The sequence below is a fragment of the Rhodoferax sp. P2_H8_2 genome (genome assembly GCF_056403235.1).
This window is the reverse complement of the sequence record NZ_JBFUFW010000010.1, coordinates 1-56,729: the sequence shown is the minus strand read 5'-3', so window position 1 is coordinate 56,729 and position 56,729 is coordinate 1. Positions and strand designations below refer to the sequence as shown.

Genomic DNA, 56,729 nt, shown 5'->3' with positions numbered 1-56,729 from the left:
AGCCAGTGTTCCACCGTTATTCAGAAATGCCTGCAGATCGACCGCAAGTTGCTGCAGGGCCGCTGCCTCTTGATTGAGACTCTCAGGGTTACCCTCAGACAGGGCCAGGGAAATGGCGCGAAAACGCGTTTCCACGCGCTCCCAATAGGGATCGAGTGCGAGTTCAGACATGGGGAGTCTCCTGCAGCAGATGGAGGCGGTGGAGCGGGATGAGGGCTCCGAAATGACAAGCCGCGCTTAACCTTGCGCGCGGTTGAGCAGTTCCTGTGCGTTGGCCAGCAGCTTGTCGGCAATAGCTTCGGGGTTGACCTGGTAGGTACCCTCCTGGATGGCCAAGCGAATGCTGTCCACCTTTTGCATGTCCACATCGGCGTCGCTGTCGGTTTTCTCCAGGTCGCGGGCCAGGGTGGAAACGGTCACTGCCACACCCGCCGAGCGCATACTCTTGTTCGCGCTGGAATTGGCGACAACGGACGCACTGCCCTGCTGCCCCGATTTCTGGGTGGCGGCATTGACAGCCTGCGTTACCGGGCTGGGTATTTCTGTGGGTTGACCGATTTTCATTTTTGACTCCAAAACCACGATAAGCGCAGCTTCGTACGATTGCTATCGACCCAATCATGGCGGACTTTAGAACTTTTTGCATCTGGGGTGATCAAAGTTCAATTTTTACTGTACGAATATCCAGTACCATTCCAGAAGTCACGCGACCGCTCTCCATGCGGACTCGGGCTTGCTGCCCGACCACACCGGCTGACAGGGCCTGCGCCTCGGACGTCACCATAAACCCGACGCCCTGCGCAACCACCCGCACCGCCGCACCGGCCTGGAACACCTGGGCAGGCTTGGTCATTCCCTGGCGCAGGGTCTGGCCCGTCTGCAAGCTGCGGGTTGCGATCTGGCCTAACCATTCGGATTGCGTCCGGACCACCGGCACGGTGTCTTCGGCCCAATCCACTTCGGCCTCGACCAGATCACTCACTTTCACCACGCTGCCTAGGGCCACCGGGTTGCGTACCACCCACGCGTTGCCCACGGCTTTGACGCTGACGGGTACCGTGACGCTCCAGCGCGAAATGCCGTCCACGCAGCGCAGACCCACCCGGCTCTTGCCCCACAGGCGCGAACCGACTGGCAAAAATGGCTCCACATGGCCACAAGGTGCCAGCTTGAGTCGCGCATCCAGCGTACCCATTTGCACATCCATCTTCAGGCCGGACTCGGCCGCCTCACGCGCCACGCCGTCTTGCACCCAGCGCGCCGCAATCTCTTCATAGGAAGGGCCATTAGGCGCGGTCTGTGCGACTGCCCCGCCCACCAAGCACAAACCTGTCAGCGCCAGCGTCGCAATTTTGGGGAAAACGGGATGCCACATGCCAATGCCTGTCAGAAGGACAGCTCCGGGTAAAGAAGACAGTCCAACTATAGGTAGCAGCCCTCAAGCAAACCGGCGCAATTGCGGGACAAACACCCCTCAATTCACCGGCTAAAAAATTCAAGTTTTTCCCATAATCGTTTCACGCCGATGCACCAGCGTCTGCTGTGTGATCAAAGCCTCCTTCAAAGGTGACCCTGATGTTTGCAAACCTGACCAATGCCCTGGACTTTCAAGCCAAAGCACTGGTCCTGCGCGCCGAACGCCAACGCGTAATCGCCAGCAACATCGCCAACGCCGACACGCCAGGCTACTCCGGGCGCGACTTCAATTTCAAAGAGGCCATGGCCCAGGCCACTGGCACCAGCAACCTGAGCATCCCCATGCAAACCGCACCCAGCGGAAGCAACTTTCAGTTGACCCAGGGCATGACAGACAACCGCCACATCCCGCTGGCCGCCAAGACTGGCCAAAGCGCCGAAGGCGGCGGCCTCGGTTACACCGCGCAAAGCCAACCCGCCATGGACGCCAACAGTGTGGACATGGACCGCGAGCGCGCCAATTTTGTCGACAACTCGGTGCGCTATGAAGCCACCCTACGGTTTATTAACGGCTCCTCGCGCACGATCTTGAGCGCGATTCAGGGCCAGTAGGCTGACAGAGGATTCACACCATGTCCATGTTCTCCATCTTCAATGTGTCCGGCAGCGCGATCAGCTCGCAGTCGCAACGACTCAACGTGGTGGCCAGCAACCTGGCCAACGCCGATGCGGTGGCTGGCCCAGACGGCCAAGCCTACAAAAGCCGCCAGGTCGTGTTCGAGACCGTGCCCATGGGCACCGACGCGTCGTCCGGCGTCAAGGTCTCCAAGATTCTGGAAAGCAATGAGCCGATGAAACGGGTGCACAACCCCACGCATCCCTCTGCCGATGCCGATGGCTATGTCACGCAATCCAATGTGAACCCGGTGGAAGAGATGGTCAACATGATCTCCGCCTCGCGTTCCTACCAAAACAATGTGGAAGTCATGAACACGGCCAAGACGCTGCTGCTCAAGACTCTGCAAATGGGCCAATAGGCCCCGGGAGCTGAACCATGCTGACCAGTAACGTCAACCCTAACGCCTCCAGTAACGCCAATGCGGCGCTGTACACCAGTGGGGCTACGACCAAGACCTCGACCACCGATGCCGCCGCACAGCAGGACCGGTTCCTGAAGCTGCTGGTTGCGCAGTTGAACAACCAGGATCCGATGAATCCTATGGACAACGCGCAGATGACCAGCCAGATGGCGCAGATCAATACGGTTACGGGCATCCAGCAGGTCAATGAAGCCATCAAGTCCATGGCAACACAGTTCTCCGCTATGCAGGTGCTGCAAGGCGCGTCGATGATTGGCCGCGAGGTACTGACCGAAGGCAATCTGCTGGCCGTCAAGAACGGCGTTGGCCAGGGTGCCGTCGATCTGGCCGGCAAGGCCGACAAGGTCACGATCACGGTGATGAGCCCAGGCGGCCAGACGCTAGGCACCATCAATCTGGGGCCACAAGAAGCCGGCCGTCTCAGCTTCGACTGGGATGCCAGCACCTACACCGGAACCGGCAGCCCGATCTTCAAGGCCGTCGCCACGCTGGGTACGGCCAGCGTCAGCAGCACCACACTGACACGCGGCACCATCGAATCCGTGGGCACGGACAGCACCGGCATGACGCTCACGCTCAAGGGCCTGGGCACCATTGGCTACAGCGACGTCAAGTCCATTCTCTAATCCCCATCCGAACGACACACAGGAGCACACAGCATGAGCTTTCAAACAGGACTTTCCGGGCTGAATGTTTCCAGCAAGAGCCTGGACGTCATTGGCAACAACATTGCGAATGCAAACACCGTTGGCTTCAAGTCCTCGCGCCACGAATTTGCCGATCTGGTGTCATCGTCCCTGGGATCCGGCGGCAGCGGCGGCGCGGGTATTGGTGCCGCCACGGCAACCATCTCGCAGCAGTTCACGCAAGGCAATATCAACATCACCGGAAACAGCCTGGACGTGGCCATCAACGGCGGTGGCTTCTTCCAGATTACCAAGACCGATGGCACCGCTGCTTACACCCGCGATGGACAGTTCAAGCTGGACAAGGACGGCAACATCATCACCAACACGGGTTCATTCCTGATGGGCTATCCGACCGACCTGAATGGTGTGCCCACCAGTATCACGCCACAAAAGATGAGCATCCCCACGGGCGCGCCCATCCCGGCCAGCCAGACCACCAGCATCACGGCGGAACTCAATCTGGATGCACGTGCCAAATTTGCCGCGACACAGATCCCACCCACGCCTATCGGCACCTATGGCACGGCCATCACCAACTATGACTCGCAAGGTGTGGCCATCCCCTTGAACGTCTATTTCGGACGCCTCGATCCGGCCGCTCCGGCGCCATTGGGCGGAGGCGCCGCAACGCCACCGAGCGTGGTCGGTCCTCCAGCCATGGACCTGTGGGCGATCTACGACAAGGCCGTCGATCCGTTGAATCTTCCCAGCAGCGAACCCTTGCCAATCGGCTACATGGCATTCGACGCCACAGGCAAATTGGCCGGGGTCTACGACGCCACAGGGGCGCCGACCGATACGACCGCCGCCGCCTCTGGCAACGTCCCGGGCTTTGGCAACCTGGAAATCACGCTCACGCCGGCGGCACCCAGCATCGTTCCAGCGTTCTCCCCGATACTGGATCTGAGCAAGGTCAGTCAATTTGGTACCGCATTCAACGTGTCCAACCTGACGCAGGACGGCTATACCGCAGGCGACCTGACCGGTGTGAGCATTGAGCCCACGGGTGTCATCACCACACGCTATTCCAACGGCCAAACACAATCAAAGGGCCAGTTGTCGCTGGCCGATTTCCGCAACGTACAGGGACTCGCGCCCATAGGCGCTGGCGAGTATCTGGAAACCTTCGCCTCGGGCCAGCCTGTGCAGGGCTCTCCGGGCGTGGGCAAGTTTGGCGAGCTGCGCGCCGGTGCAACCGAAGAGTCGAATGTGGACCTGACCGCCGAGCTGGTCAACATGATGACCGCACAGCGCAACTACCAGGCCAACGCCCAAACCATCAAGACGCAGGATCAGGTAATGCAGACCCTGGTCAATCTGCGTTAATTAATTCGAGACCGCCATGGACCGCATCATTTACACCGCGATGACCGGGGCCAACGCCGCGGCCAACCGGCAGGCAGTGTTGTCCAACAACCTGGCCAACACATCGACCAACGGCTTTCGCGCCGAACTGGCCACCTACCGTGCGGTGCCCTTGCGCGGCGACGGTGCCACCACGCGCGTGTTCGCGCTGGAGTCCACTGCCGGTTATCTGGACAAACCCGGCCCGGCGATGCGCACCGACCGCAATCTGGACGCCATGACTACCGGCAACAGCTGGTTTGCGGTGCAGGGCATCAATGGCGAAGAGGCCTATACCCGGAACGGCCATTTTGAAGTGGCAACCGACGGCACACTGGTCACCGGCAACGGTCTGCCCGTGCTGTCCAACGGCGGCGCCCCGATCACCGTGCCACAAGGTGCCACCCTGTCCATCGGCAAGGACGGCACCATCAGTGCCAAGGTCGGCACACAACCCGCCAACAACATTGGCCGCCTGAAAATGGTCACCGCCAACGTGGATGACAAGATTCGGCGCGGTGACGATGGCCTGTTCCACCCGGTGTCGGGTGACCCGCTGCCCAATGACGAGACCGCGCAGTTGCAGGTCGGCGTACTGGAAGGCTCCAACGTCAACGCGATTGAAACCATGGTGGGAATGATCCAGACCGCGCGCCAATTCGAAACACAAATGCGGCTGTTGCAGACCGCCGAATCCAATGACCGCTCGGCGGGCCAGCTACTGGGCCTGCAAGGCTAATCAAGCAAGAGGTAACGCACCATGATCAACTCCCTGTGGATCTCCAAGACCGGCATGGAAGCCCAGCAAATGCAGCTGGACGTCATCTCCAATAACCTGGCCAACGTCTCGACCAACGGCTTCAAGAAATCACACGCGGTGTTTGAAGACCTGATGTACCAGAACCTGCGCCAGGTCGGCTCCGCCACCAACGAACAGGCGAATCTGCCGACCGGTCTGCAAGTGGGTCTGGGTGTGCGCACCGTGGCCACCAGCCGCAATTTTTCGCAGGGCAATCTGCAGCAGTCCAATAACAACCTGGACATCGCCGTCCAAGGCAATGGCTTCTTCCAGATCACGATGCCCGATGGCACAACGGGCTATACCCGCGATGGCGCATTCCAGCTCGACAACGCAGGCCGCATGGTGACCTCCGGTGGTTTGCTGCTGTCCGGTGGCATCACCGTGCCTGCCAACGCCACCAGCCTCACGGTCTCGCAGGATGGCGCCGTCGCCGCCACGATTCCGGGCAATGTCTCGCCACAAAACATCGGCACCATCACCACCGCCAGCTTCATCAACCCGGCGGGTTTGGAGCCCAAGGGCCAGAACATCTACGCAGAAAGCGCCGCCTCCGGCCAACCCACCGTGGGCACACCCAGCCAGAACGGTCTGGGCCCACTGATGCAAGGCTTTGTGGAAACATCCAACGTCAATGTGGTGCAGGAGTTGGTGACCATGATCCAGACCCAGCGCGCCTACGAAATGAACTCCAAGGCGATCCAGACCTCGGACCAGATGCTGCAGAAGCTGGGCCAGCTCTAAGGAATTGCTATGAAAAACGTAGCTGCTTACGCACGTTCCATAAGGGTTTCAGGCATTTTTGCCTTGAATATTCTGATGGGACTGGCACTCACGGGCTGCGAAACCCTGCCGCAAAAGACCGTGGTGGACTTTGCCGAGCCGCGTGTCGCCCCTGTTGCGGCCATCCCTGTGGCGCCACCCAAAGCAAGCAACGGAAGCCTGTACCAGACCGCCAGCTACCGCCCGGCGTTTGAAGACCGGCGTGCCCGCCTTGTCGGCGACACGGTCACGATCCAGATCATTGAAAGTTTGACGGCCAGCCAGGTATCTTCATCAACGGCCAACCGGGATACCAGCATCAGCTCGGCGATCTCGGCATTGCCGCTGCAAACTGCGGCGGGTCTGGGCAAGTTTGATATTGGTGCCAGCAGCAAAAATGATTTCTCCGGCAAGGGCGGCACGCAAAGCGCCAACACCTTCGCGGGCACCATTACCGCAACCGTCGTCGACGTCTTGCCCAACGGCAATTTGATCGTCACTGGCGAAAAACAAATTGGCGTGAACCACAACGTCGATGTGCTGCGCTTCTCCGGCACCGTCGATCCACGCCTGCTGCAACCGGGCAGCGTGATCGCATCCACCCAGGTGGCCAATGTGCGGGTCGAATCCCGTGGTCGCGGCCCGCAGGGCGAAGCGCAGACAGTTGGCTGGCTATCCCGGTTCTTTTTGAGCTTTCACCCCTTCTAAAGTTCCTCAGAATGGTGCCGAGGGGTAACCGATCCACCCGGATCGCCCCACCAGCCCATTCTGACCATGAACCACCCGTCCTCCATCGCACGCAGCGCCCCATTCCGGGCCCTGACACTGCTGATTTTGGCCATTTTTTTGGCATTGGGGCTGGCACCTTTTGGCCAGGCACAAGCCGGTCGCATCAAGGAAGTAGCGTCGATTGAAGGCGTGCGCAGCAATCAACTGACCGGCTTCGGTTTGGTCGTCGGGCTGGATGGCACGGGCGACCAAACCACCCAGATGCCGTACACCAGCCAGGGCCTGGCCAACTACATGCAGCAACTGGGCGTCACGCTTACCGCCGCGTCGCTGACCCAATTGCAAATGAAGAACGTGGCCGCCGTATTGGTCACGACCCAATTGCCCGCATTCGCACGGCCCGGCCAGTTGCTGGACATCAATGTGTCTTCGCTGGGCAATGCGAAATCGCTGAAGGGCGGCACGCTGATCGCCACGCCCTTGAAGGGCGCCGATGGCGAGGTCTACGCGTTGGCGCAAGGCAATCTGATCGTCGCTGGTGCCGGCGCTTCCGCAGGTGGCAGCAAGGTCACCGTCAACCATTTGAGCGTAGGCCGCATTCCGGATGGCGCGCAGGTCGAACGCGCGGTGCCCACCTCGCTGCAAGACGGCCCCACCATCAGCTTGAGCCTCAATGCCTCCGACTTCCAGGCCGCGCGCAAAGTGGCGCAGGCGATCAACAAACGGTTTGGTGCTGGCGTTGCGCAGGCATTGGATGGACGCACCGTACAAGTCCAGGCGCCTGCCGTACCCAACGACCGCATCAGTTTCATTGCAGAGATGGAAGAGCTGCCCGTTGAGTCTTCGGTCGCATCGGCCCGCGTGATCATCAACTCCCGCACCGGCTCCATTGTGTTGAACCAGGCGGTCACGCTAGGCCCCTGCGCTATTGCACACGGCAACTTGTCCATCAGCATCTCGTCCACACCTGTCGTGAGTCAGCCCGCACCGTTTTCGCAAGGCCAGACGGTCGTCAGCGAGAAGGCCAATATTGAAATCAAGCAAGAGCCGGGCAAGCTGATCCAGATTCCTGCGGCAGCCCAATTGGCCGATGTGGTCAAGGCGTTGAACTCGTTGGGCGCAACGCCGCAAGACCTGCTGGCGATTTTGCAAGCCATCAAGTCGGCGGGTGCACTGAATGCCGAGCTGGAGGTGATCTGAAATGTCTCTGGCACCCTTGAATATGCAAAATGGCAACGCGATGTTGCCCATGCTGCAGAGCAGCCAGGGTTTGGCCGCGGACTCGCAAAGCCTGGCATCGCTCAAGCTCAGCGCAGGGGGCTCCAGCAGCCCGGAAGCCATCAAGGAAACGGCGAAACAATTCGAGTCGCTGTTCATGCGCGAGCTGATCAAGAGCATGCGCGAGGCAGGCCCCAAGTCCGGCATGCTGGACAGCCCTGGCGGCGATCTGGCCACCGATCTGCTGGACCAGCAACTGTCAGTCGCGATGTCAGGCCAGGCCGGTGGCTTTTCCGATGTGATTGCGCTGCAACTGACACGCCAGATGGGGCAAGCCAAAGCCGATGCCGCGAAGGCAGCGAGCGCAACCACAAGCGACAGCAGCGCAGCAGTCGCCAAGACCCCACGCAAGGCCTCTGCGCCCACGGCACAGCAAGCCAGTTTTGTCCGCCAGCACGGCCACATCGCCAGCCAGATCGAAAAAACCAGCGGCATTCCGGCGGGCATCATGCTGGGCCAGGCGGGGCATGAGACCGGCTGGGGCAAGTTTCAAATCAAGAACAAGGACGGTACCAGTGCCAACAACCTGTTTGGCATCAAGGCCGGCGCCAGCTGGACCGGCAAGGTGGCCGAAGTCACCACCACCGAATACGTCAACGGTGTGGCGCAAAAAAAGATCGCCAAGTTTCGCGCCTACGACTCCCCTGCAGATTCCTTCAAGGACTACGCACGCATGATCAATGAGAGCCCGCGCTATGCCAAGGCGCGCGCGCAAACGGCATCGGTCAAAGACTACGCCATGGGTCTGCAAAAGGCAGGCTACGCCACCGACCCCGAGTACGCGGCCAAGCTGAGCCGCGCCATCAACACCACGCTGCAATTGCGCCGCGTGCAGGTCTAACCGGGAAGAAACTATGCTCCCCCACGTTCACATTCGTTCACTGCCCCCCAAGGGGGCGCATGCCACCCTAGAGGCGGCTCGTCGGGAGGCATGACATGGGCATCATGAACATCGGCGTGCAGGCACTGCAGGCCAATCAGATGGCGCTGACAACGGCGGGCAACAACATTGCCAATGTCAACACTGTCGGCTATTCGCGCCAGAAAGTGATTCTGGAAACCGTGCCGGGTCAGTTCACTGGCGGCGGCTACATCGGCAAAGGCGTTGCTGTCCAGACCATACAGCGCAACTACAGCGAGTTTCTGACGCGCCAAGCCAATATTGCAGGCGCCACCAGCGCCTCCGACACCACCCGCTCCAACTACCTGAAGCAGTTGGGCGACATCTTCCAGGGCGGCACCACCGGCCTGGGCGCATCGATCAACGACATGCTGAACGCGTTCTCAGACGTGGCCAGTGCACCGACCGATTTGACGGCCCGCACCGTCGTGTTGACCCGTGTGGACGAGACGGCCCGGCGCATGCGCGCAGCCTCGCAAAGCCTGGACGATCTGCAAAATGGCATCACCCAATCGTTGAAAGAGAAAGTCAATTCGATCAACACGCTGGCCACCAACATCGCGCAAGTCAACGAACAGATTTCGCGTTCACAAGGCAATGGCCAGCCGCCGAACGATTTGCTGGACCACCGTGACGAGCTGATTCGCCAGCTCAATCTGCTGGTGCAGACCACCACCATCCCGGCCGACGACGGCACGCTCACTGTGTTTATCGGTGGCAGCCAGTCATTGGTGCTTGGGATCGATGTGGCCCAACTGTCCATTGTCAAGGACGACTTTGGCGACCCACTGCAAAGCAAGCTGGCGATCACCCGCAATGGCCAAACCGTGGCGATGGATGAAAACGTATTGGGCGGTGGCGAAGTTCCGGGCCTGCTGCGTTTTCAGAACAGTGACCTGGTGGAAGGCCGCAATCTGCTGGGACGACTCACCCTGGGTGTCACCGCCGCGATGAACGACCAGCACAAGTTGGGGCTGGATCTGGACGGCAACATAGGCACCAACATCTTCACACCCACCACCTTTGGCTCTGCCAACGTGATGGTGCCGATCCCGCCAGCCAAACTCAACACGGGCACCAGCAGCATCACACTGGCCATCAGTGACACGACCAAATTCCAGGCTTCGGATTACGAGCTGAACTTCACGTCCACCACGGGTGGCACGATCACACGGCGTTCGGATGGCATCGTTACCGCTTTCGATTTCGGTACCGGCCTGCCTGCGGCCGATCCGACGTTGCCGGTGGTGGGCACCGTCGTCGTCGACGGCATTGCGATCACGGAAGCGGCTCCCGGTTCAGCTGCGGCGGGTGACCGTGTTCTGGTCAAACCGTTTTCCACATCGGCCAGCAGTATTGCGCGCGAGTTTGCATCGCCGCGCGCGCTGGCTGTCAGTAGCCCTGTGGCGGCCACTTTGAACACCAGCAACCAGGGCACGCTGGCAGTTGGCGGCATCGTTGCCAAAACCCTGGCCACCACCGCTGCGGCCCCACTGGACAATTTCAGCATCAACTTCTCGGTTGTCGCAGGCGTCACCACCTACGATATTGTCAACACCACTACCGCCACCACGGTAGTCACCGGCGCACCCTTTGTATCGGGCCAGCCGATTGACTACCCCAACCCCGCGATCGCTGGCACACCTGGCTTCACGCTGACGCTGTCGGGCCTGCCCGCCAACACGGACAGCGTCACCGTCAAACAAAACGCCTATGCCTCGCTGAGCGGCGGCAACGCCACAGCGATGATGAACCTGCGCGATGTTGCGATGTTTGACGGCGCCGCGATGACCGATGGCTACGCCGGCCTGATTTCGCAGATCGGTATCCGGGCGCAAAGCGCCAACTATTCGGCCACGGTGTCCGGCTCCATCGCCACCAACTCTGAAAAAGACCGCGCCGGCATCTCCGGCGTCAATCTGGACGAAGAGGCTGCCAAGCTATTGCAGTACCAGCAGGCCTACCAGGCCTCTGCCAAAATGATCCAGATCGCACAGCAGATTTTTGATACCCTGATTCAGGGCTTGGGCCGCTAGGCGCCAGCAGAAGGAGTAGCGCATGTCCGTCACCGCATTCACCCGCCTTGGCACCGCCAATACCTACGACAACAGCCTGCGCAACCTGCAAGAGCGCCAGACCAATCTGGCCAACCTGCAGGAAAACCTCACCTCCGGCAAACGCATCACATCGGCATCCGACGACCCGACCGGTGCCGCCCAGGCCGAACGCGCATTGAACCGCCTGGCCCGCATCGCCACCGACCAGCGTGCACTGGAAGCCCAACGCAATTCGATTGCCGCAGCAGAAGGCACCCTCGGGGATATCACCGATGCATTGCAGTCCTTCCGCGAACTGGTGGTCAGCGCCGGTAACGGCACCCATACGGCGGCGGAGCGCACCACCATTGCCGGCCAGCTCAGCGGACTGCGCGATCGCATCCTGAGCCTGGCGAACACCAAGGACAGCAACGGCATGCCGCTGTTCGCGGCGCTGGGCAGCGCGCTGACACCATTTGTCGGGCCGCAATCGCAAGCACCTGACTACAGCTTTAACGGCTTGCCGGGACAGTCTTCTACTGGTCCCTACGCCATACCTTTTACGCTGGATGGCGAGAGCGCCTTCATGAACCTGCCTGCGCGCGACGGCGTGTTCAATGTCACGGTGACCAATCCGACGGCCGGCCTGATTCCCGCCGACCGCAGCCTGATCACCGACAACGTGGCGATCACCAACGGTGCAACTGTGTCCAGCACGGCCGCCCTGGTCACCGCGTACAACGCAACGCTGCCACCTGGCTCACCGCAGGAAGACTACCCCACCTACACCATCTCGTTCACCGGGCTGGACGCGACCACCGTGCCTGGCACCACGACGGTGACCTACGACATCATTGAAACGCCGCCCGTCACCACCGGGGTCAACCCCTTGGTCAGCGCGGGTTCAGCGTCTTACAAAACCGGCGGCCCTGCGCAAATCCCCATCACCGGCATTCCCGGCCTGTCGTTCAACATCAACGGCACACCGCCCGCGGGCGATCAGGTTCCCGGCGCCACGACCACCGTGGTTGGCAGCCCTGCCGTCGGAGACATCGTCACCGTGACGCCCAAGCGCAGCGTGTTCAGCATGCTCGACACCGCCATCACCGACCTTGGCAAGGCGTCCAACGCCAACGCCGCGACGCAGGCGGTTTCGCAGACACTGCACAACATCGACATCAGCATGGCGCGCGTGTCGGCGATACGCGGTCAGGCCGGTGATCTGCTGGGCCGGGCCGATCGCATTACCGATACGAACAGCAAGCGCAACATCGAGCAGGAAGGCAACCGCTCGCGCGCAGAAGATATCGACATGATCAAGGGCATCTCCGACTTCCAGAACATGCAGACCGGCTATTCCGCCGCGCTACAGTCTTACGCGTCTGTGCAAAAACTCTCTTTGTTCAATTTCATCAGTTGATGTTGCCCCCACGCTCCGCCGCTGCGCGGGTCGATGCCCCCCTGGGGGCTAATTTTTCTTGGGGCGGCCCGGCGAAAAATTGCCGTTTGCGCCGAGTTGCTCATCGCGCAAGCGCGCGAAAGTTTTCCAAAAGGCTGCGTCCTGCGTACTCGCAAAGTTGATGCGCATCAGGCTGCTGGGCGTGCGCAGTGCGTGGAACAGCGCACCGGGCGCCAGCAGGTAGCCCTCATCCAGCATGCGCTGCGAGAGCAGGTCGGTATCGACACCCGTTTCTACCCAGCCAAACAATCCCACCGGCTCGGCCGCGAACGTGCAGCCGTGGTTCAGCGCCAGCTTCACGCTGCGCGCGCGGGCGGCGTCCAGCCGCGTGCGGATGCGCTCGGCATGGCGGCGCAGCTGGCCCTGCTCTATGCACCAGGCTAGCGCTTTCTCCAGTAGTGCAGGTGTGGTGAGTGTGGACAGCAGCTTGGTATCGAGCAGGCGCTCCACCAGATCCGGCGGCGCAGCGAGATAACCGACGCGCCAGTTGGGCGCGAGTATCTTGGCGAAGCCGCCGACATAGATAGTGCGTTGCAAACCATCGAGTGCACACAGACGGGTGGCGTGCTCCGGCGCGAAGTGGCTGTAGGTGTCGTCCTCGACGACATGGAAGTTGTGCTGGTTCGCGAGTTGCAGGATGCGGTGAGCGCTCGAAGGGCTTAGGCAAAAGCCGGTCGGGTTGTGGAACACGCTGACGCTGACAAAGAGCTTGGGCCGGTGCGCCTCGCAGTAGCGCGCCATCACATCCAGATCGGGCCCGTCTGCCGTGCGCGGCACGGGCAGGATGCGCATGCCCAACGCGTCCAATCGCGCAAACTCCACCGCCCAGCCTGGCTCCTCCACCATCACATAGTCGCCGGCGCGCAAGAGCGTGCGGCTGACCACATCCAGCGCATGCGTCGCTCCAATGGTGCAGATGATTTGCTCCGGCGCCGCCTGGATGGACAGGCCCGCGAGCTTTTGCGATAGCGCATTGCGCAAGCCCGTGTCTCCAGCGGGCTCACCGTATTGCAGCGAAAACGCATTGAGCGCCTCGACGCTGCAGCTGCGTCGCACAGCGGTCGACAGGAATGTGGTTTGCAGCCACTCCTTGGGCAGCACACCCAGGCCCGGCTGGGGTTTGCTGCTGATGCCATGGAACATGCCGCGGATCAGCGCAGTGGCGCTTATCGGCGCGCGGCGCGCCCCCGGCGACAAGGCCATTGCTATATCTTTAGGAGCTGCTTGCGCACTGTCTGCGGGCGCCACGGGCATTTCTCGCACGTAAAACCCGCGATTTTTGCGCGCCTCCACCAAGCCTTGCGCCAGCAATTGGTCATAGGCGCCGACCACGGTGGACGGGCTCACACCCTGCTGCTGCGCGCACAGGCGCACCGAGGGCAGGCGCGCGCCGGGCGCCAGCAAACGGTCTCGGATGCGCTGCGCAAAACGCGCGGCGAGTTGTGCCGTCAACGGCTGGGTGCTGCTTTTCATCAACATGAACGGGACTCCGGAATACTTGCTTGTGCCGCTTGGCGCAGCAATACAGTTTATCCATTGTTCACAAAAACTGTACTGCAAGTGTGCTGCTATTGCCGCTAAAGTCAAGTCCATGATCGCCACATCCCCAACCCCACGCGCCACGCCATGACCCAGCGCCATGAAACTTTGGGCTTGTGGCTGGGGGTATTGGGCGTTGCCATCTTTGCGGTCACGCTGCCGATGACGCGGCTGGCTACCGGCACGGCGGAAGCGCCGCAACTCTCACCCTGGTTTGTGACCTTTGGCCGCGCCACGCTGGCGGGCGCCTTGTCGATTGCCTTTCTGCTGCTTACCCGTTCACGACTTCCCACGTCCGAGGAGCGCAAGTCGTTGGGGCTGGCGCTGTTGGGCAATGCGTTGGGGTATCCGTTGCTGCTGGGTTTTGCGCTGCGGCAGGTGACGTCGGGCCACGCGGCGGTGATTACCGCGTTGCTGCCGCTGGCGACCGCCGCGGTCGCGGCCTGGGCGCTGCACCAGCGCGCGCGCCTGGGCTTCTGGTTGTGTGCAGCACTGGGTGCGGGCCTGGTGATGGGCTTCTCTTTGCTGCGCAGCAGCCAGCAGGCTGCGGGCTTTGGCCTGGAGTGGGCCGACCTGTTGCTGGTGGGTGCGGTGTTGGCTGCATCCATGGGCTATGTGTATGGCGCCAAGGTCACGCCCTCGCTGGGCGCGGAACGGGTGATCTGCTGGGTCTGCGTGATGGCGCTGCCGCTGACCTTGCCCGGCGCGGTATTGACCTGGCCTGCGCATGCCATCCTGCCGTCGGCGTGGTGGGGTCTGGTGTACGTTGGCGTGTTTTCGATGTGGGCGGGATTCTTCGCCTGGTACCGCGGGCTGGCATTGGGCGGCGCGCTGAAGGTTAGCCAGACACAATTACTGCAGCCGTTCTTCAGCATCCTGGCCGCAGTGCCGCTGTTGGGTGAGCCGCTGGAAATCGTGACGCTGGGCTTTGCGCTGGCAGTCGTCGCGACGGTGTTTGTCGGCAAGCGCTTTGCGGGCACACCGTTGAAGCTAAAGGAGATGCAATGAGTTTTGAAACCCTGATGGCCGCCACGCTGTTTGCGCTGGTCAGCTCCATCACGCCGGGGCCTAACAACACGATGCTGCTGGCCTCGGGTGTGAACTTCGGTTTTCGCCGTTCGCTGCGCCATCTGGCAGGTGTACAGATAGGCTTCTGGGTTTTGCTGATGGTCACGGGCCTGGGCTTGCATTCGGCGCTGACGCACTTCCCCAACTTCTATCTGGTGTTGCGGATTGCAGGCGGCTCGTACTTGCTGTGGATGGCGTGGAAACTGGCGACTGCAAAACCCTCGACCGCCGAAGCTAAATCATCAGCGCAACCAATGGGCTTCTGGGCCGCCGCCGCGTTTCAGTGGATCAACCCCAAGGCCTGGGTGATGACCATCACCTGCATGAGCACCTATTTGCCCGCCGAGGCCAGCGGCGCCGACATGGCGACACTGATCGCGATGTTTGTGGTGGTCGGAATGCCCTGCTCGTTCATCTGGCTCGCCTTCGGGCAGGCGATGCGCCAGTGGTTGCAGGACCCTGTACGCCTGCGCATCTTCAATGTGACGATGGCCATCGCGCTGGTAGCCTCGCTGTATCCGATGCTGACAACATAACCCCTTCAGGCCCGCCATGCACATCGCCATTCTGACTTTTGACGCGTTCAACGAACTGGACTCCCTGATTGCCTACGGCATGTTGAGCCGGATCACCTTGAAAGGTGACGCACAGTGGCGCGTGAGCATTGCCAGCCCGACTGCCAGAGTGACTTCGATGAACGGCTTGGCCATTGAGTCCCATATCAGCCTGGCCGAAGCCAACCAAGCCGATGCAGTGCTGATTGGCAGCGGAATGAAAACGCGCGAAGTGGCCAATGACCCCACGCTATTGGGCCAACTGCAACTCGACCCGACACGCCAACTGATTGCCGCCCAATGCTCCGGCACATTTCTGCTGGCCAAACTAGGCTTGACCGGCCAGATCCCCGCCTGCACCGACCTGACCAGCAAGCCCTGGGTGCAGGCCGCAGGCGTGAACGTGGTCAATCAGGCCTTTTTTGCACGCGGCAATATCGCCACCGCTGGCGGTTGCCTGTCGGCCCAGTACATTTCTGCATGGTTGATTGCACGACTCAAAGGGTTGGACGCAGCCACAGAAGTGCTGCACTATTTCGCGCCGGTGAACGAAAAATCTGAATACGTTGCCCGCGCACTCGCCCACATTGAGCCCAATCTCGCTGAGAACCCGATGGAACAACGCACATGACCCACCCCGCCTTTGCCGCCCTGCCCGAGCCGCCGTATTACGCGGTGATCTTCTCTGCGCTGCGCAAGACCGAGGAAAGTGGCGACGACGGCTACGCGCACATGGCGGAGCGCATGGTGGAGCTGGCCGTCCAGCAGCCCGGCTTTCTGGGCGTGGAGAGCACGCGCGGCAAGGATGGCTTTGGCATCACCGTGTCGTACTGGTCCACACTGGAGGCGATTGCCAACTGGCGCGCGGATGCGGAGCACCAGGTCGCACAGGAAACGGGCAAAGCCCTGTGGTACGAACATTACGAACTGCGCGTCGCGCTGGTCGAAAAAGCTTACGGAAAGAAATAATGACAAACAACACACACTGGACGCTGGCCGCACGCGCCGCGAAGATGAACCCTTCAGTGATCCGCGAGATCCTGAAGGTCACCGAGAAGCCCGGCATCATCAGCTTTGCAGGTGGCCTGCCTTCACCAAAAACCTTCCCGGTCGCCGAGTTTGAAGCGGCCTGTGCCAAGGTGTTGAAAGACGACCCGGCGGGCGCCTTGCAATACGCAGCCAGCGAGGGCTATGCGCCCTTGCGCGACATGGTGGCGGCGCAATTGCCCTGGAATGTGGACCCCGCGCAAATCATGATCACCACCGGCTCGCAGCAAGGTCTGGATCTGGTGGCCAAGGTGCTGATCGATGCAGGCAGCAAAGTGCTGGTCGAATCTCCCACGTATCTGGGCGCCGTGATGGCCTTCACACCGATGGAACCCGACGTCGTGAGCGTTGCCAGCAACGACGACGGCGTGGACATCGCCGACCTGCAGGCCAAATCAAAAGACGCGCGCTTCCTGTATGTGCTGCCCAACTTCCAGAATCCGACCGGCCGCACGATGTCGGAGGCCAGCCGCGCCGCATTGAGCAACGAAGCCGCGCGCACCGGCCTGCCGCTGATGGAAGACAACCCGTATGGCGACCTGTGGTTTGACCAGGCACCGCCTGCGCCGCTGACCGCGCGCAACCCCGAGGGCGGCATTTACCTCGGCTCCTTCTCCAAGGTGCTGGCACCCGGTCTGCGCATGGGTTTTATCGTCGCGCCCAAGGCGGTGTACCCCAAGCTATTGCAGGCCAAGCAGGCGGCCGATTTGCACAGCCCGGGCTTTAACCAACGCATGATTTACGAAGTGATACAAAACGGTTTTCTGGACCGCCATGTGCCGACCATCCGTGCCCTCTACAAATCGCAACGCGATGCAATGCTGCAGGCGCTGGCGAAGCACTTCCCTGCGACCGCGAACCCCGATGACAACCTGCAATGGAACACCCCCGCCGGCGGCATGTTCCTGTGGGCCCGTTTGCCACAGGGCATGAACGCCGTTGACCTGTTGCCGCACGCGGTGGAACAGGGCGTGGCCTTCGTGCCCGGCGCGCCGTTCTATGCGGACCACGGCGATGCGCGCACGATGCGTTTGTCATTTGTGACACCCAGCGTCGAAGAGATTCAGCGTGGTGTGGCTGCACTGGCCCTTGCGATTCAAAGCCAAAGGAAATGACCATGGTGCAAATCTGGGGAAGACTCACATCGCTGAACGTACGCAAAGTCGTTTGGACCGCGCAGGAAGTCGGCGTGCCCTTCACGCGCACCGATGCGGGCATGGCTTTTGGAATTGTCAAAACACCGGAATACCTGGCGCTGAATCCAAACGCGCTGGTGCCCACGCTGCAAGACGGTGATCTGACGCTGTGGGAATCCAACGCCATCGTGCGCTACCTCTGCGCCAAGTACTCCTCCGATGTTTTGTACCCTCTGGACCTGGCAAAACGCTTTGACGCCGAGCGCTGGATGGACTGGCAGCAGACCACGCTGAACCGCGCCAGTGGCGTGGCGTTTATCCAGCTGATCCGTACGCCCGAAGACAAACGCGACCACGCCGCAATTGCGCAATCGGTGGCGGCGATGGCGCCTTTGCTGGCGCAACTCGATCAGCATTTGTCCACGCATGCATACATGACCGGCGACAGCTTCACAATGGCCGATATTCCCGTCGCCTGCGACATCCACCGCTGGTTTGGCCTGCCGCGCGAGCGCGCACCACTGCCGCATCTGGAGCGCTGGTACGCAGCGATCCAGGCGCGCCCCGCAGTGCGCGGCGTGCTGGAATTACCGTTGAGTTAAGGACCCGCAATATGCGCCAACGCCCTTTCAAACAAATGGATGTATTCACGGCCACGCCGTATCTGGGCAACCCGCTCGCCGTTGTGCTCGATGGTGCTGACCTGACCAACGACGATATGCAGGGCTTTGCGCGCTGGAACAACCTGTCCGAAACCACCTTCCTGCTGCCGCCCACACCCGAGGCGGCGGCGGCCGGTGCCGACTACCGTGTGCGCATCTTCACGCCCGGTGGCGAGTTGCCATTTGCTGGCCATCCTACGCTGGGCACGTGCCGCGCCTGGCTGGAGAATGGCGGACAAGCCAAGCGCGCGGACGTGATCGTGCAGCAGTGCGCAAAAGGCCTGGTGCGCATCCGCCGCGACGGCACACAACTGGCGTTCGCCGCGCCTTTGCTTGCACGCAGCAACCCCAGCCCCGCGCTACTGGCCAAGGTGGCCGCTGCGCTGGGCCTGCAGTCGCGCCAGATCGTCGCCGCGCAGTTGCTGGACAACGGCCCGGTCTGGCTGGGTCTGCTGCTGGACCATGAAGACACCGTGCTGCAACTGGAGCCCGACCACAAAGCACTGAAGAATTTGGCGCAAAAAGTGGGTGTAGCCGCCGTAGAACAGGCGCAAGCAGCTCCTAATTTGATAGCGCGCTCAAATCGCGAAGCCCGTGCATTTGGCAGAAATGACGAGAAGGGCGCAGCAACGGAGTCCGCCGAACCGGTGCTGGAAGTACGCGCCTTCGCGGCGCCCATGGGCGTGGACGAAGACCCGGTCACCGGCAGCTTGAACGCCAGCCTGGCGCAATGGTTGATCGCTGACGGGCACCTGCCCGAACGCTACAGCGCGCACCAGGGCACGTGCCTCGGCCGGCGCGGCCGGGTTGCTTTGCAGCGTGATGCTGACAACCAGGTTTGGGTCGGCGGTGACGTCGTCACCTGCATCAGCGGACAGGTCTTGCTATAGCGGCTGTCCCCTGCGCGGCAGCCTGTCCCCCGCTTTACATGCGTATGCACGCTGCAGGCCTTAGATTTGCCGCATGGGAAATCTTTATCTGGTGCGCCACGGGCAGGCCTCTTTTGGCGCTGCCGACTACGACAACCTCAGCGACCTCGGCCACAAGCAGAGCGTGCGACTGGGCGAATACTTTGCATCCAAGGGCCTGACATTCGACGCGGTATTGACCGGCACACTCAAGCGCCATGCACAGACCTGGGCCGGCATTGCAGAAGGCGCAAAGTACAACATGACGCCATTGCTATGGCCCGGACTCAACGAATACGACAGTGACGCCGTCATCAAGACTATTCACCCGACACCGCTGGAAAAGCCGGACTCGCCCGAGATGTACCGGAGCCACTTTCGGCTGCTGCGGGACGCGCTGACGCAATGGATGAACGGAGTGGTCAGCCCGCACGGTATGCCCAGTTATGCAGACTTCGTCACCGGTATTACCAGCGCGCTGGACCATGTGCGGCAGAACCATGAAGGCAATGTGTTGATCGTCTCCAGCGGCGGGCCCATCTCTACCGCCGTGGGCCATCTGCTGGGCACGACACCCGAGACCACCATCGAGCTGAATTTTCGCATCCGCAACAGCTCGGTCACCGAGTTTGCGTTCACGCCCAAGCGCCACATGCTGGTCACGTACAACACGCTGCCGCATCTGGATGCGAAAGAGTTGGAGGATTGGGTTACCTATTCCTGAGCCTATGTATCATGGGGCATTGATCCCGTGGGAGTGGGCTTATGGCGAATCGCCGCATATTTCTGCAATCCGCAGTCGCTGCCGGGCTTATGCCCGCGTGGTCAGCCCATGCAGTCACGCCGTTACGGATGGCGTACTTCGAAACAAATAGCCCCCTGAGTTTCCGCCCCGACGGCCCCGCGCTGCGCGGCATCCTGCCTGATGTGATTGGCGAAGTGCTCAGCCGTATGGGCATGTCGGTGGAGCACACCGGCTACCCGTGGACGCGTGCGCAGCTGCTGGTGAAAAACAACGAGCAGGACGCGATCTGCACCATTGCCACGCCGGAGCGGCTGGAATACGCGGTCGCCGCGCAGGAACCCGTCGCCTCCGCACCGCGGCGCGTGTTCGCGCGGGCTGACTGTCCGTTGTTGCCCAAGCTGAGACAAGCGCGCACGCTGGACGAGTTGCGCGCACTGAACCCGGTCGTCGTGTCCTATTCCGGCAACGGTTGGGCAAAGACCAATCTGGAAGGCATTTTCAAACTCGAGTCCGGTATCAACTTCGAAACTGCACTGAAGATGCTGGTGGCACGCCGCGGCGACGTGATGATCGACAACGCACTGACCATGCAATACAGCCTGCAGCGCACCGAGGGCGCGGCCGAGGTGGTGATGCTGCCGACCGATCTGGAGACGTCGCACTTCCAGTTACTGGTGGGCAAGAAGTCTCCCCATGTTGCGATGCTGCCCGCCTTTGACACGGCACTGCGCCAGTTCAAGAAGACGCCCGCGTACCAAAAGATTTTTCAGACCTATGGTGTACAGCTTTAAGCGCGCACTCTGCGTAGCGGCCCTATGGGCGGGCGCAAGCCTTGGCAGTCATGCGCAAGACCTGCGCACCAACACGCTGGGCATGGCGCTGGTGCGCATACCGGCAGGCGAATTCCTGATGGGCAGCGACGAGCCCATTGCATCGCTGCAAAAAGACTACCCGCTGATGGAGCGCGAGCGGCTCGAAGACTTGCGCGACGAAGCACCGGTACACCGCGTGCGCATCACCAAAGATTTTTACCTGGGCCGCACCGAGGTGACGGTGGGCCAGTTCAAACAGTTTCTTCAAGCCTCTGGTTACGTGCCGGAGTCGATTGCCGACGGCACTGGTGGCTACGGCTACAACCCGCAGTACACGGCCGACCCGGCCGAGCGCAGCGAACAGTTCGAAGGCCGCAATGTGCGCTACAACTGGCGCAACCCGGGCTTCCCGCAGACTGACGACCACCCGGTGGTCAACATCACCTGGAACGACGCGCTAGCGATGGCCCAATGGCTCAGCAAGACCGAGGGCAAGACTTATCGCTTGCCTACCGAAGCCGAATGGGAATACGCCGCACGCGCCGGGACGCGCACCCGCTATGCCAGCGGCGATGATCCGAAGAGCCTGCTGAAGATTGCCAACGTCTTTGACACCGCGTCGAAAAAGCAATGGCCCAAATTTGCGCAGCATGCGCTCCAGGGCAGCGACGGCTATGCGTTCACGGCGCCCGTCGCCAGCTTTGCACCGAATGCGTTTGGCGTGTACGACATGCATGGCAATGCCTGGGAGTGGACGGCCGATTTATACGACGAGCACTACTACGCGCGATCACCGGTCGATGATCCGCAAGGCCCGCGCGAAGGCCGAAACTATGTGCGCCGCGGCGGCTCCTGGCATACCTGGCCGCTGTACTTGCGCTCCAGCTATCGCAACTGGAATTCACCGCAGACGCGGTATGTGTTGGTGGGGATGCGGTTGGTGATGGAGGCTTCTGATCCTGTTATCTCTCCGGTGCGTTAAAGACCTTTCTTTCGCCGCGGACGGTGCTGGGTAAGCCCCAAAGCGAATGTCCCCCGGGGCCGTGAGGGCCCCTCCTCCTTGATTTCGCAATGGGACTCACCCCGCACCATCCGCTTGAGGATTTGTCACCCCAGAAATGCATTGGGGTCAGTCGTGTGCCAGCCCCGCGCTAGATCAGGTGGGTTGGGTGCTCCCCGCAGCGAAATCAAGGGGGAGGGCCCTCACGGCCCGGAGGACATTCGCGGAGGGGAGTACCCGACACGCGTGATCCCGAGGGGAAGTTAACCCAGACTCAAAGAAAAACTAAACGTCCGAAGCCGGAGCAGTACGAGGCAGTCGCAACACAAAGCAGGCCCCGCGCCCAACCGGGCTGTCCACGCGAATCTGACCGCCCAAGGTTTTGGTGACCAGGTTGTAAACAATGTTCAGTCCCAAGCCGCTACCGCCCTGTCCGAGCTTGGTCGTGAAGAACGGATCGAACACGCGGGCGATGTTGGCGGGGGGAATGCCGTTGCCGTCGTCGCGTACGGTGAATTCGATCCAGGCTTCGTCCAGGGTTTTCGCTTCCAGATAAATATTGCCCGACTGGTCTTCGCGAAAGGCATGAAGCACTGCGTTGTTGATCAGGTTGGTCAGCACCTGACCGAACGGGCCAGGGTAGCTTTCCAGGAACACTTCATTCGGCACGGTGCTGTGCACCGTGTGCCGGGTCTTGCGCATGCTGGGGCCAAGCGTCAGCAAAATCTCGTGCACAGTTTCGCTCAGGCGGAATACACGACGGTTCAAGCTGCTCTGATCGACGGCTACCTGCTTGAAGCTGGACACCAATTCAGCCGCCTGGCGCAAGCCACTCATCAGAATGGCGGCACCCTCGCGGGTGTTGTTGACGAACTGCTCCAGTCGGCTCTTGGTCAGGCCCTTGGCCATGTGTTCGCCAAACTCCGCTGTCTGGTCTTGCAAGGTGCTGGCCACCGTCAGGCTGTTGCCGATGGGGGTATTGAGTTCGTGCGCAATACCGGCTACCAGCGAGCCCAACGCAGAGAGTTTTTCGGTGCGTACCAGCTCGGACTGCGCCGCCGTCAGGCTCTCCAGCGCACCGCTGAGTTCGCGCGTGCGTTCGTCCACGCGCTTTTCCAGGCTGGCGTTGAGTTGCAGGATGTTCTCTTCGTATTTGGCCTTGGCGGTGATGTCTTCCCAGGCCAGAATCAACAGCGCCTCTTCATCCACGGTGATGACGCGGCCTGATATTTCGCACAAAATTTCTTGGCGCCCATCACCACCAATCACGGTGGTCACAAAAGCGGTGACGTCCTGGTGGACCTCCAACATGGCCAGCAACCGGGCTCGGTCTTCCAGGCTTTTGTAGAGGACCAGATTCACGCCACTGGCGCCCATGACGTCGGCGCGTTCACGCCCGAACAATTTGGTCCAAGCCTTGTTGACGTCCAGCAGTGTGACGTCCTTGCCGCGGCGCGACACCGACAGCGCGACCGGTGATGCGTCAAAGATCGCCGCGAACTTGGCCTGGCTCAGGCCCAGCGCTTGCTCGGCGCGCAGGCGCTCGGTCAGCTCGTTTTGCAGCGCTGCGGTTTTGGCATCGCGCTCGGCAATCAGCTTGGCCAGATCGGTACGCATGCTCTCCATGCTGCGCGCCAGTTCACCAATTTCGTCGTCGCGTGCCATGGCAATAGGCTGGTCCAGCTCGCCGCGCGCCAGTTGCAGTGCACCACCTTGCAGCGAACGCAGAGGCCGCATCATGCGACGGTCAAACAGCCACCAGATCACCGCAAACGAAATCGACACCTGCGCCACCAGCGAGGCCGCCAGCTTGTACAGGTCGAACATGAACTCGCGCTGAATACGCCCAGCCGTCAGCTCCACCACCAGTCGGCCCACGCGCGATCCGTTATAGGTGACGTCGCGCTCTTCCTTCAGTATCTGACCATCGGGCACGGGCGAGACCTGCTTGCGCACGAACACTTCCTTGTATTCGTCAGTGACGGTGACGCTCACCACGTCGGGGTTGCGCATCACGGCATCGACCAGTTCGGTGGCCACGCCGCGGTCCACATTCCAGATGGCAACCGCCACGCCCCGCGACAGCACGTCGGCGTATTGCAGCATGGGCGCACGCACACGCAAATTGATCTGGTCATCCAGACGATTGACGATCTGGAAGTACGCCAGTACCAGTGCAGGCAGCAGGATCGCCAGGCCCGCGCCCAGTAACAGCGTCTGCCGAAGCGACAGACCCTTGCCGCGGCGCACGGCGTCCTGGGATTGGCTGCTGGTTGTCTGCATAGGCTAAGTGGCGTTTGGCTGCACAGTATGCCCGAGCCTATCCGTTCCGTGTCGACAGCCCTTATGATTTCTGTATGCCAAAAACTAGCGCCCCCACGCTCTGCCGCCATGCGGGTCGCTGCCCCCCAAAGGGGCCAACTCACCTTGGGGCGGCCCGGCGGTGAGTTCCCCCTCAATCCGCAACGCCACCGGTGACTCATTCTTTGCGTGGGATGGCGATACTTTAATCGTCAACATCCTGGGTAAACCTGCCGCCAACAAGGACGCTATTGGCAAACCCAAGGGCACACAACTCAAGGTCAGTGTGACCGCCCAACCCAAGGATGGTCGCGCTACCGACCACATGGTGCGCTTTCTGGCACCGCTGTTCGGCGTACCGACCTCGGCCATTGAGGTCGTTTTCGGTCAGGAAAGCATTCACAAGCAACTGCGCATCAAGGCGCCGACCCAACTACCCCCTGTTTTCACTGGGAAACCCTGATCGCCGACAATGGCGCATGTTGACGCCTTTCCCGCGCTCGCTGCGCTTTGCACCTGTTGCCCCCATGCTGAAATTCTTCCTGCGATTTGCTACTGTTTTGGTAGCTGCTTACGCAATCCACACGGGCGTTACAGCCCAAAATAGCCTTACCAACGCCAATGGCAACGGCCCTGTCTCGGCGGTCGTGCAGACCGACCAGGTGCGCGCCGAATTGATAGCCCACGCGCCACAGGGCATTGATCCCGGAAAGACCGTCTGGGTCGGACTGCAACTGACGCACCAACCCCATTGGCACACCTACTGGAAAAACCCCGGCGACTCCGGCCTGCCCACGACGCTGGACTGGAAGCTGCCCGCCGGTGTACAGGCGGGCGCGATCTCCTGGCCGGCACCGGAAAAAATTGCGATCGGCAGCCTGGCCAACTTTGGCTACGAAGGCACCGTGCTGTTGGCCGTGCCACTGACGATTGGCCCGGAGTTCCGCGGCACCGGCGTGTTGGGCGATCTGGAAGTAAAGCTGAACGCGAGCTGGTTGGTGTGTCGCCAGGAATGCATTCCGCAGGACGGCGACTTTGTATTGCGCATCCCTGCGCGCGGCTCGATGGCGATGCACGGCGCGGCGTTTGACGCCACGCTGGCCTCGGCACCCAAGGCCCACACTGGCACCGTGTCCGCCCGCATTGAGAACGGCAGCCTGCGCTTGCAAGTGGCTGGCTTGCCCACCGCATGGCAAGGCAAGGCGCTGACCGCGCTGCCGGAGATCAGCGAAGTGGCCGAGTCCAACTTGGTGCCTTTCAGCAAGGACAAAGTTGTCAACGGCTCAGGCGTTCAAACCGCCACCCAAAGTTGGGAAGGCAATGTCTGGACCGCGAACATGCCACTGTCTGCCCAGCGTAGCGCCAGCCCCGCGGTGTTACCGGTGGTACTGATTGCTGGCAAAGAAAACTTGCGTGTGGAGATGCCGGTCAGCGGCGCTTGGCCTGCCGTGGCGGGTGGTGCGGCAGCGCAAGCCGCTCCAGCGTCCGCCAGCACCCCCGCAGATTTCGGCGCCTGGTTATTTGCGCTGGGCGCGGCGCTGTTGGGCGGGCTGATCCTGAATCTGATGCCCTGCGTGTTCCCGGTGCTGGCCATCAAGGTGCTGGGCTTTGCCGGCCATGCAGGCCATACGACGAAATCGCAACGCTTGCAAGGCCTGGCCTACACCGCCGGTGTCGTGCTGTCTTTCATGGCGCTGGGCGGGCTGATGCTGGCGCTGCGCGCCGGTGGCGAGCAACTGGGCTGGGGCTTTCAATTGCAATCGCCCGGCGTCATCACCGTGCTGGCTGTGTTGTTCACTCTGTTGGGCCTGAATTTGGTCGGCCTGCTGGAAGTCGGCAACATCCTGCCCAGCGGCCTGGCATCGATGCAGTTCCGCCATCCGGTAGGCGATGCGTTTTTGTCCGGTGTATTGGCCGTCGCTATTGCATCGCCTTGTACCGCGCCTTTCATGGGCGCGTCGCTGGGCTACGCAATCGCGCTGCCTGCGGGTCAAGCGCTGGGCATTTTTGCCGCGCTGGGTCTGGGGCTCGCATTGCCTTTCCTGATCGCCAGCTGGGTGCCGCAAATCGGCAACTGGATGCCACGCCCAGGGCCATGGATGGTGCAACTGCGTGGCTTCATGGCGTTCCCGATGTGGGCGACGGTCGTGTGGCTGCTGTGGGTGCTGGGACACTTGAGCGGTGTCGACGGCGCAGCCAGCTTGTTGGCATTGTTGCTGATGCTGGCGCTGCTGGCCTGGTCGCTGAGCCTGGTGGGCCGCGCGCGCTGGGTGTTTGCTACTATTTCGATAGCTGCTCTCGCGCTGTTGGCGGGCGCTATTGGCCAGAACATCTTCAAGCTGGAAGACAACACGGCGCCTGCGGCGGGCGCTGCAACGACATGGCAACCCTGGAGCACCGAGCGCGTGCAAACCGAGTTGGCGCAGGGCAAGCCCGTGTTCGTGGACTTCACCGCGGCCTGGTGTATCACCTGCCAGTACAACAAGAAGACCACGCTGGCCAACGCCGATGTGGTCGGCGACTTTGCGGCGAAAAAGGTCACGCTGATGCGCGCCGACTGGACGCGCCGCGACCCCGCCATCACGCAGGCCCTGACGGCGCTGGGCCGCACCGGCGTGCCGGTCTATGTGCTGTACCAGGCAGGCAAGCCCCCGGTGGTGCTGTCAGAGCTGATCAGCGTGAGCGAAGTGCGCACTGCACTGCAAAGCCTGTGAACACAGCAGAGCTTCTGGCCCAGCCCCGCACCGTAGCGGTGGTCGGCCTGTCGCCCAAACCGCACCGCGACAGTTTTCGGGTGTCGCAATACATGCAGACACAAGGCTGGCGCATCGTGCCCATCAACCCGGTGGCGGCGGCCAGTGGCACGCCCATCCTGGGCGAAAAAGTCTATGCCACGCTCACTGAAGCTGCGCGTGACCATAGGATCGAACTGGTAGACGTGTTTCGCAATAGCGCCGACGTGCCGCCGGTGATCGACGAAACCATCGCGATAGGCGCACCTGCGGTCTGGTTGCAGTTGGGCGTTGTGCACGAGGCCGCAACGGCCAAGGCCCGCGCCGCAGGCCTGCTGGTGGTGGAAGACCACTGCCTGATGGTGGAGCACCGCCGCGCCGCGGCAGCCCGCGGCTAGTGCCTTAAGCGTTGCCGATCAGGCGCGACAGATCGCGGCTGAGCAAAAGCGGGTCGTCGGAGTTGCGCGCCACCAGTTGGCGCAAGTGGGTGATGCTGTCCAAATCAATATTCACACAGCGCAAGCCCAGACAGTGCCCCTGTGTGCGGGCGACTGCCACGTCCATCGCAATAAAGGCTGTAGGCATCAGCGTCAGACGCAAACGTCCGCGCGTACCCACGGCACCGAACATGCCGGATGGCGCTTCCACCAGCGCGCCCTGCAACGAAATATCCAGCAGGCGCACCTCGCGGATGTTCCCTGCCAGATTCAGACGTGCCGGCGTTTGCACCAGCGAACGGAAAAACCGACGGTTCGCGCTCGCAATAGCCACGGGGCTGACGTCCACAGGACGCGCCTTTCGAAGATTTTGCCAAGCCTTGAACAACATGCCCCATGGTAGCGCAAGGCATGCTGCGACAATTGGCCCCATGAATCCAACGCACATCGCCCCCGGCACCTTTGAGGGCCTGCACAACGCCACATTCCTGCGCGCTTGCCTGCGCCAGGCCACCGCCCACACCCCCGTCTGGCTGATGCGCCAGGCAGGCCGCTATTTGCCCGAATATGTGGCCACCCGCGCCAAGGCCGGCAGCTTCATGGGCCTGGCGACCAACACCGACTACGCCACCGAAGTCACGCTGCAGCCGCTGGAACGCTACCCGCTGGACGCAGCCATTTTGTTCAGCGACATCCTGACCATTCCGGACGCGATGGGACTTGGTCTGTCGTTTGCCCAGGGCGAAGGCCCGCGCTTTGCCAGCCCCGTGCGTGACGAAGCCGCAGTTGCCAAGCTGGCCGTGCCCGATATGGAAAAACTGCGTTATGTGTTTGACGCAGTCTCCAGCATCCGCAAGGCGCTGACGCAGGACGGCAAGGGCCGCGTGCCGCTGATCGGCTTCTCCGGCAGCCCGTGGACGCTTGCCTGCTACATGGTTGAGGGCGCAGGCTCGGACGACTACCGGCTGGTCAAAACCATGCTCTACAGCCGCCCGGACCTGATGCACAAAATGTTGCAAATCAATGCCGACTCGGTGGCCGCCTATCTGAACGCCCAGATCGATGCGGGCGCGCAGGCGGTGATGATTTTTGACAGCTGGGGCGGCGTGCTAGCCGATGGCGCGTTCCAGACCTTCAGCATGGCCTATACGGCACGTGTGCTGGCGCAACTGAAACGCACCGGCCCGAACGGCGAAACCATCCCACGTATCGTGTTCACCAAAGGCGGGGGTCTGTGGCTGCAGGAGATGGCGGCGCTGGACTGCGACGTGCTGGGCGTGGACTGGACAGTGAATCTGGGCAAAGCCCGCGCACTGGTCGGCGGCGCTGAAAACGGCCCCGGCAAGGCGCTGCAGGGCAATATCGATCCGAACGTGCTGTTTGCCCCACCCGCCCAAATTGGTACGGAAGTGGCCCGTGTTTTGGACAGCTTTGGCGCGCCCTATCAAGGTGCAGGCAGCGGCCCGACCCACATCTTTAATCTCGGCCACGGCATAAGTCAGTACACGCCTCCCGAGCATGTAGCGGCCTTGGTGGATGCGGTTCATACGCATTCACGGGGCTTGCGGGCGTAACTGCATAGCACTTTTTTGGACGCTTTCAAACGCAGCAAACTAAACTTATGCACAAAAATGATAGCAGTGCCCCCGGGTCAACCCTGATTCGGGCGCAGACCGCTATAAAAGCAATAGCGCCAGTAAGTCATTGATTCATAAGGGTTTTGATTTTTGCTTTTTTTGCGGGCATTCCAGCCAAAGCCTTGATTTACAAGGCTTTGGCATGCTCCATGACAATATATCAACAAAGTTATCCACAGAATTGATGAATGTCCTGTAAAGCACTTTGAAATCAAGCACTTAGCGCCCATTTCGCCAGTTCACATCAACTTTTCTCCTCAAGTGCTCCCAAGTCTGCTCCCCTGCAAGCTCACGCCATGAGTCACTGGATTTGCGTTCTGGTGCAAACGCCAGCCCACGCGGCGATGGGTTCGGTGTTGACCTATCGAAGTGAGCTGGCACTACCGCCCGGCACACTGGTACGCGTACCACTGGGCAAGCGCGAAACCCTGGGTTTGGTCTGGGATCCGCAGGCCGCCAATGCGACGGGCGAGCTCGATCCGGAAAAAATCCGCGCGATAGCGGGTGTATTGGAAGGCGTTACGCCTTTGAGCGCCGATTGGCAACAGCTGCTGACCTTTGCCGCGCAGTATTACCAGCGCTCCGTCGGTGAGGTTGCGCTCGCCGCGCTGCCGCCCCAATTGCGCGATCTGACACCAGTGCAAATGGAACGGCGCTTGAAGCGCAAGCCCAAGGCGCAATCTGACGTACCGCCTGCCTTGACCACTCCAACCCATACCCCTGAGCAAGCCCATGCGCTGGCGCAGATTGCGGGCCACAGCGGCCCCTTCCTGCTATTCGGCGCGACTGGCAGCGGCAAGACCGAGGTGTATCTGCAGAGCGTGCAGGATTTGCTGGCTGCGGACCCGGACGCACAGGCGCTGGTGATGGTGCCCGAGATCAATCTGACGCCACAGCTCGAAGCGCGCTTTATCGAACGCTTTGCGCCGCTGTATGGCGCAGAGTCTGTCGTGTCCATGCACAGCGGCATGACCAACCCGCAGCGCCTCAAGGCCTGGCTGTCCGCGCACAGCGGTAACGCCCGTATCGTGCTGGGCACGCGCATGGCAGTGTTTGCCAGCCTGCCCAAGCTGCGCCTGATCGTCGTCGACGAAGAGCACGACCCCAGCTACAAGAGCAGCGAAGGCGCCCGCTATTCGGCGCGCGATCTGGCGGTCTATCGCGGCAAGCTCGAAGGCGCCAAGGTCATTCTGGGTTCGGCCACGCCGTCGCTGGAGAGTTGGCACCAAAGCCGCCCGGCAGCGGAGGGTGGGCGCTACCTGCGGCTGCATATGCCGTCGCGCGTCGGAGCAGACGCCAAATTGCCGCTAGTAAGGCGCGTGGACATGAACCACCAGCCCCGCAAGGCCGTGTTTTCGATACCGCTGCTGGAAGCGATCAAGGAACGCGTGGGTCGTGGCGAGCAGTGCATGGTTTTTTTGAACCGGCGGGGCTATGCACCGGTGTTGCATTGCAGCGCGTGCGACTGGAAAAGCCAGTGCCCGCATTGCTCTGCGTTTCGCGTGTTCCACAAGATCGACCGCACGCTGCGCTGCCACCACTGCGGCTTTACCGAACGCGTGCCACGCGCCTGCCCGAGTTGTGGCAACCCTGACATCGCGCCGCTGGGCCGCGGTACCGAGCAACTGGAAGAACACCTGGCCGAGCTGCTGGCGGATGTGAAGCGCGCGGGTTCCGTCACCGCCGACAAACCCGACGGTGAGCCACTGCGCATCGCACGGATTGACGCCGACAGCACGCGCCTCAAAGGCGCGCTGGAAGAGCAGCTTGCAGCCGTGCACGCCGGTGATGTAGACGTCTTGGTCGGCACGCAGATGATCGCCAAGGGCCATGACTTCCGCCGCATCACGCTGGTCGCTGCGGTCAACCCGGATGGCGCTTTGTTCTCCAGCGACTTCAGAGCACCCGAACGCTTGTTCAGCCTGCTGATGCAAGCTGCAGGGCGCGCCGGACGCGACGCCACAACCGGCGCCAGCAGCGAGGTCTGGATACAAACTTTCCAGCCCGCGCACCCGTTGTACGCCGCACTCAAAGCCCACGATTACCCGAGCTTTGCGAAGCAACAATTGCTCGAGCGCGAGCAGGCCAACCTGCCACCGTTCAGTGCGCAAGCCCTGGTGCGTGCAGACGCACGCACGCAGGAAACGGCGCAGGAGTTCCTGAACACAGCGCGCGCCTTCGCACAAGGCCCCATGCGCGAGTGGGATGGCTGGGCCGCCGTGCTGGACCAGATCACGGTCTACCCTGCCGTGCCCATGAGCATCCAGCGAGTTGCCGATATCGAGCGCGCACAGATGCTGATCGAAAGCCCGTCGCGCTCCGCGCTGCAACAGTTTTTGACGGCTTGGCAGGACGTCCTGCAATCCACGCGCACCGGGCCTGAAGGCAAGGGCCTGATCCGCTGGGCAATTGATGTAGACCCGCTGGCGATTTGAGCGCATGACCGCAACCATCGTCTACCGCGCCGCAACGCATGAAGATGCGCTGTGCATAGGCGTGCTGGCAACCCAGGTTTTTCTGGACACCTATGCGCCCCAAGGCGTACGCCCGGACCTGGCACGCGAGGCGCTGGCCTGCTACTCGCCCGAGCTGATGGCCGCGCACCTGGCTGATCCCGGTGTGCACTTCATGTTGGCCGAATCCAAGGACCATCTCGTCGGTTTTTTGGAGCTCGCATTGAACCGACCGTGCCCCGTTCTCAGTGAAGCCACGGCTGAAATTGCGCGTTTGTATGTGCAACGCAATTTCCACCGGCACGGCATTGGACAAGCGCTATCCGCACACGCAGAACGTATCGCGCATGCGCACGGTCACAGTGCGCTGTGGCTGACGGCGTGGTCGGGCAACGCGCCCGCGCTGGCTTTTTACCCGCGCCTGGGCTATGCCGACATAGGTCGCACACACTATGTCATTGAAGGCCAAAGCTATGAAAACCGGGTCTTTATCAAACCCACGGGGCTTGGATGAGAGTTCGCTGAAGATTTGGAGAAGAAAGTGGCTGCGATGCCTATGGAAGTTGCGTAAGCAGCTACTATTTTCATAGCAACCGCTGAGCAAGTCAGGGCTTGTCTTGGGAAGCGTCGTAAGGCAGCGCCGCGTCGTTGCGAACCTCGCGGGCCTGAACATCCATCACATCGGCAGGCGCCCCGCCGCTAAACCCTGTACCCGTACGGCCCGGCCATTCGCCGCTGCGAAACCGTTGGGATGCTTGGTTAAACCGCGAGAAGGTAGTGACAAAGGCGGGCTTGCGGCCAGTCAATAGCGCCTTGAGCAAGATTACGACCACGCTGACCAGAGCCACACACAGCAGGCTCAGGACAAAAACCAGTGCTGCAGCCAGCAGCACCAGTTTGAAGACAGTACGGACGATGGCGGAGAGAACAGTCGATACAAATTGCATGGGCCTATTGTGCCCAGCACCGGGATGCCACCAGAAGTGCTGAGGCTATCGATCGGTACGTGGGCATCGCGCGATCAGTCAGGCAAGAAGATTTCCTCAATCGCCAGGCCAAACAGTTGCGCAATGCGGAAGGCCAAGGGCAGTGAAGGGTCGTACTTGCCCGTCTCGATCGCATTGACGCTCTGACGCGAAACCTCGAGTTTCTCCGCCAGATCCGACTGACTCCAGTTGCGCTCGGCGCGCAGCACCTTGAGACGGTTATTCAACAGCTTTCTCCCGTTGCGCCATGGGTAATCCGGTTGATCAGTGCGCCAAGCCCAAACCCGATAAACCAGATGATGGCGACCCAGTAGGCGTCAACATGGGGCACGAGCCCGAAGTTCTCCAGAAAGCCCCAGACGGTTGCGATGGTGAGCGCGACCCCCGTGCCAATCAGCGTCTGGCGCACCAGCAGCATCCGCAGGAATTCATCCTTCTGTTCGACGATAAGCATGGCAATGGCGTAGAAAGCGCCCGCTACGGCCAAGCCGGGCAGCAAGCCAAGGACCCAGACGATGGGGCCATCCACCAGATGGCGCGTAATCAGGTACTTCGCGAGAAACAGGCTGACGACATAGACCGCCATCGCGCTGAATAGCCGCTTCAGGTAGCGGCGCTCGGGGGAAGACATCGCCATGCTCATGCCTCCTTCTTGCGCAACAGGTTGCACTCGCGTTTGTTCCGCAGGGACGTGAACGCAAGAATGGGCAGCACCAGCAGCAGGGTATCCGCAGCCTTGGCATCAAAGACGCCGTATTGTTTTGCGATCGCGACCATCAGCATCGCGGCAGCCCAGCACAGGCCTTTTTGAATGTTCTTCATGTGGAAAACTCCTTCGTGGTTAAGACAAGGAGACTTTACATATTCGAACACATTAAGTCAAGCAAACTTTACAAAAAGTCTTTAGAACTTGTCTTTTACTGCCAAAATAGTCGTCTAACGCCCGTCGGGAAAGCGTGAGCAGCTATCGATTCAATAGCAATCGAGTGGACGGTTCAGCGGTCCACTTGCGCAGATGGCCACCACCAACTGGCGTCTGGTACCTCTGCCCTGGGAAGCAATGGATTGGACAGACGGATGACGGTCCGCTTCTGCGCCTTGAGGGACTCGATTTCCTTGGCGTGGTACTGCTCAAACAAGCGGCGGAATGAGCCGTCCGCCAACGAGCGCTTCAGGCCTTGCGCGATGCGCATGGCGAGTAGGGTATTTTTCTTGCTGACCCAGAAATAAACCGGATATGGGAAATACAACGCCTTGCTGTGTTCAATGCGAAGTTGCGGGAACTTCTGCGCCTGCTGCTCCAGTTCGCGCTGCGCCTCGTTCAGGCCGCGGGGGAATGCATCGAACCGGTGTGCGTCCAGCATGGCAAACAGATTGTCGTAGCCAGGCGAGGTTTCCACGACAAAGCCGTTCGCCTGCATGATGGGCAAATCGGCCCACTGGCTGTTCAGGCCAAAGAGCAACTCCTTGCGCATGCGCGCCGCGGTCATTTTCTCGATCCGGGGTTGGTCCTCGGAGCGAATGATCAGCAAACGGTAGCCCACAATTCCACGCAGGATGTCGATCTTGATGGGTTGCATCAAATCTTCGCGGTCAGCATTGGTACCAAATGCCAATACATCGATGTCACCCGACTGCAACAACAGGCTGGCACGTGCTTGCGTCATGTCCTCGTTGATGGCGTGCAGGCGCACCGGCCCGTAATGGGGGCTGCGCTGCAAAGCCAGCTCCAGCAACTTCCAGCGGTACTCGTAAATCATCCCCGACGGGAAAACCCGCAGGACCTTTTCCTCCGCATGCACGGAGCCAATCACGAATAACGCCAGGCCGCACAACGCCGCAGTGCGGCACAAAGGCCGCCAAACACGCATGAAACAAATGCCGACCCACATGGATGATCCCGGTAAGAGCGATAAATTCGCCCCAGTATCAACGACTAACGCCGCCCCTTACGTAGGGGATTTGCCCAATATACGGCGAAAGCGGATGAGCGCCCAGCGAAACTTCAACGCCCCGTCATCAACATCACCGCGCCCGAGAAACTCAGAAAGGCCGCGGCAGTGGACACCAGAATGATGCGGGCGATACGCCCGTTGTCCGCACCAAAGCGCTCGGCCAGCAGCGACACGTTGCTGGCGCTGGGCAACGCAGCCACCAACACCAGCACGGTCACAGAGAACTTGTCGATGGGCGCACCCAAATGGATGGCCGCCGTGCATGCCAACAGCACCAGCAGGGGATGCAGAAACAACTTGATCAACGCCACAGGTACATATTCCTGCCAATGCACCTCGTGCGCCTTGTCGTGCAGTGCCAGCATCTGCGAGCGGGCCAGCACCGCGCCAATCGTGAACAGGGCGACCGGCGATGCCGCATCGGCCAGCATGCCAACGGTGGCCACAACGGGTTGCGGAAAGTTAAGTTGCAACGCCGAAACCAACGCACCCAACAGGATGGCCCATGGCATGGGGTTGGTGGCCACGCCCTTGAGCGCGTTTTTCAGCGCCTCGGCAGGGGAGGTGCCCGATGCGCCACCCAGGCGTGACAGTGCAATGCACAGCGACGACGTAATCACCATGTCGACCAAGATGGTGACGATGGCAGGGCCTGCGGCTTTGGGGCCTAACAGCGCGACCAGCAAGGGGACGCCCATGAAACCGGTATTCGGGAACGCCCCGACCAACGCACCCAACGCCGCATCGTTCCAGCCAATGCGCCCGCGCAACGTGACTGCGATCACAAAAGCCACCATGACCAGTGCGCACAACAGATAGGTCAATGCGATGCTGGCGTCCAGCAACTGCGCAATCGGCGTAGAAGCGCCAAAACGGTACAGCATGCAAGGCAGCGCGAAGAACAGCACAAAGCCGTTCAGGCCGGGTATCGCCGCCAGTGGCAACATGCCCCGCCGGGCGGCAACGAAGCCACATAGCACCAACGCAAAGAAGGGGAAGGTAACGGTCAGGATTTGCAGCACCAAGCGATTGTCGCGCACCCGTTAAGATGGCGCGCCTGCTTCCCGTGTCTGCCTCACTGTCCGCCTTATTGCCTGTCTCGTTCCCGCATGTCTGCCCCCTCTTCCCACGGTCTGAATCTCGCCCAGCAAGAAGCTGTCAACTACCTGCACGGACCCTGTCTGGTGCTGGCCGGTGCAGGGTCGGGCAAGACGCGGGTGATCACCCACAAGATCGCGCGCCTGATACAGACCGGCATGGCGCCGCAGCGCATCGCTGCGATCACTTTCACCAACAAGGCCGCGGCGGAAATGCGCGAACGCGCAAAAGGCCTGATCGGCAAGGCCGCCAAGGATGTGGTGGTCTGCACCTTTCACGCACTGGGCGTGCGCATGCTGCGCCAGGACGGCGCAGCGCTGGGCCTGAAGCCTGCGTTCTCGATTCTGGACACCGATGACGTCACCAGCATCCTCAAGGACGCTGGCGGCACCGTAGACGCCGCAACGGCCCGCACCTGGCAATGGACCATCAGCGCCTGGAAAAGCGCTGGGCTGAATGCCGCGCAGGCACTGGCCCAAGCCGAGGACGACAACGCCCGGCAAACTGCCGTGGTGATGGGCCGGTATGAAGAGCGTTTGATCGCTTATCAAAGCGTGGACTTTGATGACCTGATCAGCCTGCCACTGAAGCTGCTACAAAACCATGAGGAAGTCCGGCAAAAGTGGCAAGGGCTGATGGGCCACGTGCTGGTGGACGAGTACCAGGACACCAATGCCACGCAATACGAAATGTTAAAGCTGCTGGTCGGGCCTACGGCCGCCGACGCACGCTTTACGGCCGTGGGCGACGATGACCAGTCCATCTATGGCTGGCGTGGCGCCACGCTGGACAACTTGAAGAAACTGCCGATCGACTTTCCCGCGCTGAAGCTGGTCAAGCTGGAGCAGAACTACCGCTCGACCAGCGCCATCCTGCGCGCGGCGAACAACGTCATTGGCCCGAATCCCAAGTTGTTTTCCAAAACATTGTTCAGCGAGCTGGGCGAGGGTGAACCGGTACGCGTGGTTGATTCCGACAACGAAGAGCACGAAGCCGAGCGCGCCGTGGCCCGTATCCAGAGCCTGCGCGCCGAAGGCGCTTTGGCGCAAGAAGGCGCGCAGTACAAGGCGTTTCGCGACTTCGCCGTGCTGTACCGCGCCAACCACCAGGCCAAGCCCTTCGAGAAGGCGCTGCGCAAGGCGAACATTCCCTACAAGGTGTCCGGCGGCCAGAGCTTCTTTGACCGCGCCGAAATCCGCGACCTGTGCGCCTGGTTCCGGCTGTGGGCCAATAACGATGACGACCCGGCGTTTCTGCGCGCCGTCACCACGCCCAAGCGCGGCATTGGTCACCAGACGCTGGGCACACTGGGCGTGTATGCAACGCAATACAAGCTGAGCCTGTTCGAGGCTTTATTTTCCTCATCCCTGGGCTCCGCCTTGGGCGCCAAGGCGCTGGGCAGCCTGCACGAGTTTGGCCGCTACCTGAACGACCTGGAATTCCGCGCCCGCCATACCGAAGGGGCCGAAGCCGCCAAAGTCTTCCTGGCCGATTGGCTCAAGGAAATCGGATACGAAAAGCACCTTTACGATGGCGAAGAAAGCGAGAAGATCGCTGCCGCGAAATGGACCAATGTGCTGGAGTTTTGCGACTGGATGGCCGCGCGCTGCGGCGGACAGATCGAAGATGTAGCCGGTGTCACGGAGCGCGAAGTCAAGAGCCTGCTGGAAGTCTCGCAAACCATCGCCCTGCTCTCCACCATCTCCGAGCGCGAAAAAGACCAGGACGTAGTGACGCTCTCCACGCTGCACGCCTCCAAGGGTCTGGAATGGCCGCATGTGATGCTGGTGGGAGTGACCGAAGGCATGCTGCCGTTCAAGCTGGGGGATGGCGCAGATTCGCTGGGCGGATCCACGAAGGCCGATGAGACAGTCAATGAAGACATGGCGACCCGTTTGCAGGAAGAGCGCCGCCTGATGTACGTGGGCATTACCCGCGCGCAGCGCAGTTTGGCCGTGAGTTGGACACGCAGGCGCAAAAAGGGGCGCGAGATGGTGGCCGCTTTGCCCAGCCGGTTTATTGCCGAAATGGCGCTGGACCAAACGACGGTGAAGGAAGACCCTAGGGAAAAGTTGAAGGCATTGCGCGCCGAATTTGCCCGTAAGGCAGAGATAAGCGCCGCTGCTGCAGCGCTGAACCGTTAGGGCCTAGCGCAGGCCGTCAAAACCGGTACGGACGGAGGGATCTCCGAACCCCAGAACCTCGCCGGAGACTGCGGGACCGAAGTTCTTTTCATGCAGGTCCAGCAAGGCCAGGATGGCCGCCACCGCTTCCTGGTTAAAACCAATCCGGTTGTGGCCCATGCCGTCGCCACCGTCCATGATCAGCTTGTTGAGGTACGTGCCACATTCTTTGTAGCCCCACATGGTGCGAATGTTGTTGGCGACACGGTGGTGGTGAAGATCGACGATTCCGAGCGCGTCTTCCCGGCGCTGGTCCGGTGACTTCTCTTCCAACGACAAGGGTTGTGTCGGAATTTCCAGATCCAGCGTCGGTACGACTGCAGGCTTGGGAGGCGTCTCGGCGCGCACGATGACCGTAGGGGCTTGCTCAATGGGGGGCAAAGAATCTACGGCAGCCAGCGCATCGGAACTGAAGCGCGAGTCCTGATCTGCCAATGCGCTGTCCCACAGGCTCCACGCAGTGTCCGGGTCATCTTCCACAACCTCCAGGCCGCGCGAATCCGCCGCATCCTTAGGAGGCGTTTTGTCAGACTTGCCGCCTTTGCCAAAAAACCCGCTGAACATGAGACACCCTTTGTATTCGGTTCAATAATAACCCAGCGCCCTCTGGAATGCCACTTGGCCCAACCGACGTACTGTGGGCATTGTTGCGTGAATGCTTCTATCGGTATGTACGCAAAACCACCAATTGGAGCCATTCCATCGGTACCTTCAGTCGACGCAACACATCCGCACTCAGCCCCTCGGGGCATGAAAAAAGCCCCACTTGCCAAAACAAGGGGGCTTCAATTTGGTGGCCTGGGGCGGAATCGAACCACCGACACAAGGATTTTCAATCCTCTGCTCTACCGACTGAGCTACCGGGCCTGAGCCTTCAATTATAGCAGCAAGAAAAGCGCCTTTTCCGAAACCCGCTCATGTGCCGGTGCGTTTGCTGCGCGTCAGGTCTACGCCAAGCTGCTTGAGCTTGCGATACAGGTGGGTGCGCTCCAGACCGGTTTTCTCCGCCACGCGGGTCATGGAGCCGTTTTCCTGTGCGAGGTGGTACTCAAAATAGGCCTTTTCAAACTCGTCGCGCGCTTCGCGCAATGGCTTGTCCAGTACAAAGTTCTGGTTGGCTTGCGGGCCAGTCAAGACAGCCGCCGAAGCAATCGGCACCGCACTCTCGACATACTCCACACTGGTGATCGAGACCGACTGGATTTCCAGTGCCGCCGCCTTGCGCAGGCTGCCGCGGGCCAGGCCCTGGTCTACCGCCTTGAGCAGTTTTTGCAATGTGATGGGCTTTTCCAGGAACGCCAGCGCGCCAATCTTGGTGGCTTCCACTGCGGTGTCGATGGTGGCATGACCGCTCATCATGATGACGGGCATGGTCAGTTGTCCGGTAGAGGACCACTCTTTGAGCAGCGTCACACCATCGGTGTCGGGCATCCAAATATCCAACAACACCAAGTCGGGGCGCTCGCGGGTACGCACCGCACGCGCCTGGGCGGCATTTTCGGCGAGCTCTACGTTATGACCTTCGTCATTCAGTATTTCCCAGAGCAGGTCCCGAATCCCGTGCTCGTCGTCTACAACCAGAATGTTTGCCATGGTGCCTGCGCTATTTCCCTTAAAACCGTAATCGCGCGCTCAGGTTGGCGCGCTGTTATCGATCGCCAATGATAACGATACTTGCGCGCCGACCACGACGCCGTCCTGAAGGCGGTTACCAACGTCGCAACGCGCCCCGTGTTCGTCCGCAATTTTCTTGACTACCGCCAACCCCAAGCCGGTTCCACGTGCCTTAGTCGTGACATACGGCTCGAATGCCCTTTTGAGGATTTGTTCCGGGAAGCCCGTGCCCCGATCCAATACGCTCAGGCGCATGCGGGCGCTGCCTTCCTTCCATTGGGTTCGCACGACCACGCTGCGGTCATCCGCCGTCTGGGGCGCAGATTCTGTTGCGTCCTGCGCGTTTTGCAGCAGGTTGTGGATGACTTGGCGCAATTGCTCGGCGTCACCCATTACACGCGGGCAATTTGGCTGCAACTCGAGGCGCACCGGCACGGTAGAGCTTTCGTTGTCATACAACTGCATCACGTCCTGCACCAACGCGTTGATATCAACGGGTTTGAGCTCCGCGGCTGGAAGACGCGCGTAGTCGCGAAACTCGTTAACCAGCCGCTTCATTGCGTCGACCTGGTCAACAATGGTTTTGACGGATTTGGTCAAAACTTGCTGCTCAGGGGCTTCGAGCTTGCCCCCCAGCCTTTTTTCCAGTCGTTCCGCGGAAAGCTGAATCGGTGTCAAAGGGTTTTTGATTTCGTGGGCCAAACGGCGGGCGACTTCGCCCCAGGCTTGTGCGCGCTGAGCCGACACAATTTCGGAAATGTCATCAAACACCAGAAGGCGCTCATCGCCTGGCAGCTCTGCGCCGCGCGCCACCAAGGTTAAAGAACGGTCAAACGGTCCTTGCGCCAGATTGAGGTTGGCGCCCAGTTCAAACGACTGTTGCCAGTGGTCCATTCCGCGCTCCATGCGCTGAGTCATCAAATCCGCGAACTGTGCTTGCACGGCCTGACCGAACTCCTGAAGCCCCTCAATTTCGGAGAGATATTCCCCCTCGTGCGCCGCCATAGGGATTTTCAGGATGCGCGTGGCCCCGGGGTTGGCCGAGCGGACTTCACCGTTGGCACCCAGCACGATCACGCCAGCTGTCAAGTTGTCCAGAATGGTTTGTAGATTGGCGCGGGCGGCGTCAACCTGGGCCATGCTGTGTTCCACCGCTTGCCGCGCATCAGACAACTGCGCAGTCATGGAGGCAAAGGCGCGCGTTAGACCACCCAACTCGTCCTTGCCTTGCATCGCGATCTTGGGCGTGAAATCTCCGGCCGCCACTTGACTCACGCCCTCTGCCAGCAGTAGCAAGGGCCGCGCAATCTGATTGCCCAGCACGATCGCCAACAGCACCGCACCAAACACCGCCAGAAAGAGACTTAACGTCAACGTACCGATGTACATGCGCTTGAGCCCATCACGGGCGAGTGCCCGCTCCTGGTATTCGCGATTCGCACCTTCGACCGCCAGCGCATTGGCCACTAAGTTCGATGGCAGCGCACGGGAGACCAACAGGTAGCGCAGTTCTGGCGCCAATCCCAGCGCATTCGAGGCAATCGGCACCAGTACCTTGATGCGCGCAGGCACCGCTGCGTCCTGCGCCCCATCCTCCAGACCCTCAACCCACGCCAGTGAGCGCTCAAAACGCGCGGTGCGGAACTGACTTGGCGTAGGTCGGTCCGGATTGAGCTGAAACCGAGCCTGCCCGGCACTCGCGATCAGATTACCGTTCGCACTCCAGATAATCACGTGGGTCGCGCCCAACTGCTCCAGAACCCGCTCCAGCACCAGCCCAGCCATGGCATCAGGGTTCTCCGCGAGTTGCACCGCGGCACCACGGGATTTGGAGGCCAAGTCGCTGGACAACGTGTCCAGGGTGACCCGGCCCAAATTCAGACCCGCTTCCAGCGCGCCCTCAACCTTGACATCAAACCAAGTCTCGATTGAGCGCGAGACGAACTGATAAGACACCACGTAAATCAGCAACCCAGGCGCCACACCCACAAGCGCAAAAATAGTCGCCAACTTGACCAACAGGCGACTACCGAATCGCCCTTGCCGCAGCCGTATAAACAGGCGCCAGCCGACGCCCACGATCGCCAGCAACAACGCGCCGGCGACCACTACATTGATGGTGAACAGGCGCGTGTAGTTTTGCTCATAGAGATCACGGTTATTGGTCGCCTGCATCAGCAGGGAAAGCAGTACCAGACCAATCAACACCATGACGGCAGCACCAATCGCCACTGCCCGGTTCAGGGCCTTGGCGTGCTGCATGGTGGAGCTCTGAGCCGCCGAATTGCCGTCAGGCATCATTTGCTGGATTCAAGGATCAGGGGCGCGACCAGATTGGCCGAAATGTCCCAGCCGGTCTGACCCAGCGCACCAATCTGGAATGGCCGAGGCAACTGGCTCAGGTCCAGCTTGAAGCGGAAATCGACGCGGTGCTTGACGCCCCCATCGAGGTCCGATGCGTCTGCAACTTTCCATCGTGAAATGCGTTTTATCACTGTCAGGGCTTGGCTCAGGTTCTCAAAACTCTGGTTCAAAGTCAAACCCTGGCTGCCTGCAACGGACGCCCCCTGCGTTACATTGACACGCCACGTGCGCGTCAGCGGCTGGTACGCCAGCCGCATGCTGCGTTGGGTGGTAGTCACCTTCTTGTCATACCAGTACCAACGATCGCGCAGTATCTCCACTTCGGCGAGGAAATACATGGGTATGCCCTTGAGCAATGCATCCTCTACGGCAGACGGCAGCTCGAACTGGATCTGTGCCGAAACAAAGATGTCTTCATCCTGCCGCTCGGCTCGGAACTGGCCGATATCAGCCTGGCTCTGCGCCTGGGCCAGCGACATGCCAACGCACAACAGGGCCGCGAAGACCCACCGAACGGCACTTTCAGGCCATCCGTTTTTCCAGCAGTGCGTAAAAGAAGCCATCGTGGTCACGGGTTTGATTGTCCGGGACGTCACCGGCATTCTCGCCATTTTGGGGCATTAAATGCCCGGGCGAAGGCAGCAATAGCGCATCGGTGTTGTGCGCAAGAAACGTTTGTATCTGCTCATCACCTTCAGCCTTGAACACCGAGCATGTGCAATACACCATGCGGCCGCCGGGCTTGAGTAGCGCCCATAGCACCTTCAGCATGCGGCGTTGTACTTGCGCCAACTGGGTAATGTCGGTTTCCCTACGCAGCCAGCGTACGTCCGGATGACGGCGCACAATGCCCGAGGCCGTACAAGGTGCATCCAGCAGGATGGCGTCAAATGTTTGTCCATCCCACCAGCTATCGGGCTGCGATGCGTCCGCACACACCACGTTGGCGGACAGTCCCAGACGGCTCAGGTTTTGCGCAATGCGGGAGCACCGCTGCGCATCCACATCCAGCGCAGTGACTTTTGCGTCACTGAGCTCCAGTAAATGCCCCGTCTTGCCGCCCGGCGCTGCGCAGGCGTCCAGAATGTTGCTGCCAGCAACCAGTTGGAGGCCCTGCAATAGCAACGGCGCAGCCATTTGCGCAGCGGTGTCCTGCACAGAGACATCTCCAGTGGCAAACCCCGGCAACGCCTGCACCGCGACGGCACGGTCCAGCAGGATCGCGCCCTGCATCCCCGGACGCGCAGCAATACCCGCGGCCACTAGTGCTTGCAAGTAGCTATCGCGGTTATTTTTGCGCTGATTGACGCGCAATGCCATGGGCGCCTGCGCATTGGCAGCGTCCAACATGGGCTGCCAATGGTCCGGATATTCTTTTTGCAGGCGTTGAATCCACCACAAGGGATGGTTCCATCGCGCCTGTGGGTCCGCATCGGTCTCCGCTACCAAATCCTCTCGCTCACGCAAGAAACGACGCAGGCACCCATTGATGAAAGCCCCCTGGTTGCGGGTGGCTTGATCTCGTTTGGCCGCCTCCACGGCTTGGTTGACGAGCGTAAAGACTTCATACGGAGCATTGGAGTCCCGCCAGGCAAGCGCCAGTGCCACGCACAACAGCGCGTCCGCTGCAGGTGGGGGCGCTTTGCTGGCGAGCAATCGTCGCAATGCCCGGGCACGCCCGAGGTTGCGCCAGACATGAAAAGCCAGTGCCTGCACCGCAGGGCGCAGATCTTGGGCCACTTGATCGATGGCCGCCGTGCCGGACATGCCATGGTTCACCGCCTGTATGACTTGCGCTGTCGCTTGCAATTGCCGCCACAGCGGAATCAAAGGTGCCGTGCTATTCATAAACGCCCCGTGGATTCAAAGCCCATAAAGCCGGCCAGCAAGCGCGCGGGAAACTGTGCAATGGCAGCGTCATAGTTGACCAATATCTGATTGAGGCCGTTGCGGGCGCTTCTGCATTTGTCCGCAATCGCATCCCAGGCTTCCCGCATATCTTCCGGCACAGCCGCACCCGCCAGATCCGCAGGCCCCTCATTGAGTCGCAGCCATTCCCGCTGCAATCCATCGGCCGCCGTGGCCAACGCCAGCATGGTCTCTGGCTTGAGCGGCTGCGCACGCGCCTTGCGCAAGGCCTCATCCAGCACCACAAGACACTCCACCAGCGCCGCCCATTCCGGCGGAATGGACTCGTCCTGCTGCGATGCGGCGCGTGCTGCGGCCACATCGGCCACTCCAAACCGTTTGCATGCAAGGTCCAGCAACTGCGTCATGCATTTGTCCACCGAGCCCAATGCATCCCAACCACGCGCGCGCAGGCGCATCAACCGGTTGTACACACCCATCGCCCAAAAGACGGCGATTGCGAGTAACAGCCAAAGCAACAATGAAGCATTCATGCAGTATTTTGACGGATCAGCGTATGAGCACCCACGAATAAAAACGCCCCACACCCGGTTTTAAACGGGTCTGGGGCGCCTGGGTCAGCCCATCAACGATTTACTCGTCGTGGCTGCCTTCGCCGGCTGCAGCCTCAGCGGCCTCGACACCACCGGCCAACTCCAGTGCTTCTGCATCAGCGATGGCACGGCGCTCGGCGTCGTCCATGCTTTCGCGCACCTTACGGGCTTCGTGGTAGGCCAAGCCAGTACCAGCGGGGATCAAACGGCCGACGATCACGTTTTCCTTCAGTCCACGCAATTCGTCGCGCTTGCCCATGATGGCAGCTTCGGTCAGCACGCGGGTGGTTTCCTGGAAGGAAGCCGCGGAGATGAAACTGTCGGTGGACAGCGATGCCTTGGTGATACCCAGCAACAGGTTGGTGAACGTTGCAGGGATCTTGCCCGCACCGCGCAACGCATCATTGGTGTTGAGCATCTCGGAACGCTCGACCTGTTCACCGTTGATGTAGTTGGAGTCACCAGCCGCTTCGACCACCACACGGCGCAGCATCTGACGAACAATCACTTCAATGTGCTTGTCGTTGATCTTCACGCCTTGCAAGCGGTACACGTCCTGGACTTCGTCCACGATGTAGCGTGCCAATTCTTCGGACCCCAGCAAACGCAGGATGTCCTGCGGATCGGCTGGGCCGTCGACTACAGACTCGCCCTTGTTGACCACTTGGCCTTCGTGTACCAGGATGTTCTTTTCCTTGGGCACAAGCTCTTCCCAAACCTTGCCTTCGGGATCCGTGATCTGCAAGCGAACCTTGCCCTTGGTTTCCTTACCAAAGGAAATGGTGCCGGTGCTCTCGGCCAACACACCCTTGTCTTTGGGTGAGCGGGCTTCGAACAACTCGGCCACACGCGGCAGACCGCCGGTAATGTCTCGGGTCTTCTGGCCTTCGATCGGGATACGGGCCAGCACTTCGCCAGGGCCCACGTCCATGCCGTCACGCACTTGCACCAGCGATCCGACTGGGAAGCCAATCGTCACCGAGTGATCGGTTCCGGGGATCTTCACTTCGTTGCCGGAAGCGTCGATCAGCTTGACCTGCGGACGCACGACTTTGGCAGCACCACGGCGCTTCGGATCGATCACCACCAATGTGGACAAACCGGTCACTTCATCAACCTGCTTGGCAACCGTCAGACCTTCTTCCACGTTCTCAAAGTGCGCTTTACCAGCGAACTCTGTAATGATGGGTCGGGTCAACGGATCCCAGTTGGCCAGAATCGCACCGGCCTTGACAACCTGATCCGCCTTGACCGTCAGGATTGCACCGTACGGCACCTTGTGGCGCTCGCGCTCACGTCCGTGCTCATCGTGAATCACGATTTCGCCAGAACGGGCAATCACGACCAGCTCCTTCTTGCTGTTGGTCACATAGCGCATGGTGGCGTTGAAGCCGATGCTACCGTTGGACTTGGCTTCCACGCTGGAGGCGATGGCAGCACGCGATGCAGCACCACCAATGTGGAAAGTACGCATCGTCAACTGGGTACCGGGTTCACCGATGGACTGGGCAGCTATCACACCGACAGCTTCGCCGAAGTTGATCAGGCCGCCACGGCCCAAATCGCGTCCATAGCACTTGGCGCAGATGCCGAAACGTGTTTCGCAAGTCAGCGCAGTACGCACCTTGACTTCATCAACGCCTGCAATTTCCAGCTCGTCGATCAGGTCTTCGTCCAGCATCGTGCCGGCGCTTGCCAGCACAGAGCGGTTCTCCGGATGCACCACATCTTCTGCCGCAGTGCGGCCCAACACGCGGTCACGCAAGGATTCGATGGTTTCGCCACCCTCGACGATCGCACGCATCAGGTAGCCGTTGTGGGTACCGCAATCCTGCTCGGTGACCACCAGATCCTGCGTCACGTCGACCAAACGGCGCGTCAAGTAACCGGAGTTCGCTGTCTTCAACGCGGTATCCGCCAGACCCTTACGGGCACCGTGGGTGGAGATGAAGTACTCCAGCACGTTCAGACCTTCGCGGAAGTTGGCGGTAATCGGCGTCTCAATGATGGAGCCATCAGGTTTGGCCATCAGACCCCGCATACCGGCCACCTGGCGAATCTGCGCAGCAGAACCGCGCGCGCCAGAGTCAGCCATCATGTAGATGGAGTTGAAGGACTCTTGCTGGACTTGCTTGCCATGGCGGTCGGCGACCATTTCCTTGGACAACCTGGCCATCATTACCTTGGACACTTCGTCACCCGACTTGCCCCAAATGTCGACCACCTTGTTGTAGCGCTCACCGGAAGTCACCAGACCGGACACATACTGTTGTTCGATCTCTTTAACTTCCTTCTGGGCACGCGCAATGATGTCGTGCTTCTCTGGCGGCACCAACATGTCATCGATACAGATGGAGATACCGGCGCGGGTCGCCAGGCGGAAACCCGCTTGCAACAACTTGTCGGCAAACACCACTGTCTCTTTCAATCCGCACTTGCGGAAAGACACGTTGATCAGCTTGGAGATTTCCTTCTTCTTCAACGCCTTGTTGATGTTGGAGAAAGGCAGTCCCTTGGGCAGGATTTCAGACAGCAGAGCACGGCCAGCGGTGGTTTCCCACAGCTTGGTCGAAGGCACAAACTCTCCAGTCGTCTTGTCTTTGGTCCATTCGGTCAAGCGCACGTTGATGCGCGCATTGAGCTCGACTGCACCACCGTCAAAAGCGCGCTGGACTTCACCGGTATCGGCAAAAATCAGGCCTTCGCCCTTGCCGTTGATACGGTCGCGGGTGGTGTAGTACAGGCCCAGCACCACGTCCTGCGAAGGAACAATGGAAGGCTCACCGTTGGCGGGGAACAGCACGTTGTTGGAAGCCAGCATCAAAGTGCGGGCTTCCATCTGCGCTTCCACCGACAAAGGCACGTGAACGGCCATCTGGTCACCGTCGAAGTCGGCGTTGAAGGCCGCGCAAACGAGTGGGTGCAACTGGATCGCCTTGCCTTCAATCAGGATGGGCTCAAAGGCCTGGATGCCCAAACGGTGCAGCGTAGGCGCACGGTTCAGCATCACGGGGTGCTCTTTGATGACCTCTTCCAAGATGTCCCACACGACGGGCGTGCCAGATTCGACTTCCTTCTTGGCCGCCTTGATGGTGGTCGCAATGCCCATGGCTTCCAGGCGCGCGAAGATGAAGGGCTTGAACAACTCCAAAGCCATCAGTTTCGGCAAACCGCACTGGTGCAGCTTGAGCGTTGGGCCCACGGTAATCACGGAACGACCGGAGTAATCCACGCGCTTGCCCAGCAAGTTCTGGCGGAAACGACCCGATTTACCCTTGATCATGTCTGCCAAGGACTTCAGCGCGCGCTTGTTGGCGCCTGTCATGGCCTTGCCGCGGCGACCGTTGTCCAGCAAGCTGTCCACGGCTTCTTGCAACATGCGCTTTTCATTGCGTGCAATGATTTCCGGTGCCTTCAATTCCAGCAAACGGCGCAGACGGCTGTTGCGGTTGATCACGCGGCGATACAAGTCGTTCAGATCGGAGGTCGCAAAGCGGCCGCCGTCCAACGGCACCAGCGGACGCAGGTCCGGTGGCAACACGGGCAGCACATCCAACACCATCCACTCAGGCTTGATGCCGGATTTCTTGAACGCTTCCAGAACCTTCAAACGCTTGGCGTTTTTCTTGATCTTCAGTTCGGAACCGGTCAGGTCGTTGCGCAGCTTCTCGATCGAACCTTCGATGTCGATGCTTTGCAGCAAATCCTTGATGCCTTCGGCGCCCATCTTGGCAGTGAATTCGTCGCCGTATTCCTTGAACTTGGCGTCAAAGTCGTCTTCCGACATGATGCTGAACTTCTTCAGCGGAGTCATGCCGGGATCGGTCACTACGTATGCTTCAAAGTACAACACGCGCTCGATATCGCGCAATGTCATGTCCAGCACCAGGCCCAGACGGCTTGGCAGGGATTTCAGGAACCAGATGTGCGCGCAAGGAGCCGCCAGGTCGATGTGGCCCATGCGTTCACGGCGAACCTTGGTCTGTGTGACTTCAACGCCGCACTTCTCGCAGATCACGCCGCGGTGCTTCAGGCGCTTGTACTTGCCGCACAGGCATTCGTAGTCCTTGATGGGTCCGAAGATCTTGGCGCAGAACAGGCCGTCGCGCTCAGGCTTGAACGTGCGGTAGTTGATGGTTTCAGGCTTTTTGACTTCACCAAAAGACCAGGAACGGATCTTCTCGGGAGAAGCCATGCCGATCTTGATGGCATCGAAATGCTCATCGGGGGTGAACTGCTTGAACAGGTCGAGTAAAGATTTCATGTGACTCTTTCCCTTTCAATTAAGAACGTTCGAGTTCGATGTCGATGCCCAAGGAACGGATTTCCTTGACCAGCACATTGAACGATTCCGGCATACCGGCTTCGATGGAGTGTTCGCCCTTGACAATGTTCTCGTACACCTTGGTACGACCTTGAACGTCATCGGACTTGACTGTCAGCATTTCCTGCAGCACGTAGGAAGCGCCATACGCCTCCAGTGCCCACACTTCCATTTCACCGAAGCGCTGACCACCGAACTGGGCCTTGCCGCCCAGCGGTTGTTGTGTAACCAGGCTGTACGGTCCAGTAGAACGGGCGTGCATCTTGTCATCCACCAAGTGGTGCAGTTTCAGGTAATGCATGTAGCCCACTGTGGTGGTGCGCTCAAAGGCATCGCCAGAGCGTCCGTCATACAGCTGTGCCTGCGTACGGGTTGCGGTCAAGCCCTTGGCCTTCGCGACATCATCCGGATAAGCCAACTGCAGCATGTCGCCGATTTCCTTCTCGGTCGCGCCATCGAACACAGGGCTGGCAAACGGCACGCCGTTGGTCAGCTCTTGGGCCATGTTCTTGATTTCGCCGTCGGACAGTTGCTTCAGGTCTTCCTTGCGGCCCGCGCCGTTGTAGACCTGTTCCAAGAAGCCACGGATCTCTGTCGCAGCGGCTTCGCGTTGCAGCATGTCACCGATGCGTTGTCCCAGACCCTTACCGGCCCAGCCCAAATGCACTTCCAGCACCTGTCCGATGTTCATACGTGAAGGAACGCCTAGGGGGTTCAACACGATGTCCACGGGCGTACCGTCGGCCATGTAAGGCATGTCTTCCACCGGGGTGATCTTGGAGACCACACCCTTGTTGCCGTGGCGACCGGCCATCTTGTCACCAGGCTGCAGGCGGCGCTTGACCGCGATGTAGACCTTGACCATCTTGAGCACGCCTGCTGGCAACTCGTCGCCTTGTGTCAGCTTCTTGCGCTTTTCTTCAAAAGCCAGGTCGAAGCTGTGGCGCTGTTGCTCGATGGAGTTCTTGATGGACTCCAGTTGCGATGCGACTTCTTCGTCAGCCGGGCGAACGTCGAACCAATGGAATTTCTCCACCGACGCGAGATAAGCCTTGTCAATCTTGGTGCCCTTGGGCAATTTGTTCGGGCCACCGTTGGCAGTCTTGCCATTCAACAGCTTTTCGATACGGTCAAACGCGTCAGCTTCCACGATGCGCAACTGGTCATTCAGATCCAGACGGAAGCGCTTGAGCTCATCGTCAATGATCTGCTGAGCACGCTTGTCACGGGTGATGCCTTCACGGGTGAAGACTTGCACGTCGATAACGGTACCTTGCGAGCCCTGGTCTACGCGCAGCGAGGTGTCCTTCACATCGGAAGCCTTCTCGCCGAAAATTGCGCGCAAGAGCTTCTCTTCCGGTGTCAGCGTGGTCTCGCCCTTCGGTGTGACCTTGCCCACCAGCGTGTCGCCGGGCATAACTTCAGCGCCGACGTAGATGATGCCGGACTCGTCCAGACGGTTCAGTTGCTGTTCGGACAGATTCGGGATATCGCGGGTGATTTCTTCTGCACCCAGCTTGGTGTCACGTGCCATCACGACGAGTTCTTCGATATGGATCGAGGTGTAGCGATCGTCCGCCACCACCCGCTCGCTGATCAAAATCGAATCTTCGAAGTTGTAGCCGTTCCATGGCATGAAGGCGATCAGCATGTTCTGACCAATCGCGATTTCACCCAGATCGGTAGAAGCGCCGTCGGCGATCACATCACCCTTGGCCAGCTTGTCGCCCTTCTTGACGATAGGACGCTGGTGGATGTTGGTGTTCTGGTTGGAACGCTGGTACTTGATCAGGTTGTAGATGTCCACACCGACTTCACCGGCCACGGCTTCGTTGTCATTCACACGAACCACGATACGGGTCGCATCAACATAGTCCACGAGACCGCCACGGGTGGCAGTCACCACGGTGCCAGAGTCAATCGCAGCAACGCGCTCGATACCGGTACCCACCATGGGCTTTTCCGGACGCAACACGGGCACGGCCTGGCGTGACATGTTGGCACCCATCAATGCGCGGTTCGCATCATCGTGTTCCAGGAAAGGAACCAGCGATGCCGCCACCGAAACGATCTGCGCGGGCGACACGTCCATGTACTGAACGCGCTCGGCGCCAACCAGAATGGACTCACCCTTTTCACGGGCGGAGACCAAATCGCCAGTCAGCTTGCCGTCCTTGTCCAGTGCCGCATTGGCCTGGGCAATCACGTACTTGCCTTCTTCGATCGCAGACAGATAGTCGATATCCATCGTGACCTTGCCATCCACCACACGACGGTACGGAGTTTCAATAAAACCGTATTCGTTCAGGCGGGCGTACAGCGCCAGCGAGTTGATCAGGCCGATGTTCGGGCCTTCGGGCGTTTCAATCGGGCACACACGACCGTAATGGGTCACGTGCACGTCGCGCACTTCGAAGCCGGCGCGTTCGCGGGTCAAACCGCCCGGGCCAAGGGCCGATACACGGCGCTTGTGGGTGATTTCAGCCAGCGGATTGGTCTGGTCCATGAACTGGGACAACTGCGACGCACCAAAGAATTCCTTCAGTGCGGCCGAGATTGGCTTGCTGTTGATCAGGTCATGCGGCATCAGGGGCTCTTGCTCAGCCTGACCCAGACGTTCCTTCACGGCCTTTTCGATACGGGCCAAACCAGTGCGGTACTGGTTTTCTGCCAGTTCGCCCACGCAACGCACGCGACGGTTACCCAAGTGGTCGATGTCATCGACTTCGCCTTGGCCATTGCGCAGATCCACAAGGATCTTGACGACAGCCAGGATGTCTTCATTGGTCAGCACCATGGGACCGGTCGATTCCGAGCGGCCCATCTTGGCGTTGAACTTCATGCGACCGACGCGCGACAGATCGTAGGTGTCGGGGTTGTAGAACAGGCGCTGGAACAGTGCTTGCACGGCATCTTCTGTTGGCGGCTCGCCGGGACGCATCATGCGGTAGATGGCTACACGGGCAGCGAATTCGTCAGCGGTCTCATCGGTACGCAGGGTTTGCGAGATGTAGGCACCTTGATCCAACTCGTTGGTGTAAATGCAAGCCAGTTCCTGAATACCCGCAGTGCGCAACTTCTTGAGCAGCAACTCTGTCAGCTCTTCATTGGCCTTGGCGACGATCTCGCCCGTGTCTGCGTCGATCACGTTGCGTGCAACGATACGACCGATCAGGAAGTCCTCGGGCACGCTGATGTGAGTGGTACCGGATGTTTCCAGTTCGCGGGTGTGGCGCGCGGTAACGCGCTTGTCCTTGGCCACGACCACCTTGCCGCTCTTGTCGGTAATGTCAAAACGGGCTACTTCGCCGCGCAGACGCTCGGAGACGAACTCCATTTGCGCGCCGCTGTCCATCAAGCGGAAGTTGTCGTTGACGAAGAAGTTTGCCAGGATGGATTCGTTGTTCAGGCCAATGGCGCGCAACAGAATCGTGACCGGCATCTTGCGGCGGCGGTCAACGCGGAAATACAGCAGGTCCTTCGGGTCGAACTCAAAATCGAGCCAGGAGCCGCGGTAAGGAATGATGCGCGCGGAGAACAACAACTTGCCTGAGCTGTGGGTCTTGCCCTTGTCGTGTTCAAAGAACACGCCCGGCGAACGGTGCAACTGAGACACGATCACGCGCTCAGTACCGTTGATGATGAACGAGCCCTTGTTGGTCATCAGGGGCACTTCGCCCATGTAGACCTCTTGCTCTTTGACTTCCTTGACGACCTTGTTTTGTGAAGTGGAGGATTCGCGGTCATAGATGATCAGCTGAACTTTGGCACGCACAGCAGACGCATAAGTCAGACCACGGGTCTGGCACTCACGCACATCAAACGCGGGCTTGGCAAGGTTGTACTCCAGGTACTTCATCTCGACGAAACCGTTGTGCGAAACGATGGGGAAAGCCGCTTCAAAAGCAGCTTGCAGACCTTCTACCGTGCGTTTTTTGGGGCCTACATCAGCTTGCAGGAATGCGGTGTACGCATCTTTTTGCATCTGAAGCAGGTAAGGGATTTCGAGCACGCTGTCGCGACTGCCGAAATTTTTGCGAATGCGCTTGCGTTCTGTGTATGTGTAAGCCATTAGATCTCCGGGCAAAGACTGAGGAATCCTGGGGGTCCTAGGCGACTGTCATGTTGAGCTCCACTCTCAACAGGCTTGGCGATTGGCCACTACCAATCACTGGCGGACGGTTGTGCATTGCACACAACCCGTACCAAGGCATCTTCTGCAGTCGGAATCAGAAGACACTAAAAAGACGCCTTTGGTCTTGGGATCCTTTTCCGTCGACCTCTCGGTCTCCGGGAAAAACGGTCCAAGCCGTCTTTTTAGTGCGCACTAATTGCACTATTCACAAGCAGCAAAGGCTGGAGGCCCTTTTCGGAACCTCCAGCCCGCATGCAAAAACCGAATTACTTCAGTTCAGCCTTGGCGCCGGCTTCCACCAGCTTCTTCAGAGCAGCTTCAGCGTCAGCCTTGGCGATGCCTTCCTTGACAGCCTTGGGAGCGCCATCTACCAGGTCCTTGGCTTCTTTCAAGCCCAGACCAGTGATTTCGCGCACGGCCTTGATGACGGACACCTTGTTGGCGCCAGCGTCAGTCAGAACGACGTTGAACTCGGTCTTCTCTTCAACAGCAGCAGCTGGGCCAGCAGCGGCAGCTGGGCCGGCCATAGCGGCAGCACTTACACCAAATTTCTCTTCGATGGCTTTCACCAGGTCGTTGAGTTCCATGACCGTCATGCTGTCCAGCGCGGTCAAAAATGCGTCTTTATCGAATGCCATTTTGATTTCCTAACAAGTTTGGTTACTACGGTTGTCGGGCAATTACGCCGCGACAGCCTCTGCGGGGGCAGCTTCTACTGCTGCGCCAGCGCCTTTTTTCTCCGCCAACGCCGACAACACGCGTGCTGTACGGGTAATGGGGGATTGCATCAAGCCCAACAATTGCGCCAACAACACTTCCTTGGAAGGGATGCTTGCCAATTGTTTCACGCCGTTCACGTCCAGGGCCTTGCCACCGTACGCACCAGCACGGATCACCAACTTGTCGTTGGTTTTCGCGAACTCGGCAACCACTTTCGCGGCAGCCACGGCGTCGACAGAAAAGCCATAGATCAGGGGACCGGTCATCTGGTCGGCCACGACTTCAAAACCGCTACCGGCAACAGCACGGCGGGCCAGGGTGTTTTTCAACACACTCAGGCTCACACCAGCGCTGCGCGCGTTGTTGCGCAGTTTGGTCATGTCAGCGACCGTGATGCCGCGGTATTCCGCGATCACGAGCGTTTGAGCTTTAGCGGCGAGGCCGGTCACATCACTGATGACCGCTTCTTTCTCACTGCGATTAAGACTCAAGGTCTACTCCTTTAAATGCGCTTTGCAGCCTGGGCCACATCACGCTCCACATTGCAGCGACCAACTGTTAACAGAACTCTCATTCCATCTGCAGCGGGATCGCCATCTGCGTTGGCTTAACTATTAAGTGCAGTTACCTGCACACCAACGGTCTTGGATGGCCTGGACAAGTCTTTCAACCTGCACAGCCCACCACATTGAGCCGGCCTTTCGGCTGGCTCAAATTTTTTGCGATTACGCCGAGATGGTTTGCAGGTCCACGCGGACACCTACACCCATGGTCGACGAAACAGCGACTTTCTTCAGATACACACCCTTGCTGGAAGCAGGCTTGGCTTTGTTCAAAGCGTCCACCAGTGCAGCCAGATTGCCTTGCAGCTTGTCCGATTCGAACGAGCGACGGCCGATGGTGCTGTGCACGATACCGGCTTTGTCAACGCGGAACTGCACTTGACCGGCCTTGGCATTCTTCACGGCAGTAGCCACGTCCGGAGTCACGGTGCCAACCTTGGGGTTAGGCATCAGACCACGTGGGCCCAGGATTTGACCCAGGGTACCAACGATACGCATGGCATCTGGAGCAGCAATCACCACATCAAAAGGCATGTCGCCAGCCTTGACCATGGCAGCCAGGTCGTCCATACCGACCACGTCTGCACCAGCGGCTTTGGCTTCTTCAGCCTTGGCGCCTTGGGCGAACACAGCCACGCGCTTGGTCTTGCCGGTGCCGTTAGGCAGAACGACAGCGCCGCGCACCACTTGGTCCGACTTCTTCGCGTCGATGCCGAGCTGAACAGCTACATCGATGGATTCGTCGAACTTGGCGTTGGCAAATTCTTTGACCAGACCGAGCGCATCGCCCAGGGGGTACAGCTTGTTGCTGTCAATCTTGCCGACTTGGGTCTTTTGTTTTTTAGTGAGCTTGGACATTTACACGCCCTCCACAGTCACGCCCATGGAGCGGGCAGAACCGGCGATCGTGCGCACTGCAGCGTCCAGATCGGCGGCGTTCATATCTTTCATCTTGGTCTTGGCGATCTCTTCGAGCTGAGCGCGAGTGATCTTGCCGACCTTGTCCACGTGCGGACGGGCAGAACCCTTGTCCAGCTTGATGGCCTTCTTGATCAAAACCGTCGCAGGCGGGGTCTTGATGATGAAGGTGAAGCTCTTGTCCGCAAAAGCAGTGATCACCACAGGCAACGGCAGGCCAGGTTCAACACCTTGGGTCTGCGCATTGAATGCCTTGCAGAATTCCATGATGTTCAAACCGCGCTGACCCAGTGCTGGGCCGATCGGTGGGGATGGATTGGCTTTACCAGCTGGAACTTGCAGCTTGATGAAACCAACGATTTTCTTCGCCATGATTTCTCCTTACGGGTAATAACGCCTTGGTGCTGAACAACTCAGACCTCGGCTCCCCGGGGTTAACGACTCTCTAAATTCATTCGCGCCGAGTCGGATAACGCAAATGCAAAACCGGCCATCGCTGGCCAGCAAACCTTAGGTCTTCTCGATCTGAGAAAACTCCAATTCAACCGGCGTAGAACGACCAAAGATCGTTACCGACACGCGCACCTTGCTCTTTTCGTAGTTGACGTCTTCCACCGAGCCATTGAAGTCGGTGAACGGGCCTTCCTTGACGCGCACATACTCGCCCACCACAAATTCAATCTTGTGGCGCGGCTTCTCGGTGCCTTCCTGCATCTGGTTGACGATCTTCATCACCTCAGCTTCAGAGATCGGGGCTGGGCGGTTCTTTGCACCGCCCACAAAACCCGTCACCTTGTTGGTGTGCTTGACCAAATGCCAAGTGTCGTCGTCCATGATCATTTCCACCAGCACGTAGCCGGGGAAAAACTTGCGCTCTGTGGTCTTCTTTTGGCCATTCTTGACCTCAACCACCTCTTCCATCGGCACCAGGATGCGGCCGAACTTGTTTTCCATACCCGAGCGCGCAATGCGCTCGATGATGTTGCGCTCAACGGCCTTTTCCATGCCGGAATAGGCATGCACGACATACCAGCGCAGGTCCGGATTCTTGGGAGCTGCAGCCGCTGCGTCCGGCAATTCTGCGGAAGGGAGGACTTCGGTCACGTCAGTCATTATTTTTTCCATCCCAGAATCAAATCGTAAAACAGCCATTCCAGCGTCTTGTCGGTCGCCCACAGGAATACCGCCATGATCAGCACAAAGCCAAATACATATGCGGTAATCTGAATCGCTTCTTTGCGCTCAGGCCAGACGACTTTGCGCACTTCGCGCCAAGCATCACGGCCAAAGGCCACCAACTGGCGACCCGACTCGGACATGAAGAACACGACCGCCGCAGCCACCAGACCCGCAACCAGGCTTGCCCACTGAACAGCAACCCCTTGCTTACCCAAAAGGTAGAAGGCCGCCAATGCAGCCACCACCAATGCAGCAGCCAAGGCCAGCTTGACCTTGTCCGCAGTGGTATTGACTGTTTCTACTTGTGTCGTGGACATATTTTCTCGTTTTCCTTGGCCCAAATCGAGGCACCCTTAAGACGCCTAAGCCCGCTGCACTGCAGCGGGCTTTTGAGCCACCTAATTTCTTACCAGCCTGGTGGCAGGGGCAGTAGGAATCGAACCTACAACCTTCGGTTTTGGAGACCGACGCTCTGCCAATTGAGCTATACCCCTATGAATTCCTTAGGCAATGATCTTGGCAACGACACCGGCGCCGACAGTACGACCGCCTTCGCGGATCGCGAAGCGCAGGCCTTCTTCCATGGCGATGGGGTTGATCAGCTTCACAGTGATCGACACGTTGTCACCAGGCATGACCATTTCCTTGCCTTCTGGCAACTCGATCGCACCGGTCACGTCCGGT

At 60.1% G+C, this 56,729-nt stretch carries 55 protein-coding genes and 2 tRNA genes (1 of these 57 running past the window's edge); 28 read left to right on the top strand and 29 right to left on the bottom strand.

Annotated features, from left to right (window positions below; all coding sequences use genetic code 11):
* The 3 genes from AC1DV6_RS16115 to flgA all read right to left on the bottom strand — a co-directional run.
* Window positions 1-171 carry the 5' portion of a hypothetical protein gene (locus tag AC1DV6_RS16115; RefSeq protein WP_477979179.1) on the bottom strand. The gene continues 213 nt to the left of window position 1, outside the view, so 171 of the gene's 384 nt are visible here — the first part of the coding sequence; the start codon lies at window positions 169-171; the stop codon falls past the left edge of the window.
* Window positions 172-237: 66 nt separating this feature from the next.
* Entirely contained in the window at window positions 238-564 is a 327-nt protein-coding gene (gene flgM / locus AC1DV6_RS16110) for a flagellar biosynthesis anti-sigma factor FlgM (protein WP_477979177.1), read from the bottom strand.
* 91 nt (window positions 565-655) lie between these two features.
* Window positions 656-1,375 (bottom strand): flagellar basal body P-ring formation chaperone FlgA, encoded by a 720-nt coding sequence (gene flgA / locus AC1DV6_RS16105; protein ID WP_477979175.1) that lies wholly within the window; start codon window positions 1,373-1,375, stop codon window positions 656-658.
* Window positions 1,376-1,575: 200 nt separating this feature from the next.
* On the opposite strand from flgA, the gene flgB reads away from it, so the two are divergent.
* The 11 genes from flgB to flgL all read left to right on the top strand — a co-directional run bounded on the left by flgB (window position 1,576) and on the right by flgL (window position 12,474).
* Window positions 1,576-2,028 (top strand): flagellar basal body rod protein FlgB, encoded by a 453-nt coding sequence (gene flgB / locus AC1DV6_RS16100; RefSeq protein ID WP_477979174.1) that lies wholly within the window; start codon window positions 1,576-1,578, stop codon window positions 2,026-2,028.
* 20 nt (window positions 2,029-2,048) lie between these two features.
* Window positions 2,049-2,453 carry a flagellar basal body rod protein FlgC gene (gene flgC / locus AC1DV6_RS16095; RefSeq protein WP_477979173.1) on the top strand — a complete coding sequence of 135 codons (405 nt, stop codon included), beginning with the start codon at window positions 2,049-2,051 and terminating at the stop codon, window positions 2,451-2,453.
* A 17-nt stretch (window positions 2,454-2,470) separates the two neighbouring features.
* Window positions 2,471-3,142, top strand: coding sequence for a flagellar hook assembly protein FlgD (locus tag AC1DV6_RS16090; protein WP_477979172.1), 672 nt, complete (start codon window positions 2,471-2,473; stop codon window positions 3,140-3,142).
* Between the two features lie 33 nt (window positions 3,143-3,175).
* A complete protein-coding gene (gene flgE / locus AC1DV6_RS16085; protein WP_477979171.1) occupies window positions 3,176-4,531 on the top strand; it encodes a flagellar hook protein FlgE in 1,356 nt (451 codons plus the stop codon).
* 16 nt (window positions 4,532-4,547) lie between these two features.
* Window positions 4,548-5,288, top strand: coding sequence for a flagellar basal body rod protein FlgF (locus AC1DV6_RS16080; protein ID WP_477979170.1), 741 nt, complete (start codon window positions 4,548-4,550; stop codon window positions 5,286-5,288).
* Between the two features lie 21 nt (window positions 5,289-5,309).
* A complete protein-coding gene (gene flgG / locus AC1DV6_RS16075) occupies window positions 5,310-6,092 on the top strand; it encodes a flagellar basal-body rod protein FlgG (RefSeq protein WP_477979169.1) in 783 nt (260 codons plus the stop codon).
* Window positions 6,093-6,167: 75 nt separating this feature from the next.
* Window positions 6,168-6,818, top strand: a complete 651-nt coding sequence (locus AC1DV6_RS16070) for a flagellar basal body L-ring protein FlgH (protein ID WP_477979168.1) — start codon at window positions 6,168-6,170, stop codon at window positions 6,816-6,818.
* 66 nt (window positions 6,819-6,884) lie between these two features.
* Window positions 6,885-8,039, top strand: coding sequence for a flagellar basal body P-ring protein FlgI (locus AC1DV6_RS16065; RefSeq protein WP_477979166.1), 1,155 nt, complete (start codon window positions 6,885-6,887; stop codon window positions 8,037-8,039).
* Window position 8,040: 1 nt separating this feature from the next.
* Window positions 8,041-8,958, top strand: a complete 918-nt coding sequence (gene flgJ / locus AC1DV6_RS16060; protein WP_477979164.1) for a flagellar assembly peptidoglycan hydrolase FlgJ — start codon at window positions 8,041-8,043, stop codon at window positions 8,956-8,958.
* Between the two features lie 95 nt (window positions 8,959-9,053).
* Window positions 9,054-11,054 (top strand): flagellar hook-associated protein FlgK, encoded by a 2,001-nt coding sequence (gene flgK / locus AC1DV6_RS16055; protein ID WP_477979162.1) that lies wholly within the window; start codon window positions 9,054-9,056, stop codon window positions 11,052-11,054.
* Between the two features lie 22 nt (window positions 11,055-11,076).
* The gene (gene flgL / locus AC1DV6_RS16050; protein WP_477979160.1) at window positions 11,077-12,474 is read left to right on the top strand and encodes a flagellar hook-associated protein FlgL; all 1,398 of its coding nucleotides are present in this window, start codon (window positions 11,077-11,079) and stop codon (window positions 12,472-12,474) included.
* Between the two features lie 48 nt (window positions 12,475-12,522).
* On the opposite strand, the gene AC1DV6_RS16045 is transcribed toward flgL, so the two are convergent.
* The gene (locus AC1DV6_RS16045; protein WP_477979158.1) at window positions 12,523-13,992 is read right to left on the bottom strand and encodes an aminotransferase-like domain-containing protein; all 1,470 of its coding nucleotides are present in this window, start codon (window positions 13,990-13,992) and stop codon (window positions 12,523-12,525) included.
* 147 nt (window positions 13,993-14,139) lie between these two features.
* Here AC1DV6_RS16045 and AC1DV6_RS16040 point away from each other — a divergent pair, with 147 nt between their 5' ends.
* The 10 genes from AC1DV6_RS16040 to AC1DV6_RS15995 all read left to right on the top strand — a co-directional run bounded on the left by AC1DV6_RS16040 (window position 14,140) and on the right by AC1DV6_RS15995 (window position 21,966).
* Window positions 14,140-15,060, top strand: a complete 921-nt coding sequence (locus AC1DV6_RS16040) for a DMT family transporter (protein WP_477979156.1) — start codon at window positions 14,140-14,142, stop codon at window positions 15,058-15,060.
* Entirely contained in the window at window positions 15,057-15,656 is a 600-nt protein-coding gene (locus AC1DV6_RS16035; RefSeq protein WP_477979154.1) for a LysE family translocator, read from the top strand. The genes AC1DV6_RS16040 and AC1DV6_RS16035 overlap by 4 nt, the downstream gene beginning before the upstream one ends.
* Before the next feature lie 16 nt (window positions 15,657-15,672).
* Entirely contained in the window at window positions 15,673-16,305 is a 633-nt protein-coding gene (locus tag AC1DV6_RS16030) for a DJ-1/PfpI family protein (protein ID WP_477979152.1), read from the top strand.
* Window positions 16,302-16,643 carry an antibiotic biosynthesis monooxygenase family protein gene (locus AC1DV6_RS16025; protein ID WP_477979150.1) on the top strand — a complete coding sequence of 114 codons (342 nt, stop codon included), beginning with the start codon at window positions 16,302-16,304 and terminating at the stop codon, window positions 16,641-16,643. Before AC1DV6_RS16030 ends, AC1DV6_RS16025 begins: the two co-directional genes overlap by 4 nt.
* Window positions 16,643-17,836, top strand: coding sequence for an aminotransferase-like domain-containing protein (locus AC1DV6_RS16020; RefSeq protein WP_477979148.1), 1,194 nt, complete (start codon window positions 16,643-16,645; stop codon window positions 17,834-17,836). Before AC1DV6_RS16025 ends, AC1DV6_RS16020 begins: the two co-directional genes overlap by 1 nt.
* 2 nt (window positions 17,837-17,838) lie before the next feature.
* Window positions 17,839-18,459: a glutathione S-transferase family protein gene (locus AC1DV6_RS16015; RefSeq protein WP_477979146.1), complete on the top strand. Its 621-nt coding sequence runs from the start codon at window positions 17,839-17,841 to the stop codon at window positions 18,457-18,459.
* A gap of 11 nt (window positions 18,460-18,470) precedes the next feature.
* Window positions 18,471-19,409, top strand: coding sequence for a PhzF family phenazine biosynthesis protein (locus tag AC1DV6_RS16010; protein ID WP_477979144.1), 939 nt, complete (start codon window positions 18,471-18,473; stop codon window positions 19,407-19,409).
* 73 nt (window positions 19,410-19,482) lie between these two features.
* Entirely contained in the window at window positions 19,483-20,151 is a 669-nt protein-coding gene (locus tag AC1DV6_RS16005) for a histidine phosphatase family protein (RefSeq protein WP_477979142.1), read from the top strand.
* Between the two features lie 41 nt (window positions 20,152-20,192).
* Complete coding sequence (locus AC1DV6_RS16000) at window positions 20,193-20,963, top strand: substrate-binding periplasmic protein (RefSeq protein ID WP_477979140.1); 771 nt, start codon at window positions 20,193-20,195, stop codon at window positions 20,961-20,963.
* Window positions 20,947-21,966, top strand: a complete 1,020-nt coding sequence (locus AC1DV6_RS15995) for a formylglycine-generating enzyme family protein (protein ID WP_477979138.1) — start codon at window positions 20,947-20,949, stop codon at window positions 21,964-21,966. The genes AC1DV6_RS16000 and AC1DV6_RS15995 overlap by 17 nt, the downstream gene beginning before the upstream one ends.
* Window positions 21,967-22,269: 303 nt before the next feature.
* On the opposite strand, the gene AC1DV6_RS15990 is transcribed toward AC1DV6_RS15995, so the two are convergent.
* Complete coding sequence (locus AC1DV6_RS15990) at window positions 22,270-24,267, bottom strand: ATP-binding protein (RefSeq protein WP_477979136.1); 1,998 nt, start codon at window positions 24,265-24,267, stop codon at window positions 22,270-22,272.
* Between the two features lie 160 nt (window positions 24,268-24,427).
* Here AC1DV6_RS15990 and AC1DV6_RS15985 point away from each other — a divergent pair, with 160 nt between their 5' ends.
* Genes AC1DV6_RS15985 through AC1DV6_RS15975 form a run of 3 tightly spaced genes read left to right on the top strand, consistent with a single transcriptional unit; the run spans window position 24,428 to window position 27,415 of the window.
* On the top strand, window positions 24,428-24,748 hold the full coding sequence (locus AC1DV6_RS15985; protein ID WP_477979134.1) for a DUF167 domain-containing protein: 321 nt from the start codon (window positions 24,428-24,430) through the stop codon (window positions 24,746-24,748).
* A gap of 16 nt (window positions 24,749-24,764) precedes the next feature.
* Window positions 24,765-26,999, top strand: coding sequence for a protein-disulfide reductase DsbD family protein (locus AC1DV6_RS15980; protein WP_477979132.1), 2,235 nt, complete (start codon window positions 24,765-24,767; stop codon window positions 26,997-26,999).
* Window positions 26,996-27,415 carry a CoA-binding protein gene (locus AC1DV6_RS15975; protein ID WP_477979130.1) on the top strand — a complete coding sequence of 140 codons (420 nt, stop codon included), beginning with the start codon at window positions 26,996-26,998 and terminating at the stop codon, window positions 27,413-27,415. The genes AC1DV6_RS15980 and AC1DV6_RS15975 overlap by 4 nt, the downstream gene beginning before the upstream one ends.
* Window positions 27,416-27,419: 4 nt before the next feature.
* On the opposite strand, the gene AC1DV6_RS15970 is transcribed toward AC1DV6_RS15975, so the two are convergent.
* On the bottom strand, window positions 27,420-27,803 hold the full coding sequence (locus AC1DV6_RS15970; protein WP_477979128.1) for a PilZ domain-containing protein: 384 nt from the start codon (window positions 27,801-27,803) through the stop codon (window positions 27,420-27,422).
* A gap of 82 nt (window positions 27,804-27,885) precedes the next feature.
* Here AC1DV6_RS15970 and hemE point away from each other — a divergent pair, with 82 nt between their 5' ends.
* The 3 genes from hemE (at window position 27,886) to AC1DV6_RS15955 (ending at window position 32,058) form a co-directional block, all read left to right on the top strand.
* Window positions 27,886-29,028, top strand: a complete 1,143-nt coding sequence (hemE, locus tag AC1DV6_RS15965; protein ID WP_477979126.1) for a uroporphyrinogen decarboxylase — start codon at window positions 27,886-27,888, stop codon at window positions 29,026-29,028.
* Window positions 29,029-29,387: 359 nt separating this feature from the next.
* Complete coding sequence (priA, locus tag AC1DV6_RS15960) at window positions 29,388-31,526, top strand: replication restart helicase PriA (RefSeq protein ID WP_477979124.1); 2,139 nt, start codon at window positions 29,388-29,390, stop codon at window positions 31,524-31,526.
* Between the two features lie 4 nt (window positions 31,527-31,530).
* The gene (locus tag AC1DV6_RS15955; protein WP_477979122.1) at window positions 31,531-32,058 is read left to right on the top strand and encodes an N-acetyltransferase family protein; all 528 of its coding nucleotides are present in this window, start codon (window positions 31,531-31,533) and stop codon (window positions 32,056-32,058) included.
* A 91-nt stretch (window positions 32,059-32,149) separates the two neighbouring features.
* On the opposite strand, the gene AC1DV6_RS15950 is transcribed toward AC1DV6_RS15955, so the two are convergent.
* The 6 genes from AC1DV6_RS15950 to AC1DV6_RS15925 all read right to left on the bottom strand — a co-directional run bounded on the left by AC1DV6_RS15950 (window position 32,150) and on the right by AC1DV6_RS15925 (window position 35,507).
* Window positions 32,150-32,491 carry a hypothetical protein gene (locus tag AC1DV6_RS15950; RefSeq protein ID WP_477979120.1) on the bottom strand — a complete coding sequence of 114 codons (342 nt, stop codon included), beginning with the start codon at window positions 32,489-32,491 and terminating at the stop codon, window positions 32,150-32,152.
* A 74-nt stretch (window positions 32,492-32,565) separates the two neighbouring features.
* Entirely contained in the window at window positions 32,566-32,757 is a 192-nt protein-coding gene (locus tag AC1DV6_RS15945; protein ID WP_477979118.1) for a helix-turn-helix transcriptional regulator, read from the bottom strand.
* The gene (locus tag AC1DV6_RS15940) at window positions 32,754-33,167 is read right to left on the bottom strand and encodes a hypothetical protein (protein WP_477979116.1); all 414 of its coding nucleotides are present in this window, start codon (window positions 33,165-33,167) and stop codon (window positions 32,754-32,756) included. Before AC1DV6_RS15940 ends, AC1DV6_RS15945 begins: the two co-directional genes overlap by 4 nt.
* Window positions 33,168-33,169: 2 nt before the next feature.
* Window positions 33,170-33,352, bottom strand: coding sequence for a hypothetical protein (locus AC1DV6_RS15935; RefSeq protein ID WP_477979114.1), 183 nt, complete (start codon window positions 33,350-33,352; stop codon window positions 33,170-33,172).
* Window positions 33,353-33,525: 173 nt separating this feature from the next.
* The gene (locus AC1DV6_RS15930) at window positions 33,526-34,401 is read right to left on the bottom strand and encodes a hypothetical protein (protein ID WP_477979112.1); all 876 of its coding nucleotides are present in this window, start codon (window positions 34,399-34,401) and stop codon (window positions 33,526-33,528) included.
* 134 nt (window positions 34,402-34,535) lie between these two features.
* Complete coding sequence (locus tag AC1DV6_RS15925) at window positions 34,536-35,507, bottom strand: AEC family transporter (RefSeq protein WP_477979111.1); 972 nt, start codon at window positions 35,505-35,507, stop codon at window positions 34,536-34,538.
* Window positions 35,508-35,594: 87 nt separating this feature from the next.
* Between AC1DV6_RS15925 and AC1DV6_RS15920 the strand changes: the two genes are divergently transcribed.
* Complete coding sequence (locus tag AC1DV6_RS15920; protein ID WP_477979109.1) at window positions 35,595-37,727, top strand: ATP-dependent helicase; 2,133 nt, start codon at window positions 35,595-35,597, stop codon at window positions 37,725-37,727.
* A 3-nt stretch (window positions 37,728-37,730) separates the two neighbouring features.
* Here the strand turns inward: AC1DV6_RS15920 and AC1DV6_RS15915 are convergent, their stop codons facing one another.
* The 17 genes from AC1DV6_RS15915 to AC1DV6_RS15835 all read right to left on the bottom strand — a co-directional run.
* A complete protein-coding gene (locus tag AC1DV6_RS15915; RefSeq protein WP_477979107.1) occupies window positions 37,731-38,330 on the bottom strand; it encodes a hypothetical protein in 600 nt (199 codons plus the stop codon).
* A gap of 227 nt (window positions 38,331-38,557) precedes the next feature.
* Window positions 38,558-38,633, bottom strand: a tRNA-Phe gene (locus AC1DV6_RS15910).
* A gap of 48 nt (window positions 38,634-38,681) precedes the next feature.
* Window positions 38,682-39,359 (bottom strand): response regulator, encoded by a 678-nt coding sequence (locus tag AC1DV6_RS15905; protein WP_477979105.1) that lies wholly within the window; start codon window positions 39,357-39,359, stop codon window positions 38,682-38,684.
* 39 nt (window positions 39,360-39,398) lie between these two features.
* Window positions 39,399-41,681 (bottom strand): sensor histidine kinase, encoded by a 2,283-nt coding sequence (locus AC1DV6_RS15900; RefSeq protein WP_477979103.1) that lies wholly within the window; start codon window positions 41,679-41,681, stop codon window positions 39,399-39,401.
* Window positions 41,678-42,223: a DUF4390 domain-containing protein gene (locus AC1DV6_RS15895; RefSeq protein ID WP_477979101.1), complete on the bottom strand. Its 546-nt coding sequence runs from the start codon at window positions 42,221-42,223 to the stop codon at window positions 41,678-41,680. The genes AC1DV6_RS15900 and AC1DV6_RS15895 overlap by 4 nt, the downstream gene beginning before the upstream one ends.
* Before the next feature lie 43 nt (window positions 42,224-42,266).
* Window positions 42,267-43,592 carry a 16S rRNA (cytosine(967)-C(5))-methyltransferase RsmB gene (gene rsmB / locus AC1DV6_RS15890; RefSeq protein ID WP_477979099.1) on the bottom strand — a complete coding sequence of 442 codons (1,326 nt, stop codon included), beginning with the start codon at window positions 43,590-43,592 and terminating at the stop codon, window positions 42,267-42,269.
* Window positions 43,589-44,146, bottom strand: coding sequence for a LemA family protein (locus tag AC1DV6_RS15885; protein WP_477979097.1), 558 nt, complete (start codon window positions 44,144-44,146; stop codon window positions 43,589-43,591). Before AC1DV6_RS15885 ends, rsmB begins: the two co-directional genes overlap by 4 nt.
* A 100-nt stretch (window positions 44,147-44,246) precedes the next feature.
* Window positions 44,247-48,470, bottom strand: a complete 4,224-nt coding sequence (gene rpoC, locus AC1DV6_RS15880) for a DNA-directed RNA polymerase subunit beta' (RefSeq protein WP_477979095.1) — start codon at window positions 48,468-48,470, stop codon at window positions 44,247-44,249.
* Window positions 48,471-48,489: 19 nt separating this feature from the next.
* Window positions 48,490-52,602 (bottom strand): DNA-directed RNA polymerase subunit beta, encoded by a 4,113-nt coding sequence (gene rpoB / locus AC1DV6_RS15875; RefSeq protein WP_477979093.1) that lies wholly within the window; start codon window positions 52,600-52,602, stop codon window positions 48,490-48,492.
* A 329-nt stretch (window positions 52,603-52,931) separates the two neighbouring features.
* A complete protein-coding gene (rplL, locus tag AC1DV6_RS15870; protein ID WP_477979091.1) occupies window positions 52,932-53,303 on the bottom strand; it encodes a 50S ribosomal protein L7/L12 in 372 nt (123 codons plus the stop codon).
* Window positions 53,304-53,345: 42 nt separating this feature from the next.
* Entirely contained in the window at window positions 53,346-53,876 is a 531-nt protein-coding gene (rplJ, locus tag AC1DV6_RS15865; protein WP_477979089.1) for a 50S ribosomal protein L10, read from the bottom strand.
* 234 nt (window positions 53,877-54,110) lie between these two features.
* Entirely contained in the window at window positions 54,111-54,806 is a 696-nt protein-coding gene (gene rplA, locus AC1DV6_RS15860; RefSeq protein WP_477979087.1) for a 50S ribosomal protein L1, read from the bottom strand.
* Window positions 54,807-55,238, bottom strand: coding sequence for a 50S ribosomal protein L11 (gene rplK, locus AC1DV6_RS15855; RefSeq protein ID WP_477979085.1), 432 nt, complete (start codon window positions 55,236-55,238; stop codon window positions 54,807-54,809). It abuts the gene before it with no gap.
* 138 nt (window positions 55,239-55,376) lie between these two features.
* Window positions 55,377-55,979, bottom strand: coding sequence for a transcription termination/antitermination protein NusG (gene nusG / locus AC1DV6_RS15850; RefSeq protein WP_477979083.1), 603 nt, complete (start codon window positions 55,977-55,979; stop codon window positions 55,377-55,379).
* Window positions 55,979-56,362 (bottom strand): preprotein translocase subunit SecE, encoded by a 384-nt coding sequence (gene secE / locus AC1DV6_RS15845; protein ID WP_477979081.1) that lies wholly within the window; start codon window positions 56,360-56,362, stop codon window positions 55,979-55,981. The genes nusG and secE overlap by 1 nt, the downstream gene beginning before the upstream one ends.
* Window positions 56,363-56,463: 101 nt before the next feature.
* Window positions 56,464-56,539 (bottom strand) — tRNA-Trp (locus AC1DV6_RS15840).
* A 9-nt stretch (window positions 56,540-56,548) separates the two neighbouring features.
* The coding region (locus AC1DV6_RS15835; protein ID WP_477979079.1) for an EF-Tu C-terminal domain-related protein at window positions 56,549-56,729 on the bottom strand (181 nt) is incomplete at its 5' end.

What these genes read in the sequence shown, in the direction of transcription:
- AC1DV6_RS16025 (WP_477979150.1), top strand. Translation starts at nt 16,302, where the DNA reads ATGACCCACCCCGCCTTTGCCGCCCTGCCCGAGCCGCCGTATTACGCG.
- rsmB (WP_477979099.1), bottom strand. Translation starts at nt 43,592, where the DNA reads ATGAATAGCACGGCACCTTTGATTCCGCTGTGGCGGCAATTGCAAGCG.
- AC1DV6_RS16015 (WP_477979146.1), top strand. Translation starts at nt 17,839, where the DNA reads ATGGTGCAAATCTGGGGAAGACTCACATCGCTGAACGTACGCAAAGTC.
- priA (WP_477979124.1), top strand. Translation starts at nt 29,388, where the DNA reads ATGAGTCACTGGATTTGCGTTCTGGTGCAAACGCCAGCCCACGCGGCG.
- flgJ (WP_477979164.1), top strand. Translation starts at nt 8,041, where the DNA reads ATGTCTCTGGCACCCTTGAATATGCAAAATGGCAACGCGATGTTGCCC.
- flgL (WP_477979160.1), top strand. Translation starts at nt 11,077, where the DNA reads ATGTCCGTCACCGCATTCACCCGCCTTGGCACCGCCAATACCTACGAC.
- hemE (WP_477979126.1), top strand. Translation starts at nt 27,886, where the DNA reads ATGAATCCAACGCACATCGCCCCCGGCACCTTTGAGGGCCTGCACAAC.
- AC1DV6_RS15900 (WP_477979103.1), bottom strand. Translation starts at nt 41,681, where the DNA reads ATGATGCCTGACGGCAATTCGGCGGCTCAGAGCTCCACCATGCAGCAC.
- AC1DV6_RS15885 (WP_477979097.1), bottom strand. Translation starts at nt 44,146, where the DNA reads ATGAATGCTTCATTGTTGCTTTGGCTGTTACTCGCAATCGCCGTCTTT.
- rpoB (WP_477979093.1), bottom strand. Translation starts at nt 52,602, where the DNA reads ATGGCTTACACATACACAGAACGCAAGCGCATTCGCAAAAATTTCGGC.
- flgB (WP_477979174.1), top strand. Translation starts at nt 1,576, where the DNA reads ATGTTTGCAAACCTGACCAATGCCCTGGACTTTCAAGCCAAAGCACTG.
- AC1DV6_RS15995 (WP_477979138.1), top strand. Translation starts at nt 20,947, where the DNA reads ATGGTGTACAGCTTTAAGCGCGCACTCTGCGTAGCGGCCCTATGGGCG.
- AC1DV6_RS16000 (WP_477979140.1), top strand. Translation starts at nt 20,193, where the DNA reads ATGGCGAATCGCCGCATATTTCTGCAATCCGCAGTCGCTGCCGGGCTT.
- flgK (WP_477979162.1), top strand. Translation starts at nt 9,054, where the DNA reads ATGGGCATCATGAACATCGGCGTGCAGGCACTGCAGGCCAATCAGATG.
- AC1DV6_RS15950 (WP_477979120.1), bottom strand. Translation starts at nt 32,491, where the DNA reads ATGCAATTTGTATCGACTGTTCTCTCCGCCATCGTCCGTACTGTCTTC.
- AC1DV6_RS15920 (WP_477979109.1), top strand. Translation starts at nt 35,595, where the DNA reads ATGTCTGCCCCCTCTTCCCACGGTCTGAATCTCGCCCAGCAAGAAGCT.
- AC1DV6_RS15905 (WP_477979105.1), bottom strand. Translation starts at nt 39,359, where the DNA reads ATGGCAAACATTCTGGTTGTAGACGACGAGCACGGGATTCGGGACCTG.
- AC1DV6_RS15955 (WP_477979122.1), top strand. Translation starts at nt 31,531, where the DNA reads ATGACCGCAACCATCGTCTACCGCGCCGCAACGCATGAAGATGCGCTG.
- secE (WP_477979081.1), bottom strand. Translation starts at nt 56,362, where the DNA reads ATGTCCACGACACAAGTAGAAACAGTCAATACCACTGCGGACAAGGTC.
- AC1DV6_RS15980 (WP_477979132.1), top strand. Translation starts at nt 24,765, where the DNA reads ATGTTGACGCCTTTCCCGCGCTCGCTGCGCTTTGCACCTGTTGCCCCC.
- AC1DV6_RS16045 (WP_477979158.1), bottom strand. Translation starts at nt 13,992, where the DNA reads ATGTTGATGAAAAGCAGCACCCAGCCGTTGACGGCACAACTCGCCGCG.
- rplK (WP_477979085.1), bottom strand. Translation starts at nt 55,238, where the DNA reads ATGGCGAAGAAAATCGTTGGTTTCATCAAGCTGCAAGTTCCAGCTGGT.
- rplL (WP_477979091.1), bottom strand. Translation starts at nt 53,303, where the DNA reads ATGGCATTCGATAAAGACGCATTTTTGACCGCGCTGGACAGCATGACG.
- flgA (WP_477979175.1), bottom strand. Translation starts at nt 1,375, where the DNA reads ATGTGGCATCCCGTTTTCCCCAAAATTGCGACGCTGGCGCTGACAGGT.
- AC1DV6_RS16035 (WP_477979154.1), top strand. Translation starts at nt 15,057, where the DNA reads ATGAGTTTTGAAACCCTGATGGCCGCCACGCTGTTTGCGCTGGTCAGC.
- flgM (WP_477979177.1), bottom strand. Translation starts at nt 564, where the DNA reads ATGAAAATCGGTCAACCCACAGAAATACCCAGCCCGGTAACGCAGGCT.
- AC1DV6_RS16010 (WP_477979144.1), top strand. Translation starts at nt 18,471, where the DNA reads ATGCGCCAACGCCCTTTCAAACAAATGGATGTATTCACGGCCACGCCG.
- flgG (WP_477979169.1), top strand. Translation starts at nt 5,310, where the DNA reads ATGATCAACTCCCTGTGGATCTCCAAGACCGGCATGGAAGCCCAGCAA.
- AC1DV6_RS15915 (WP_477979107.1), bottom strand. Translation starts at nt 38,330, where the DNA reads ATGTTCAGCGGGTTTTTTGGCAAAGGCGGCAAGTCTGACAAAACGCCT.
- AC1DV6_RS16040 (WP_477979156.1), top strand. Translation starts at nt 14,140, where the DNA reads ATGACCCAGCGCCATGAAACTTTGGGCTTGTGGCTGGGGGTATTGGGC.
- flgC (WP_477979173.1), top strand. Translation starts at nt 2,049, where the DNA reads ATGTCCATGTTCTCCATCTTCAATGTGTCCGGCAGCGCGATCAGCTCG.
- AC1DV6_RS16080 (WP_477979170.1), top strand. Translation starts at nt 4,548, where the DNA reads ATGGACCGCATCATTTACACCGCGATGACCGGGGCCAACGCCGCGGCC.
- AC1DV6_RS16020 (WP_477979148.1), top strand. Translation starts at nt 16,643, where the DNA reads ATGACAAACAACACACACTGGACGCTGGCCGCACGCGCCGCGAAGATG.
- AC1DV6_RS15940 (WP_477979116.1), bottom strand. Translation starts at nt 33,167, where the DNA reads ATGGCGATGTCTTCCCCCGAGCGCCGCTACCTGAAGCGGCTATTCAGC.
- AC1DV6_RS15895 (WP_477979101.1), bottom strand. Translation starts at nt 42,223, where the DNA reads ATGTCGCTGGCCCAGGCGCAGAGCCAGGCTGATATCGGCCAGTTCCGA.
- nusG (WP_477979083.1), bottom strand. Translation starts at nt 55,979, where the DNA reads ATGACTGACGTGACCGAAGTCCTCCCTTCCGCAGAATTGCCGGACGCA.
- AC1DV6_RS15990 (WP_477979136.1), bottom strand. Translation starts at nt 24,267, where the DNA reads ATGCAGACAACCAGCAGCCAATCCCAGGACGCCGTGCGCCGCGGCAAG.
- AC1DV6_RS16070 (WP_477979168.1), top strand. Translation starts at nt 6,168, where the DNA reads ATGGGACTGGCACTCACGGGCTGCGAAACCCTGCCGCAAAAGACCGTG.
- AC1DV6_RS16090 (WP_477979172.1), top strand. Translation starts at nt 2,471, where the DNA reads ATGCTGACCAGTAACGTCAACCCTAACGCCTCCAGTAACGCCAATGCG.
- AC1DV6_RS16030 (WP_477979152.1), top strand. Translation starts at nt 15,673, where the DNA reads ATGCACATCGCCATTCTGACTTTTGACGCGTTCAACGAACTGGACTCC.
- AC1DV6_RS16005 (WP_477979142.1), top strand. Translation starts at nt 19,483, where the DNA reads ATGGGAAATCTTTATCTGGTGCGCCACGGGCAGGCCTCTTTTGGCGCT.
- AC1DV6_RS16065 (WP_477979166.1), top strand. Translation starts at nt 6,885, where the DNA reads ATGAACCACCCGTCCTCCATCGCACGCAGCGCCCCATTCCGGGCCCTG.
- AC1DV6_RS15935 (WP_477979114.1), bottom strand. Translation starts at nt 33,352, where the DNA reads ATGAAGAACATTCAAAAAGGCCTGTGCTGGGCTGCCGCGATGCTGATG.
- rplA (WP_477979087.1), bottom strand. Translation starts at nt 54,806, where the DNA reads ATGTCCAAGCTCACTAAAAAACAAAAGACCCAAGTCGGCAAGATTGAC.
- AC1DV6_RS15930 (WP_477979112.1), bottom strand. Translation starts at nt 34,401, where the DNA reads ATGCGTGTTTGGCGGCCTTTGTGCCGCACTGCGGCGTTGTGCGGCCTG.
- flgE (WP_477979171.1), top strand. Translation starts at nt 3,176, where the DNA reads ATGAGCTTTCAAACAGGACTTTCCGGGCTGAATGTTTCCAGCAAGAGC.
- rpoC (WP_477979095.1), bottom strand. Translation starts at nt 48,470, where the DNA reads ATGAAATCTTTACTCGACCTGTTCAAGCAGTTCACCCCCGATGAGCAT.